Consider the following 45,833-nt stretch of genomic DNA (forward strand, 5'->3'; position numbering starts at 1 on the left):
GGGTGTAGCTCAGTCTGGTAGAGCGCTACGTTCGGGACGTAGAGGTCGCAGGTTCGAATCCTGTCTCCCCGACCACTCCGGTGGTCGGAACGACCGAAGGAAAAATGCGATTCCCCTTGCCGCCCAGTGCGGGAATCGATATGATAGGCGGCTACCCTTCGGGGTGTAGCTCAGTCTGGTAGAGCGCTACGTTCGGGACGTAGAGGTCGCAGGTTCGAATCCTGTCTCCCCGACCACTTTGTTGGTCACGAAGAAACCTGGAAGACGACGGTCTCCCGGGTTTTTTTGTGCCTGTCGTTTTGCCTGGCAACGTACAATGGGCCCCTCCCCCACCCTGCCGCACCGGCGTCCGCCCGGTGCCGCCGTTGCATCCGGAGGCCGCCGCGCGCGCCACCGGCAAGGATCCACCATGAGCCCCACCGCCTCCCCTTCGTCGCCTGCGCCTTCGCTGCTGCACGGGCGCGCCCTGGTCTTCGCTGCCATCGTGCTGGCCGCGGTCAACCTGCGTACCGCGGTCACCTCGGTCACCCCCCTGCTGGACGTGCTGGGCCAGACCTTCGGCTTCGGCACCACCATGACCGGCGTGCTCGGCATGCTGCCGACTGCCTCGTTCGCCTTGTTCGGCGTGTGCACGCCGATGCTGGCGCGCCGCCTCGGGCTGGAGCGCACCACGCTGCTGGCGATGTCGTTGGCGCTGGTCGGCCTGCTGTTGCGCTCCAGCGCGGTCGGCATGGGCAGCCTGCTGGGCGGCTCGATCATCGCTTTGGCCGGCATGGGCATCGGCAACGTCGTGGTGCCGCCGCTGGTGAAGCGTTATTTCGCCAACAAGGTGGGCACGATGAGCACGCTGTACATCAGCGCGCTGCAGCTGGGCACCATGCTGCCAGCGTTGCTGGCGGTGCCGGTGGCCAACGCGGCCGGCTGGCGCGTGTCGCTGGGCATGTGGGCGCTGCTGGCACTGGCCGCCACCCTGCCGTGGCTGATGCTGGTGCGCCGCACCCCGCGCCATGATGTGATCACCGACGGCCCGGATCCGAGTGCGCAGCCGCACGGGCGGGTCTCCGCGACCTCGCTGGGCTGGGGCATGACGCTGATGTTCGGCATGACCTCGCTGATGACCTATTCGATGTTCACCTGGTTGCCGCGCATCGTGGTCGAAGCCGGCGCCTCGCCGGCCTTCGGCGGGGTGATGGTGGCGATGTTCTCCGCGCTGGGCCTGTTGCCCTCGCTGGTGATTCCTTCATTGGCGGTGCGCATGGCCAACCCGTTCCCGCTGGTGTTGATCGGCTTTGGTTCCTTCGTGGTGGCCTTCGCCGGGCTGCTGCTGGCGCCGATGAAAGCCCCGCTGCTGTGGGCCTGCCTGCTGGGACTCGGTCCGTCGACCTTCCCGCTGGCGCTCACGCTGATCAACCTGCGCACGCGCACCCCGACCGGATCGGCCGCCCTGTCCGGCTTCATGCAGGGCGTGGGCTACAGCTTCAGCTGCCTGGGTCCGTTCCTGGTGGGCTGGCTGCACGACGTGAGCGGCAGCTGGACGTTGCCGTTCGGCTTCCTGTTCTGCTGCGCGCTGGTGATGCTGTGCGCGTCGTGGTTCGCCTGCAAGCCGCGCAAGCTCGAAGACCTGTGGTGACTACATCGCTGCGTGAGCAGGCCACCGACGTGACCACGTTGTGATCGGTCGCAACTGACGCAGCGCGTCAGTTGCTGACCCTGTGTTTGTCGCAGGGCGTCTTCCTGCGGTGGCGGCCGCAGCATGCGTCCGTTGCCGGACGGGCATCCCGTCGCCCCCTGCGCTGCGTAAGGAGGTACGGATGCGCTTCGGAGTCCCGCACTGCGGGCGGTTGGCACGTGATGTGCGTCACACTTTCCAATTCTTCATCGTACGAACCAGCTTCTGGGGGTTTCATGTCTGTCCATCGTCCGCTGGCGCGTTGCGTCGGCCTGGCCTGCCTCGTCCTGGCGACAGGCGCGCACGCCGCCCCTGCCCCGTCCAACCGCGCCGGGCAGATGGCTGAAATCAGCCGCCATCGCGACCAGGCCCAGTGGCTGGACGCGCTGGCGGCGATCGAGCGCGCGCAGCAGTCCAGCCCCGATGATGACCTGCTGTACAAGCTGCAGGTGCTGACCCTGGGCGACATCGGCAACGCCAGTCGGGCCTGGCAGCTGTACCAGGCGCGCCCGGAGCTGTTTGATGCGGCTCAGAAGGAACGCTTCGAAGCGGACTACCTGGCCCGCCTGGTGGGCTGGAGCATGGCCTACGGCGAAAGCGAGGACACCCGCCTGGATGAAGCCGAAGACACTCTGGCGCTGATGGATACGTACCTGCAGCGCGACGGTACCCCGCTGGCGCAGGCCCCCCGGCGCATCCGCCTGGACCGCCTGATCCTGCTCAACCGCCTGTCCCGCCACGCCCAGTTGCGCGAGGAATATCTCGCCCTGCGCGCCGATGGCGTGGAGCTGCCCGACTACGTGCTGCCGGCGGTGGGCGATTCACTGATGGCCACCCAGCATCCGGACGAGGCGATCCCTGTGCTGTCGCAGGCGGTGAAGAATGACCCCTCGCGCTTCCAGGCACGCTCGGAACTGGCCTATGCGTACCTGGAAACCGAGCAGGCCGGCACCGCCATCGAGTATCTGGTGAGCTGGCAGAAAGACGAGCCGATCTGGCGCTGGGGCCCGAATGCGCGTGCCCCCTATGCGAACTGGGCCCGCTATGAGGCCGACCTCAACCTGGCGATGATCCGCGCCTACAGCAACGACCTTCCGTCCGCCCAGAGCGAGCTGGAGCAGATGGTCGCCACCGGGCCGGGCAACGGGGGCCTGCAGACTGCGCTGGGCGGCGTCTACCAGATGCGCGGCTGGCCGCGGCGTGCGCTGGAACGCCACCAGATGGCCTATACGCTGGATCCGCGCGATGTCTCCCCGCGCATCGGCATGTTCGAGTCCCACATCGCGCTGCAGCGCGACGACCTTGCCCGCCCGATACATGACGACCTGCTGGCCCGCTATCCGAACCAGCCTTCGGTGCAGCGCATGGACCGCGCCTGGCGCGCACACCGCGGCTGGCAGCTGGACGCCAATGCAGAGGTCGGCCGCAGCAGTGGCGGCGGCGGCGCATCGCCGCTGGGCAACGACGATGGCAGCTACCGCGTGAGCGCGTCCTCGCCGATCCTGGCCGATCGCTGGCGGGTGCTGGCCTTCGCCGACCGCCGTTCGGTGGACTTCCAGAACCAGCGCATCAACCCGTGGTGGTTCGGTGCCGGGGTGAACTACCGCTTCGACCAGCTGGACGGCGAACTGGTGGCCTTGCATCCGAACGACGACGTCGGCGATACCGGCCTGCGCGCGGGGCTCGGCTGGCAGTTCAACGACCAGTGGCACATCGGCGCAAGCGCCGCACGCAACGATGCCGATGCCTCGATGCAGGCCCGCGTGTCCGGCATCACCGCCGACAGCGTGGCGCTGACCAGCACCTATAACCGCAACGAGCGCACGCAGTGGCGGATCGGCGCCAGCCAGTACCGCTATGACGATGGCAACCACCGCGACACCATCAGCACCTCGGTGGAGCAGCGCCTGCTGAGCCGCCCGACCCTGCAGGTGGATGGGCTGGGCAGCCTGTATGCCAGCCGTGGCAGCCGCGATGACGTGCCCTACTTCAATCCTTCGCGCGACCGTTCGGTGGAAATCGGCCTGCGCATCGACCAGCAGTTGTGGCGGCACTACGAGAAGCACTTCCGCCACCGCCTGACCGTGTCGGTAGGCGACTACTGGCAGGAAAGCTTCGGCAGCGCACTGGTGCCCTCGGTTGAGTATCGCCACGAGTGGCAGATCGGCGCGGGGCGGATTTTCGAGTACGGGGTGCGCTGGTCGCGTCCGGTGTATGACGGTCAACGTGAGCGGCATGTCGGCCTGGAAGCCGGCCTGCGCTGGGGAGAATGAGATGCGGGTGAGCAACATGCGACTGCCGATGGTGATGATCCTGCTGGTGCTGCTGGCGCTGTGCGCGCCGCTGCAGGCGCAGACCCTTCCGGAACTGGATGCGGCCGGCAACGGCCTGCTGGTGCTGAGCTACCACGACATCCGCGATGACGTGGCCGCCAAGGGCGATCCGGATGCCTATGCGGTGAGCACGCAGAACTTCGCTGCCCATCTGGACTGGCTGTCCGCGCACGGCTACCACCCGATCTCACTGAGCCAGCTGGTGAAGGCATCGCGCGGGGAAGCCGTGCTGCCATCCAAGCCGGTGCTGCTGACCTTCGATGACGGCCTGCGCAGCGTCTACAGCAAGGTCTACCCGCTGCTGCGTGCGTACGACTATCCCGCCCTGGTGGCGGTGATCACCGACTACGTCGACATGGCCCCGGATCGCACCATCGATTACGGCTACCGGCCGTTCGGTCGCGATGATTTCCTGACCTGGGAGCAACTGCGCGAGATGAAGGACAGCGGCTTGATCGAGCTGGCCAGCCATACCGACAACCAGCACCACGGCGTGCAGTCCAACCCGCAGGGCAATTCCACTCCCGCGGTGATCACCCGTGCCTTTGATCCGGCCACAGGCCGCTACGAGACCGCGGCGGCCTACGAAAAGCGCCTGCGCGATGACCTTTCGCGCAGTGCCGGACTGATCGAGAAGAACCTCGGCGTGCGTCCGCAGGCGATCGTCTGGCCGTACGCGGCCTACAACCAGCTCAGCAACGCGATCGCCGAGCAGCTCGGCATGCCGGTGTCCTTCGACCTGGAAGGCCGCAGCACGCCGGTCACGCGCGACCTGCACGGCCTGGCGCGCCTGCTGGTCACCGGCAATCCAAACGTCACCGGGCTGGCCTTCGAACTGCGCCGCAACACCACCCTGGACGGCACCCGCGCCCTGCAGATCGACATGGACGCGGTGTATGACAAGGACCCCGCGCAGCTGGCGCGCAACCTGGACACGCTGATCGACCGGGTCAAGAAGATCGGTCCCACCCACGTCTACCTGCAGGCCTTCGCCGACCCGGATGGCAACAACACCGCCGATGCGCTGTATTTCCCGAACCGCCACCTGCCGATGCGCGCGGACCTGTTCAACCGCGTGGCGTGGCAGCTGAAGACCCGCGCCGGGGTCAAGGTCTACGCGTGGCTGCCGGTGCTGGGTTATGAACTGCCCGATCCGGCGCAGAAGCAGGCGCTGGGCATCGCCAGTCCGGAAAAAGACGGCATGTACCGGATGGATTTCACCAAGCCGGCCGCGCGCCAGATCATCCTGGACATCTACGAAGACCTGGCGATCAACTCCTACTTCGAAGGGCTGCTGTTCCACGACGATGCCTACGTACGCGATACCGAACTCACCGGCCTGGCGCAGGAAGGCCTGGACGGCAACCGCACCCAGGCGTTGATCGACTTCACCCTGGCCCTGCGTGACCGTGCGCAGCGCTGGCGGCCGAAGCTGGGCACCGTGCGCAACCTGTATGCGCAGCCGGTGCTGGAGCCGCAGAGCGCGGCCTGGTTCGCCCAGCGCCTGGACCTGTTCAACGCCGCCTACGACCATACCGCCCTGATGGCGATGCCCTGGATGGAAGGCAGCCGCCACCCCGAGCGCTGGCTGGACCGCCTGGTGGCCGCGGTGCGCGAACACGATCCGGAGCTGAAGCACACCCTGTTCGAGCTGCAGACCGTTGACTGGCGTACCCGGACCGCGATCCCCGGCGAGCGCCTGCGTGCGCAGGTACGTCGCCTGCAGGCACAGGGTGTGCGTCACCTGGCCTGGTACCCGGATGACTTCATTGCCGACAAGCCGTCCACCGCCGATGCACGCGCGGCGATGTCGGCGCGCAACTTCCCCTATCCGGAGCGGTGAGATGGACCACACGCCTGTCTACTACCTGTTCCAGTTCGCCTTCTTCTACCCGATGGTGATGGCGTTCTTCTGGATGTCGGGAGGCCTGTACTACTTTTTCCGCCGCGAGCGGAAGTCGCGCGACCGCAATGATCCGCCGCCGATGGACGAGTACCCGTTCACTTCGCTGCTGATTCCGTGCCACAACGAATCGGACAACCTGGACGACACCCTCGGCGCGGCGCTGGCGCAGCGCTATCCGGACTTCGAGGTGATCGCCATCAACGATGGGAGCGGCGACGCCACCGGCGCGCGCCTGGATGCGCTGGCGGCGATCCATCCGCGCCTGCGCGTGGTGCACCTGGACCGCAACCTGGGCAAGGCCAATGCGCTGCGCATGGGGGCATTGGCCGCGCGCTCGGAGTACCTGGTGTGCATCGATGGCGATGCGATGCTGGAAGAGCACGCCATGCACTGGATGGTCTGGCATCTCACCAGTGGCCCGCGGGTGGGCGCGGTCACCGGCAACCCGCGCATCCGCAACCGCTCCACCCTGCTGGGCCGCCTGCAGGTGGCCGAGTTCTCTTCCATCATCGGCATGATCAAGCGGGCCCAGCGCGTGTACGGGCGCATCTTCACCATCTCCGGGGTGATCGCCGGCTTCCGCCGCACCGCCCTGCACCGCATCGGCTACTGGGCCGATGACATGGTCACCGAAGACATCGATATCAGCTGGCGCCTGCAGCTGGACCACTGGGACATCCGTTACGAACCCAACGCGCTGTGCTTCATCCTGATGCCGGAAACCCTGCGCGGGCTGTGGAAGCAGCGCCTGCGCTGGGCCCAGGGTGGGGTGGAGGTGCTGCTGCGGCATGGCATGAGCCTGTTCAACTGGCGCAAGCGCCGCATGTGGGGCGTGCTGGTGGAGTACATCTTCAGCGTGCTGTGGGCCTATGTGATGCTGTTGATCATCGTGTTGTGGGCGCTGGGCAAGGTCGTCGACCTGCCGCCGTCGCTGTACATCCAGACGCTGCTGCCGCAGTGGCACGGGGTGATCCTGGCGCTGGTCTGCCTGCTGCAGTTCGCCAGCAGCCTGATCATCGACCGTCGTTACGAAATCAACATCGGCCGTAATTACTTCTGGGTGATCTGGTACCCGATGGCCTACTGGTTGATCAGCCTCTTCACCACCCTGGTGGCACTGCCGAAGACACTGCTGAAGCGAGGCAGGACGCGCGCCACCTGGGTCAGCCCGGACCGGGGAATTCGATGAACGCCAACAAGCCGTCCCGTCGTTTTGATTCGCGCCTCATCCAGAAGCCGCGCCAGCAACCCCGCCTGCAGCGCACCGCGTGGGGCTTCGTCACCATCGCGTTCTGGGCGTTCTATTTCTATCTGTGGGCGCCGGTGCTGACCCTGATGTCCTGGCTGGTGGGCGGCCGCCTGGCGTGGGTGCAGCTGTACGAGCGCAAGCAGCAGCTCGATCCGTTCCTGGTCATCGCCCTGCCGGTATTGCTGATCGGTTGCGCAGCGCTGCTGATCGTGTGGGCGGAATACAATCGCTTCCGCTTTTCGGGCAAGGAGCGGCGTGCGCCGCGCATCGATGTAGCGCATGCGGAGATCGCCCGTGACCTCGGCGCCACCGATGCGCTTGCCCGTCAGTTGGCGGGCGCCAAAGCCGTCACGCTGCACATGGACGATGATGCCCGCCCGGTCGGCATGACCGAACAGGTGCTGACGCAACCTGCTTTCCGGTAGTGACGGCCGCGGGCCGTCAGCGCCTGGCCGTCGTGGGCGACGACCGTTGGTCGTCACATCTTTGCCGCTGCGCTCGCCGAGCATGGCTCGGCGCTACCGGGTGACGGCCCGCAATGGCACGGCGCGACCGGGTGACGACCCGCCCCGGTGGGCGACGACCGTTGGTCGTCACATCTTTGCCGTACGCACCTGCCCTTCCCCGCGCACCACGAAACGTTCCACCGTCAACGCTTCCAGACCCATCGGCCCGTACGCATGCAGGCGCGTGGTGGAGATGCCGATCTCGCTGCCGAGGCCGAGCTGGCCGCCATCGGAAAAGCGCGAAGAGGTGTTGACCATCACCACTGCCGATTGCAGCGCGTGGATGAAACGCTCGGCATTGGCGGCGTCGCGCGTAGCGATCACCTCGGTGTGGTCGGAGGTGTAACGGCGGATATGCGCGATCGCAGCCTCCACGTCATCCACCACTTTCACCGCGATGATCAGATCCAGGAACTCGGCCGCGTAGTCCTCATCGGAAGCGGACGTGCTGCCCGGCAGCAACGGCTGTGACAGCGCGTCGGCGCGCAGCTCCACGCCGCGCGAAGCCAGGGCCTGGCCGGCGCGCGGCAGGAATTCCCCGGCGATATCACGATGTACCAACAGGGTCTCCAGCGAATTGCACGCCGAGGGCCGGCTGCACTTGCCATCCACCAGCAGGTCGACGGCCTGCGCCACGTCCGCGCTGGCATCCACGAACAGGTGGCAGACGCCCTTGTAGTGCTTGATCACCGGCACGCGCGCATGCTCGGCGACGAAGCGGATCAGGCCTTCTCCTCCGCGCGGAATCGCCAGATCGATCAGCTCGTGCAGCTGCAGCAGTTCCAGCATCGCCTCGCGGCGCAGGTCGGTCAGCACCGTCACCGCCGCCTCCGGCACCCCGTGGGCCGCCAATGCACTGCCCAGCGCGGCGGCGATCGCGGTATTGGAATGGATCGCCTCCGAACCGCCGCGCAGGATCACCCCGTTGCCGGCCCTCAGGCACAGCGCCGCGGCCTCGGCGGTGACGTTGGGCCGCGCCTCGTAGATCATCGCGATCACCCCCAACGGCACGCGCACCTTCTGTACGCGGATCCCGTTCGGACGCACGTCGTCGCGCGTCACCTGGCCCACCGGGTCCGGCAGCCCGGCCACCTCGCGCACTGCCTCGGCCATGGCGAACAGCCGCGACGGGTCCAGCATCAGGCGATCCAGCATGGCGTTGCCGATGCCCTTCGCGCGTGCTGCGGCAAGGTCACGCGCATTGCCGGCCAGGATCTGTCCAGCGTTGGATTCCAGCGCCGCAGCCATGGCCCGCAGCAGCGCGCCGCGCTGCGCAGTGTCCAGCCCGGCCACCATGGTGGCGGCCGCACGGCAGGCACGTGCCTGTTGTTCGATGTCACTCATGGGAATCGCCTCGTGGTTCATACCAGCACCAGGTCGTCGCGGTGCACGACGTTTCCACCATAGTTGTAGCCCAGTGCCGCTTCGATGTCGCGCGAATGGCGGCCCGCGATACGGCGAATGTCGCTGGCCGCATACTGGGTGATGCCGCGTGCCACGCTGACCTCGCTGCCTGCATCGCCCGCCCGGGAGCGGATCTCCACCATGTCGCCGCGGCGGAACTCGCCGTGCGCGCCGGTGATGCCGCCGGGCAACAGCGAAGCCCCCTTGGCCCGCATTGCCTGCACCGCGCCATCGTCGACCCAGATCACCCCGGGTTCCACGGGTGCGTGCCGCAGCCAGTACTTGCGCGCGGCCTCGCGACTCTGCGCGGCATGCAGGCGCGTTCCCTGCAGGCGCCCCTGTGCCAGCGCACGCACCACATCGCCATTGCGGCCATTGAACAGGATCGTCTCGATGCCCAGCCGCGCTGCCTTGGATGCGGCTTCCAGTTTGGTGCGCATGCCGCCGGTGCCGGCGCTGCTGCCGCTGCCCCCGGCCATCGCCAGTACCTCGGCAGTCAGTTCATGCACCTGCGCGATCGGCTGTGCAGACGCATCCCGGCGCGGATCGGCGCTGTACAGGCCGTCGATGTCGGTGGCGATGAACAGCACATCGGCATCCACCAGCGCCGCCACGGTAGCGGCCAGGTTGTCGTTGTCGCCAAGCTTGAGCTCGTCCACCGATACCGTGTCGTTTTCGTTGACCACCGGCAGCGCACCGAGCCGCAGCAGTTCAGTCAGCGTGGCACGGGCATTGAGATAGCGACGCCGGTTGCGCAGGTCATCATGGGTAAGCAGCACCTGCGCCACGGGACGTTCGAAGAAGCGTTGCCACAGCCCGATCAGCTGGGCCTGGCCGAGTGCGGCCAATGCCTGGCGGGCAGCCATCGCCGCGCCATTGGCCTCCACCCGCGGCAGGATCGCGCGGCCGGCGGCGACCGCGCCCGAAGACACGATCACCACCTCGCGGCCGGCCAGTACGTTGGCCGATACGAACTGGGCAAGCCCCAATGCGTAGCGCGGGGACAGCCCGCCACCATCGGCGGCGAGCAGGCTGCTGCCGACCTTCAGCACGGCGCGCCGCCAGTCCGGCAGCGCTTGTTCGGGAAACGGCGATGCGGTCATGGCGGCAGGGTCGCTCATCAGGGGCTCAGCGGGTGGTCCATTCGTGGACGGTCAGGTCCGAAGACTGCAGGGTCACCAGCGGATCGCGCGCGACGATGGCACGCGCCTGTTCCAGGGTGGCGACGTTGCACAGCACGTAGGCGCCACCGCTGCCGTCACTGAAGCCACCGGTCAGCTGCAGCTGGCCGGCGGCACGCAGTTCATCGAGGAAAGCGATGTGCGGCTGCACCGCCGCCGGGTCGAAATCCGGCCGGCGCATCGCCATCACCAGGTAGACGGTGCCGGCCATCAGGCCAGCGCCTGCCAGCGCGCGCGCAGGACGTCCAGGCGCAGGTCGGCGGCGGCGCCGGGCGACACCCTGGCGGCCAGGCTGCCTTCCGGCGTACGGCCCTGCCCGGCCGTGTCCGCACCTGCGGCAGCGGCCTTGTAGGCTTCGCGGAACGGTACGCCGGCGACGGCCGCCTCGACCGCCACATCGGTGGCGTACATGCCCGAATCGATGCCAGCCCGCAGCTTGTCATTGCGCCATTCCAGGTTGGCCAGCAGTGCCGGCAGCAGTTCCAGCGCGGCCAGGCCGCGGCCGAAGCCGTGGAAGATCGCGCCCTTGGAGCCCTGCAGGTCACGGTGGTAGCCGGACGGCAGCGAGAGCAACTGCTCGATCTCGGTACGGGCAGCGGCGACGCTGGCATGGGTGGCGCGCATCAGCTCGATGACATCGGGATTGCGCTTGTTGGGCATGATCGAGCTGCCGGTGGTGTACTGCGCGGGCAGTGCCACGAAGCCGAATTCCGCGCTGGTGAACAGCGACAGGTCCCATGCGATGCGGCGCAGGTCCAGGGTGGCGCCGCCGAGTGCTTCCAACGCGGCCATCTCGAACTTGCCGCGCGACAGCTGCGCGTAGATCGGCGATACCTGCATGCGCGCGAAGCCGAGCGCGGCAGTGGTGTGTTCACGGTCCAACGGCAGGTTCACGCCGTAGCCGGCGGCGGTACCCAGCGGATTGGCATCCACCAGCGCGTGTGTATCGCGGGCGCGGACGGCGTTGTCGATGAACGCCTCGGCCCAGCCGGCCCACCACATGCCGGCGGAGGACACCACGGCCCGCTGGATGTGGGTATAGCCCGGGATCGGCAGGTCCTTTTCGGCTTCTGCACGGTCCAGCGCCACCTTGGCGATCTCCGCGCTGAGCTGCGCCACGCGCTGCAGCTTTTCCTTCAGCCACAGCCGGGTCGCCACCAGCACCTGGTCGTTGCGGCTGCGGCCAGTGTGGATGCGGCGGCCGGCATCGCCAAGGCGGTCGGTCAGGCGCGCTTCAATGGCCGAATGGCCGTCTTCGTACTGTTCGTCCAGCACGAACCGACCGGCGCGGAAGTCATCGGCCAGCACCTCCAGTTCGCGCTGCAACCCGGCCAGCTCGTCGGCACTGAGGATGCCGATGTGCTGCAGGCCCTCGGCATGCGCGGCACTGGCGGCGATGTCATGCAGGAAGAATTCGCGATCCAGGATCACGTCATCACCGGCAAGGAAGGTCTGGATCTTTGCGTCGACCGCGACGCCCGGCTTCTGCCACAGAAGGTCTGCCATGCTGTGCTCCATCGGCGGCCTGGGCCGCCCGTTGATTCAATCAGTGCGGGATCGAAGTGAGTTCGTCGATGCCCAGGGCGAGGTTGAGGTTCTGCATGGCCTGGGTGGCTGCGCCCTTCAACAGGTTGTCCAGCGTGGCCACCACCACCACCCGCTTGCCGCCCGGCGCCACGGTGAACCCGCCGACCTGCACGCCGTGGCGGCCGGCGATGCGGCTCACCCACGGCGCTTCGTCGACTACTTCGATCAGCGGCTCATCGGCGTAGGCATCGGTGAAGCGCGCGGCGATCTGTTGGCGGGTCTGCGCCTGGTTGAGCCAGATATTGACCGTCATGGTGATACCGCGGAAGTGCGGCGCCACGTGCGGCATGAACTCCACGGGCACGCGCAGGTGCGCGGACACCTCGCGTTCGTGGACGTGGTTGGTCAATGCGTACGGCATCAGGTTGTCGGCCAGCAGCTCCGGATTGTTCTTGTCCGAAGGCGTGGTGCCGGCGCCGGAATAACCGGAAACACCGAAGCACTGCGGCGGGCCGGCCAGCAGGTCCAGCAACGGGTGGATCGCCAACTGCATCGCGGTGGCATAACACCCCGGGTTGCTGATGTGTTTCTCACCGTTGTAGTTGCCGCGGGTCAGCTCGGGCAGGCCGTAGTACCAGCTTCCCTCGAAGCGGTAGTCAGCAGACAGGTCCACGATGACCGTGTCCGGCTTGGCGGCTTGCAGCGCGGCGACGAACGGTGCGGCCAGGCCATTGGGCAGCGCCAGGATCACCGCGTCCACGCCCTTGGCGGCGACCGCGTCGGCGTCCAGGTTTTCGTACTGCAGTTCGCCGGTGATTTCCGGGTGGTGCTCGGACAGCCGCTGCCCGGCGCGCTCGCGCGAGGACACGAAAGCCAACTGCAGGCGCGGATGCGCGGCCACCAGCTTGATCAGCTCCGCACCGGTGTGGCCGCGGGCACCGACGATGCCCAGGGTGAAGGTTGTTTCGTTCATGCGTGGGTATCCAGGCGGAACTGCAGGTGGCGTTTCACCGCCGCCCATTCCGTATCGATGATGGAGAAAACGACGGTATCGCGCGGCGTGCCGTCGGGATGCCGGGTATGGTTGCGCAGCACGCCGTCCTGCTTGGCGCCAAGGCGCGCGATGGCCGTGCGCGAGGTATGGTTGAACCAGCTGGTTTCAAACACCACGGCCAGGCAGCCGAGCGTTTCGAAGGCATGCCGCAGCAACAGCAGCTTGGCCTCGGTATTGACCCCGCTGCGCTGCACGCGCGGTGCGTGCCAGGTATAGCCGATGCTCAGCTTGGGCACGCTGGCATCGAGTCCGTAATAGCGCGTGGTACCTACGATCTCTCCGCTTGCATCACGGATCACCATCGGCAGCATCTTGCCTTCGTCCTGCGCCTGCAGCGCCGCCTCGACATAGTCAGCTACGCCCGTGACCGACGGCACCTGGGTGAACCACAGCTGGTCCAGCCCGGTGCCTTGCACCGCGCGCTGCAGGCCCGGCACGTGTGCGGCCTGCAGCGGTTCAAGCGAGACATGGCGCCCTGACAGCGTCGGCGCAGCGGTCCACCCGGTGGGCGTGCTCATCCGAGCAGGCTCGGCGAACGCTGCGCGCAGTGGTCGACGTAGGCCTTGATGCGGTCAAAGCCATCGGCACCGAACCAGAAGGTCTTCCACGTGCCCTGTTTGTAGCAGCCATCGGATTCGGCGTAGTAGAAGTGATTGATCGGGTTGCCGTTGCGCGAGCGCCAGAACAGCTGCGGGGTCTCGTCCAGCATCACGTTCCACACCGCCCGGCCCAGGCCCTCGCCCTGTGCGTCGTCGAGCACCGCGAATTTATCCAGGTACACGCCTTCCGCTTCGTCGGTGAGGATCACCGCGGTGCGGTAGTTTTCGCTGACATACGCGCGCAGCAGGCGGGTCTTGTCGAAGTAATCCGGCACCAGCACGCGGCCGAAACTGGATTCGATCAGCCCGCGCAGGCGCGGCAGGTCCAGTTCGTCCCACGACGTCGCGCGCAGCACGCGTTCGCCCTTGCGCACCAGCGTACCGGAGCCTTTGTGGGTGAACAGTTCCTTGGCCAGGTCGGCCGGCCGGGTGATCGACACCGACGACTCCAGCGGCAGGCGGTCCAGCAGCGATTTGATCTGCTCGATCTTCACCTTCATGCCGCCGTGGATCCACGGCTGGCTCATCAGGTGTTCGTACTCGGTGGACAGGTTGATCGAATCGATCACCTTGCCCTCCTCGTCCAGCAGCCCGCCGGTGCCGGTCAGGAAAATGATCTTGTACGGCTGCAGCTCCTGTACCAGTTCGTTGGCGGCGAAGTCGGCGTTGACGTTGAGGATCTGCCCGCTACGGGTTTCGCCCAGGCTGGTGATGACCGGGATCGAGCCGGCACGCAGGCTGGCTTCGATCGGCGCCAGGTTGACCTTCTTCACTTCGCCGACCAATCCATAGGTGGCCTGGTCCATGTACTCGGCTTCGAACACGCCACCGGTGATGGACGTGGCACGCGCACCGTTCTGCTGCAGCGCTTCCACCAGCCGCAGGTTGGACTGCTGGAAGACCTGGCGCACGATCGCCAGCGCTTCCGGCGAGGTCACGCGCAGGCCGTTGATGGTCTGCTTTTCGATGCCGGCAGCGGCCAGCTCGGTGTCCAGCTGCGGGCCGGCACCGTGCAGCACGATCGGGGTCAGCCCGACTTCCTGCAGGAACGACAGCGAGGACGTCAGCGCCTCCAGGTCATCGCGCAGCACCGCCCCGCCCACTTTCACCACCGCGAAGCGTTTGGCGTCGAGCTGCGAAAAACGCTTGAGGTACTGGCTGATTTCCTTCGCGCTGGCCATGCTGGAAAGCAGGCGCACGATGGTCTGGCGGGTCTGGCGATGAGGCTGGAGGGCTGGGGACATTTCGGTTTCATCACAGGCGGCGGGGGCCGCGTTGCAGTTCCGCCGTGCCGGGGCACGACGGCATCGGGGGGTTCACGCGCCGGCGCTGATGATCCGGTGCACGGCGTCGGCATAGCGCTGCAGTTGTTCCAGCGTCACGAACTCATCGGCGGTATGGGCCTGGGCGATGTCGCCCGGGCCGAACACCAGCGTGGTGTAGCCACCGGCCGAGAACAGCGAGGCTTCGGTCCAGAAATCCACCGCGTTGCCGATCGGCAGGTCCAGCGCATCGGCCACGTCACGCGCGGCAAGGCGCCGGTTCTCGGCATCGGCGATGTCCCCGGCCGGAAGGCTGGGGCCACGGAAGGTCTCGGTGAACAGCGCCGCTTCCGGCTCGGCCAGGCCGGCGAAAGTGGCCAGCAGCGCATCGATGTCCATCGACGGCAGCGGACGGAAACCAAAGCGCAGCTCGGCCGCTGGCGCGATCATGTTGGCCTTGATTCCGCCCTCCACGCGGCCGATGTTGAAACGCAGCCCGGTCAGCCCGCCGAAGCGTGCCGAGGACAACGATTCCACATGGTCCAGCGCGCGGTTGCCCCAGCGCATCGCCTGGTGCAACGCGCTGGCGGCCGCATCCTGCTTGCCCGACGCGTGGCCGGCGCGGCCTGCGAACTGCATCAGCACCGAGCTGATGCCACGGTGGGCCAGCACCGCCTCGCTCATGGTCGGCTCGGCCACCAGCACCGCCTCGTAGGGCAGGCCACGGGCCAGGAAGGCGGCAATGCAGCGCGGATCGTTGGCTTCTTCGTCGCTGGAAAACAGGAACGCCGCATCACCTTCGCTGGCATTGGCGGCAGCCACCAGCGCCGCGGCCGCGCCCTTGATGTCACACACGCCCAGCCCGACCACGCGATCGTCCAGGCGACGCATCACATGCGGATCCGCGCTCCAGTGCGGCGAGTCCGGCACGGTATCCAGGTGCACGTTGAACAGATACTTCGGCGTACCACGCACCGCATGCAGGCTGACCGCCCCGTCACCATGGTCGATCACCTCCACCTGGAAGCCGGGCAGGTTGTCGCGCAGGTAATTGAAGATCCCCCCCGCGGTGATCGCACGCGGCGGATTGCGGGTGTCGAAAGACACCAGCGCCTGCAGGTGATGAAGCGTCTGTTCCAACATGTTGCGTAGATCCTTCAGGACAACGTGAATCCAGATGGAGGAGAACCCCCTTCTTGTTGAAGGGGGTGCGCCAACGGCGCGGGGGTCAAGGTGGAATGCGTGGGCAAGTCAATTGCTTTCAGCGATTGACCTGCGCATACAACGTAGAGCTCATCCCGAACAGCTTGATGAAGCCCTCGGCCTCTTCCACACCCCAGTCTGCAGACTGCGCATAGGTGGCGCCCTTGGTGTTGAGCAGGTGCGGCGAACGCACGGCCACCGCATCGACGCGGCCGCCACGGGTCTCCAGCACGACTTCACCGTTGACCTTTGCCTGGGAGGACTTCAGGAACGCTTCGATGTCGGTCTTCAGCGGATCGTGGTAGAAGCCTTCGTACACCAGCTCCACCCACTTGCGCGCCACGTCCGGCTTGAAGCGGTTCTGCTGCTTGGTCAGCACCGCGTCTTCCAGCGCACGGTGCGCGGCCAGCAGCGACACCAGCCCCGGCGCTTCGAACACGATGCGGCCCTTCAGGCCGATCACGGTGTCGCCGGTGTACACGCCACGGCCCACGCCATACGGAGCGAACAGCTTGTTGAGCGTGGCCAGGATCTTCTCGCCCGGCAGCGCCTTGCCGTCCAGCGCCACGGCAACGCCGTCGACGAACTTCAGGGTGACGGTGAGGGCCTGCTCCGGCCACTCGCTGCGCGGTGCGCACCAGCCGCGGGCGCCTTCGCCCGGTGCTTCCCAACGGTCGATCTCACCGCCGGACATGGTCAGGCCCAGCAGGTTCTCGTTGATGGTGTAGGCCTGCTGCTTGGCGCGCACGCCGAAGCCGCGCTCTTCCAGGTACTTCTGCTCGTAAGCGCGGGTCTGGGTGTGTTCTTTCTGGATTTCGCGGATCGGGGCGATGATCTGGTAGTCGCCCAGCGCCTTCACCGCCAGGTCGAAACGCACCTGATCGTTGCCCATGCCGGTGCAGCCATGCGCGATGATGTTGGTACCCAGTTCGGCGGCGCGCTTGAGCGCAGCATCGACGATCAGGTAACGGTCCGACACCAGCAGCGGGTACTGGCCCTGGTAGCCTTCACCGGCCCAGACGAACGGCTTGACGAAACCTTCCCAGATCGCAGGACCCCCATCGACGGTGACATGGCTGGTGACGCCCAGCTCGGCGGCGCGCTTTTCGATGAAGTCGCGCTCTTCGTCATCCACGCCGCCGGTGTCGGCGAACACGGTGTGCACGTTGTAGCCGCGCTCCTGCAGGTAGGGCACGCAGAAGCTGGTATCAAGGCCGCCGGAGAAGGCGAGGACGACGTCTTTGTTGCTCATGGGGGTAAGGTCCTGGTAGCGCCAGGTGATGCCCGGCGGAATGTTCGAATCAGAAAGAAATCAGCGGCCGGCCAGCGCGGCCATGATGGCCTTCTGCACGTGCAGCCGGTTCTCGGCCTCGTTGATGGCGATGCACTGCGGCGAATCCATCACCGCATCGGTGGCCTTGACGTTGCGACGCAGCGGCAGGCAATGGCTGAAGACCCCGTTGTTGGTCAGCGCCATCTTCTGCTCGTCCACGATGAAGTGCTTGTACTGGTCGCGGATGGGCTTTTCTGGTTCCCAGTTGCCGAAGAACGGCAGCGCGCCCCAGCTCTTGGCGTACACCACGTCGGCACCGGTGTAGGCGCTTTCGATGTCATGGCTGACCTGCAGCGAACCACCGTTCTCGGCCACGTTCTGCTCGGCCCAGCCCATGTAGCGCTCGTCCAGGATGTAATCCGGGGTCGGGCACAGCAGGGTCACGTCCATGCCCATGCGGGTGGCGATGGTCAGCGCGGAGTTGGCCACCGCGGTGTTCAGCGGCTTGGGGTGGTAGGTCCAGGTCAGCACGTACTTCTTGCCACGCAGGTCCTGGGTCCCGAAGTGCTCCTGCAGCGCCATCGCGTGGGCCAGTTCCTGGCACGGATGGGTGATGGTTTCCATGTTGATGACCGGCACCGGCGAATACCTGGCAAAGCTCTTCAGCACGGTGTCTTCGCGGTCGACCGACCAGTCCACGAACTTCGGGAAGGCGCGCACCGCGATCATGTCGCAGTAGCGGCCGAGCACCTTGGCTACTTCGGCGATGTGTTCTTCGGTATCGCCATCCATCACAGTGCCGAGGTTGAACTCGATCGGCCATGCATCCTTGCCCGGCTGCAGCACCACCGCGTGGGCACCAAGCTGGAAAGCACCCAGTTCGAAGCTGGTGCGGGTGCGCATGGACGGGTTGAAGAACACCAGCGCGATCGATTTGCCTTTCAGCTGGTCGCCGAGCTTGTTGCGCTTGAACAGCGCGGCCTGGGTCAACAGCGCATCGAGTTCGCTGCGGCTCCAGTCCTGGGTGTTCAGGAAGTGCTTGAGGGACATCAATCGATCCTTGCGGTGTGGAATTGGGTGCAGATGCAACTTTTCAGATCCCGGAAACGAAAAAACCCAGCCGGTGGGCTGGGTTTTTTACCGAACAGACAGCACGAAGCTCCGGTCACCCAGCGGAAATGTGGGATTCCGGTCGGCGGGCACGCGAGGTCATGCTGCTGGCCTGGCGGGCGGCGCTGGAGTCGTGCTGGAAGTCGGTTGCGTTCATTTCCGCCCATGGTGGCATGGCCGATGGTGCGGTGCAAGACCCGCCATCAGGGATTTGCCGGCGAACCCTGTTCGGCACCGACCCACGGGGTGATCGAGACCCGGATCTTCAGCCGGTTGCCGGGGTCTTCGGGCAGCCGCGAGCGGTACTTGGTGCCCTTGTAGACGTAGTCCACGTCGTAGGCGATGGGCCGGCGGAACTCGCGACCGACCGGCACGATGCGGCAGTCCCGGGTCAGGATCGGCGCGTTGCTGGGCTGGGCCCCGGCGGGCACGGCCGCCACTTCGGCGCTGCCCTCTTCGCCGGGCTTGAAGATTGATCGCACCGAATCCCACAGGCGCCCAAATCGGCCCTTCTCTTCCACCGGCTCTTCGCCGGTGACGTTCACCGGCGGCAGGTTGCGCGTGGTGACCGGCTCACAATGCTCTTCGGTGCGGGTGGCGCGCAGGGTCTGGAACACCGGCTCGACGTTGAGCACCTGGGCGTAATCCAGCTTGATGTTCTCCACGATCACCACCCGGTTGCGCGGCTCGCCCTCTTCCGATTGGGCCATGGCAGGGCCGGCCAGCAGGCAGGCAGCCAGTGCGGGAAGGAAGAGGTATCTCATCGGCAACGGGTTCGAAGGCACATTGATAGTGTAGGCAGCACGGACACCAAGGGGCTGAACATTACCCGTCCGCCGCGCAGGGGGCCAGCCCATGGCGTGCCCGGATGAGCCCGCGCGGTACCCCGGGAGCCCCTGCAGCGCTAGAATCGACGGCTTGTCCCCCAGCGCCCCCACCATGACCCTGCGCCTGCACAACAACCTGACACGCCAGCTGGAAACGTTCACTCCGCTCGATCCGGCCTGTCCGACCCTGTATGTGTGCGGCCCCACGGTCTACAACTACGTGCACATCGGCAACGCGCGCGGCCCGGTGGTGTTCGGCGTGCTGGCCGACCTGCTGCGCCGTCGCTTCGGCGCCCTGCGCTATGCCCGCAACATCACCGACGTGGACGACAAGATCAACACCGCCGCGCGCGAGCAGGGCGTTCCGATCAGCACCATCACCGACCGTTTCGCCGCGGCCTACCGCGAGGACATGGCCGCGCTGGGCGTGGTGCCGCCGGACATCGAACCGGAAGTCACCGCACACATGCCGCAGATCATCGAGATGATCGCCCGGCTGATCGACAGCGGACACGCCTACGCCGCCGAAGGCCACGTGCTGTTCGCGGTGGACACCTTCGAGGGCTACGGCGAGCTCTCCCGGCGGGATCCGGAGGAAATGCTGGCCGGTGCCCGCGTCGAAGTAGCCCCTTACAAGCGTGCAGCCGGCGATTTCGTGCTGTGGAAGCCCTCCAGCGACGATCTGCCCGGCTGGGACTCGCCGTGGGGCCGTGGCCGCCCTGGCTGGCACATCGAATGCTCGGCCATGGCCGCCGCCCACCTGGGCCCGACCATCGACATCCATGCCGGTGGCGTGGACCTGCAGTTCCCGCACCATGAGAACGAAATCGCGCAGAGTGAGTGCGCGCACGGCGGTGAGATCTTCGCGCGGTTCTGGCTGCACAACGGCATGCTGAACTTCGGCGGCGCCAAGATGAGCAAGTCGCTGGGCAACATCGAGCGCGTGCACGACCTGGTCCAGAAGCATCCGCCCGAAGCCCTCCGCCTGGCCCTGCTTTCGGCGCATTACCGCCAGCCACTGGACTGGTCCGATGCGGTGATCGAGCAGGCCGGGCGCACCCTGGACCGCCTGTACGGCACCCTGCGCGACCTCGCCGACCTGCCGGCTGCTGCACGCATACCGGCGGTGGTGGAAGCCGCGCTGGACGATGACCTCAACACACCGCTGGCGCTGGCCGAGCTGGCCCGCATCGCTGGTGAAGCACGCAAGGCCACCGATCCAACCGAGCGCGCGCAGCTGAAGCAGGATCTGCTGGGCGCCGGCCTGGCGCTGGGCCTGCTGCAGCAGGATCCCGCCGCATGGTTCGGTACCGCCGGCGGCAGCAGCGACGACGATGCCCGCATCCAGGCGCTGATCGACGCGCGTGCCGCTGCCAAGCAGGCCCGTGATTTCGCCCGCTCCGACGCCATCCGCGACCAGCTGGCCGCCGAAGGCATCGTGCTGGAAGACACCGCACAGGGCGTGCGCTGGGTGCGCAAGCGCGCCTGATCGCCCTCGTGCCGGCCCCTCCCGGCCGGCCGCACCCCGCCAGATGAAGAACGAAATGACCGACTCCCCGTTCCCGCTTGAAGCTACCGCCGCCGAGGCCCAGACCACCATTGCCGAGGAGTTCTCCTTCTTCGGGGACTGGTCCGAGCGCTACCAGTACCTGATCGACCTGGGCCGCAAGCTGCCGGTCTTCCCGGAAGAATGGAAGACCGAGGAGCACCGCCTGCTGGGTTGCCAGTCGATGGTCTGGATCGTGCCGGAGGGCAATGCCGATGCCCTGCACTTCCGTGCGGTCAGTGACTCGGCGATCGTGTCCGGGCTGATCTTCCTGGCGCTACGGGTGTACTCCGGGCGCTCCGCACAGGAGATCATCGACACCGAACCCAGCTACATCCAGGAGATCGGTCTGTCGCGGCACCTGTCGCCCACCCGCAGCAACGGCGTGGCCGCGATGTTGGCCTTCATCCGCGAAACCGCGCAGGCCCAGCTGCATTCCACGCGCCCGTGAGTCTCCCGGCCCCCACCGAAGAGACCGCGCGCACCCTGCTGGCGCGGCCGGGCTTCAGCCAGCTGCTGGCCTACCGCATCTTCGCGATGCTGTCCTACCAGGTGGTTGCGGTCACGGTGGGCTGGCACATCTATGAAGTAACCCGCAATCCCTTTTCGCTGGGCCTGGTCGGCCTGGCCGAAGTGTTGCCGTTCTTCTGCGTGGCCCCGTTTGCCGGCTACCTGGTCGACCATCTGCCACGACGCCGGCTGGGCATGGCGGCCTGCGCCGGACTGGTCGCCACCGCACTGGTGCTGTGCGCGGTGGCACTGGGCTGGCTGCCGTTCCATGGCGTATGGCCGATCTATGCCGCCATCGCGCTGACCGGCATGGTCCGGGCCTTCCTGTCGCCGATCTACAACGCGCTGTTCGCACGGGTGCTGGAGCGCCACCAGTTCGCCCGCGGCGCAGGGCTGGGCAGCGTGTTCTTCCAGGCCGGGATGGTGGTGGGACCGGCGTTGGGCGGCGTACTGGTCGGCTGGGGCGGCAAGGGCGTGGCCTACGGCGTTGCCACCGGCTTTGCAGTGATGGCGATGGCCTGCCTGGCCTCGTTGAAGGTGAGCGAGCCGGTGCATGCCGGGCCAGCCGCGCCGATCTTCCGCAGCATCGCAGAAGGCGCGCGCTTCGTGGTCGGCAACCGGATCATGGTCGGAGCGATGGCGCTGGACATGTTCTCGGTGCTGCTGGGCGGCGTGGTGGCGATGCTGCCGGCCTTCCTGCAGGAGATCCTGCATTACGGGCCCGAAGGGCTGGGCATCCTGCGCGCGGCGCCGGCATTGGGGTCCATCGCAGTCGGCCTGTGGCTGGCCCGCCACCCGCTGCAGCAGCATGCCGGCCGCGTGCTGTTGTTCGCGGTGGCTGGCTTCGGGCTGTGCGTGATCGGCTTCGGGCTGTCGCACCACTTCTGGCTGTCGGCGCTGATCCTGCTTTTCTACGGCGCCTTCGATGGCGTGTCGGTGGTGGTGCGTTCGACCATCCTGCAGCTGGCCACGCCGGAGGAAATGCGCGGCAGGGTGTCGTCGATCAACGGCATCTTCATCAGTTCGTCCAACGAACTCGGCGCGTTCTATGCCGGCACGATGGCCAAGTGGCTGGGGCTGGTGCCGGCGGTGGTGCTGGGCGGTTTTGCGGTGCTCAGCGTGGCGGGCATCACGGCGTGGAAGAATCCCACGCTGCGCCGCCTGAACCTGCGCGACCTGCAATAGATCCAGAAGCGTGACGACCACCGGTCGTCACCCACCACGGCAGCGGAACCACATGACGGCCAGCGGCCGTCACTACCGGGTTGGTCAGTTGCCGCAGCCCTGCAGCTTCAGTGTCTGGCCCTGGCGCAGGCTGTAGGCCGGGGCCTTCAGGCCATTGGCGCGGGCCAGCGTGGGCACGTCGCAGCTGAACTTCGCGGCGATCCTGCCCAGCGTCTCGCCCCTGCCCACCTTGTGCGAACGCACTGGCTGCGCGCGCGGCGCAGCGGGACGTGGCGCCACTACCGGGGCGGTCGGAGCGGTGCCCACCACGCTGGCTTCCGCTGCGGCCACCGGCACTACCCCGCCCACCGCCACGCTGCCGGTGAAGCTGGCCGCACTCGGGCGCACGATCGCCGCGTTCAGATCAGCGGTGATCAGGGTGCGTGCCAGGTCAGCACGCGGGCCGCTTACGCAGTTGCGCGTGTACAGGCCGGCGATGCGGGTGGTGGCGTTGATCAGCGTGCCGGCCGGGATCCAGCCGTCCGCTTCGTAACGCGGGTTGAGGTTGCGCAGCGTGCGCATGTAGCCATCGCGCGTACCCTGGCTGCCCAGGCAGATGGTCAGTTCATAGATCGTGGTGGACTTGGCCAGGCGCACCGTCGCCGGCTGTGCGTTGACCTTCGGGAACTCCACGCCGTACTGCTGCGGGTGGAGGAAAATCCAGGCGGCGGCAATGACCATCGGCACGTAGTCCTTGGTCTCGCCGGGGAACTCGTTGTAGACGCTGTCCACCCAGAAGCTCTGTCCAGCGTTCTGCCGGAACACGCGCAGCGCGCGCCCTTCGCCGCCGTTGTAGCCGGCCAACGACAGTTCGATGTTGTTGTTGAGCTGGCGCATGCGCTCGTTGAGGTAGGTCGCGCTGGCTTCGGCTGCGCTGCGCGCATCGAAGCGGGTATCGAAGCCGGTGCCATCCGGACCCAGCCCGAAACGCCGGCCGGTGGCCGGCATGAACTGCATCAGGCCGGCGGCGCCGGCACGCGAAGAGGCATGCACGCGGCCATTGGACTCCTTGGCCATGATGCCGAACAAGAGCGCTTCGGGCAGGCCGCGCTTTTCCCATTCCGGCCACATCACCGCGCGCACGTTCTGGTAGTTCTCGTAGCTGGTCAGCAGCGCCGGGCGCATGTCGGTCAGCCAGCGCCGGATACCGGCCTGGATGGCCGGGTTGTACTCGACCATGCTGTCGAAGGCATGCCGCTTGTCGTTGAGCAGCGCCGCCGCGCGCGCCGCTTCGGGCACGTCGGCCGCCAACGGCCCGATGTGGTCCGGGTCGGCCTGCAGGGTGTCACCGGCTTCGTCGGCCACGCTGTCCTCGCCCTCGGCGTCGGCATCGCGCTTGAGCAGGCGCTTGTAGGTGGCCAGCAGGGTGCTCATCTGGCAGCCCTTCTGTCCCACGCACTCGCTCAGCACATCTTCCATGTCTTCCAGCGCGGCATCGGCCTCGGCGGCGCCCTTGGGATCGGCATTGGCCACGCGCAGCAGCGCGTCGGTATAGCGCTTCTCGGCCACGCCCATGCGCTGCTGCAGCGCTTCGGCCTTGGCCCGGTCACGGTTGGAAACACGTTGCGCATGGGCGTCGGGGACGGCCAGCAGCAGGCTGGCAAGGGCCAGGACGGGCAATCCACGAACAAGCAGGACAGGAACGGGCATTTTTGGCACTGTGTGCGAATCAGGCAGGCAGAGTAGCGGTGCCGCCACGATCCGGGCAACCCGGAGAGGGCCCGCACCGTGCAGCCGGTTAACATTGCGCGCATTCATCACAAGGGATGGACCATGGACCCGATTCTGCTCGGCAAAGGCATCACCGACGACGTAGCGGTCACCCTGTTGCCCAAGCTCGGCAATCGCCACGGACTGGTGGCCGGCGCCACCGGCACCGGCAAGACAGTGACCCTGATGACGCTGGCCGAAGGTTTCTCGCGGATCGGCGTGCCGGTATTCTTGGCCGACGTGAAGGGCGATGTGTCCGGCCTGGCCGTGGTCGGCGCCGGCGGCGATGCGCTGTTGCAGCGTGCCGCGCAGATCGGAGTGGCCGACTACGCGCCGGCCGCCAGCCCAGCCATTTTCTGGGACCTCTACGGCAAGCTGGGCCATCCGGTGCGCACCACCGTCAGCGAGATGGGCCCTACCCTGCTGACCCGCATCCTCGAGCTCAGCGACACCCAGGCCGGCGTGATGGACATCGTGTTCAAACTGGCCGACGACCGTGGCCTGCTGCTGCTGGACCTGGACGACCTGCGCGCGCTGCTCGGGCTGGTGGCCGAAGAGCGCAAGGACATCTCCACCGAATACGGACTGGTCAGTGCGCAATCGGTGGCGGCGATCCAGCGTGCCCTGCTGCGGCTCTCGCAGGATGGCGGCGAAGCGTTCTTCGGCGAGCCGGCGCTGGAACTGGCCGACATCATGCGCGTCAACCACGATGGCCGCGGGGTCATCGGCATCCTCGCCGCCGACCAGCTGGTACTGAAGCCGAAGCTGTATTCGACCTTCCTGCTGTGGCTGCTGTCCGAGCTGTTTGAAACCCTGCCGGAAGTGGGCGACCTGGAAAAACCCAAGCTGGTCTTCATCTTCGACGAGGCCCACCTGCTGTTCAACGATGCGCCCCCTGCCCTGGTGCAGCGCATCGAACAGGTGGTGCGGCTGATCCGTTCCAAGGGCGTGGGCGTGTACTTCTGCTCGCAGTTCCCCGACGACGTGCCGTCCAACATCCTCGGCCAGCTGGGCAACCGGGTGCAGCATGCGCTGCGCGCATTCACCCCGCGCGACCAGAAGGCGGTGAAGACCGCTGCCGAAACCTTCGTGCCCAATCCGAAGCTGGACGTGGCACGCGTGCTGTCCTCGCTGGGCACCGGCGAAGCGCTGGTGTCCACGCTGCAGGACAAAGGCATCCCGATGCCGGTGCAGCAGACCCTGATCGCCCCGCCACGCTGCCGGATGGGGCCGGTCACCGAAGCCGAACGTGCGCAGGTGCGCGCCGGCAGCCCGGTCGGCAGCCGCTACGACACCGCCATCAACCGTGAATCGGCGGCAGAACGGCTGGCCCAGCGCGCGCAGAAGAGCGTCGAGCAGGCCTCCACCCCCAAGGCGCGCACGCGCGAGCAGGACGACGCGCAGGACGGCGGGTTCGGCCAGACGATCAAGGATGCGATCTTCGGCACCAAACGACGCCAGGGCATGATAGAAACCATGGCCAAGCAGACCACGCGCACGGTGGGCACCAGGCTGGGCAACCAGATCGTGCGCGGGATCCTCGGTGGCATCTTCGGCGGAAAGCGCTGAAGGTCCGTAAGCTGTCGCATTGCAGTTGCGTAGAGAGCAGTAGATGTCGCGTTGGCGTCCCCCCGCAGAAAAGAGCACCGCGCTGATCACCTCCGGCGGCCATGCACGGCTGAAGGCCGAGCTGGAGGACCTGTGGCGCGTGCGCCGCCCGGAAGTGGTGAAGGCACTGGCCGCAGCCGCGGCCGAAGGTGACCGCTCGGAGAATGCCGAGTACACCTACCGCAAGAAGCAGCTGGGCGAGATCGACCGCCGCGTGCGCTACCTCAGCAAGCGGCTGGAGGCGCTCCGCGTGGTCGATGGCGAACCGAGCGACCCGCAGGCGGTGTTCTTCGGCGCGTGGGTGGAATTGGAGAATGTGGACACGGCGGAGATCAGCCGTTACCGCATCGTCGGGCCGGACGAAACCGATGCCGCCACCGGCTGGATCAGCATCGACTCACCGCTGGCGCGGGCCCTGTTGAAGAAGCGCGTGGACGATGAGTTCGAGGTCGACCTGCCGGGCGGCCGCCACGGCTTCGCGATCCTGTCCGTGCAGTACGGCGCCGGAACACCGGACCGGTAGCGCCGAGCCACGCTCGGCGAGCGCATTGCGCGGCCGCCCTAGAAGCCGCCGAGCGTGGCTCGGCGCTACCGAAACACGCCGCGCCGGTTGCACCAGGCCGCGCAGGGCGCGAACGGAGAATCACCGACCTACAGCGGCGGCGGATACCCGCGCCCAGCCCGCAGCGGACGGAAATACGCCGTCTGTTCGTACAACCCGGCGTCCTGCCGCGGGTGCCAGCCTGGGATGCCGGCCAGCGGCAACGGCCGCAGCTCCAACGGATCCTGCAGCACCGCACCCTCGTCCAGCGCAAGCGCCACCGCCGCGATGCAGGCAGCGTCATCCTCGCCCTGCACCACCAGGCATTTGCCCACCAGCAGTCGCGTCGGCAGCAGTGCCTGCTCCATCAGCGCATGGCCGATCACCGCTGCCACGGCGATGTCCCCACTCGCCCACTGCCCTGCCCCCTGCACGAACAGCGCCTGCCAGTCGTGCGCATTCCACGCCGCGAGCAGGCGGGCGTCACGCACCCGCACGATCACACCGGATTCGTCGAACTGGGTCAGCGCGGCCTGCGCGCGGTTGCGGACGTGCGCGCCCATCTGCCGGATGTGCAGGCACTGACGGGTATTGAGCGCCCGCTTGATCGCTGGATGGCGCGCCCAGACCAGCGCGTTGAACAGGTCGTGCCAGTTGCTGGCACGGGTGGCGATGCTGCCTGTTTCGGCAATGCGCTGCTCATAGTGCCGGCCATCGGCGAGCAAGGCCGCGTCCTGCTCGACCAGCCGCTTGTCCTGCAATGGCAGCACGCCGTTGAGCATTTCGATGGAAGGCCACTCCGCACCCGCCAGCAGCCGGGAAAACGGCGCCAGTGCGTCAAACAGCGGATGCACGAAGCAGGCCGCATCCACCGCCTCGCGCGGTGGCGCGACGAAGCGGCGGCGGGTCGCGCTGGAAGCCGAAGCGTGACGGCCAACGGTCGTCACCCACCCGGGATCCGGCGCTTCCGGATGGGTCACAGCATTTTCAGATCGAGTGCCTTGCGCGCGGCGGGCACAGCGGTCGGCGGCAATGCATCGCCGTACAGATCGTGCTCATCGCTTTCGGTGATTTCCACGTCGACGAAATCGCCGACCCGCAGGGTCACCTCATCGGCATTCTGGATATGCACCAGCCCGTCGATCTCCGGTGCGTCGGCCTTGGAACGCGCCACCGCGATATCGCCTTCGATCGCATCGACCAGGCACTGCTGCACGGTGCCGATCTTGGCTTCAAGCCGCGAGGCGGAAATCTGCGCCTGCTTTTCCATGAAACGCGCCAGGCGTTCCTGCTTCACTTCTTCCGGCACCGGATCGGGCAGGTCGTTGGCCGTGGCGCCTTCCACCGGCGAATAGGCGAACGCACCGACACGGTCCAGCTGCGCCTCGTCCAGGAACGACAGCAGCTCTTCGAACTCGGCTTCGGTTTCGCCGGGGAAGCCGACGATGAAGGTCGAGCGCACCGTGATGTCCGGTGCGATGCGGCGCCAGTTCTGCACCCGCTCCAGGGTCTTTTCCACCGCGCCGGGACGCTTCATCAGCCGCAGAATGCGGGGGCTGGCGTGCTGGAACGGAATGTCCAGGTACGGCAGGATCCGGTTTTCCGCCATCAGCGGCACCATCTCGTCCACGTGCGGGTACGGGTAGACGTAGTGCATCCGCACCCAGGCATCCAGCTCGGACAGACCTTCGCACAGCGACTTCATCCGCGTCTGGTAGGCCTTGTCGCGCCACATGCGCTCGGCGTACTTCACGTCCACGCCGTAGGCGGAGGTGTCCTGGGACACCACCAGCAGTTCGCGCACACCGCCGCGCACCAGCCGTTCGGCTTCGCGCAACACCTCATCCACCGGCCGCGAAACCAGCTTGCCGCGCATCGAAGGAATGATGCAGAAACTGCACTTGTGGTTGCAGCCCTCGGAAATCTTCAGGTACGCGTAATGGCGCGGGGTCAGCTTGACCCCGTAGTCCGGCACCAGGTCCACGAAGGGGTCGTGACGCGGCGGAATTGCCGCATGCACCGCTTCCATGACGCTCTGGTAGTCCTGCGGCCCGGACACGGCCAGCACGTCCGGGTACGCCTCGCGGATCTGCTCCGGGCGCTTGCCCAGGCAGCCGGTGACGATCACCTTGCCGTTGGCGTTCATCGCCTCGCCGATCGCATCCAGCGATTCGGTCACGGCCGAATCGATGAAGCCACAGGTGTTGACCACCACCACGTCGGCGGCGTCGTAGGTCGGGACGATGTCGTATCCCTCTACCCGCAACTGGGTGAGGATGCGCTCGGAATCGACGAGGGCCTTCGGACAGCCAAGGCTGACGAAGCCGACTTTGGGGTTCAGCAGGGACATGGATCGGGACTCTGGGGGCCTGGGCCGGGCGTGGCCTGGGGGCCTGGATCGGACAAGTATACCGGGCCCGCCGGGCGCCCCTGAACCCTGCCCGGCCGGCAGCGGGCGTCGGTAAGGACACGCTCGCCATCTGCACAGGGATTCCGCAGCATTCTGCATAGCCAGACTGCCCGGCCAGCCACAGGATCGACGGGCGCGCGAAAGACATCGCCCGCGCGCCGGGCCGGCACGATGCCGGCATCCCTCCAACAGGAGTCCCCGATGAAACCCTTTGCCGCCACCTGCCTGGCCGCCGTGCTTCTGGCCGCTGGCCTGCCGCCCGCCAAGGCCGCCGCCAACAACTACACCTGCTCCTATCAGCTGTACGAAAACGGCCAACCCGTGGTCCGCCGCGTGGAGTACGTCGAGCCGAGCCTGCAGGCGGCGATGGCCAAATTCGAGGCCTTTCTTGCCGATTTGAGGGCGCAGGGCAAGCAACCACAACACCTGGGATGCCGCTGAGCTGACACCGCCCTGACGTCCCAGAGGAGGATAATGCTGTCGAAATCACTCTGAAGAGGCGTCGCACCATGGGCAACTGGATCACCTTGGATACCCACCACGGCAAGGCCCGGGCCTGGGAGGCGCTGCCGGAAGGCACCCCGCGCGGCGGCCTGGTGGTCATCCAGGAAATCTTCGGGGTCAACGAGCACATGCGCTCGGTGGCCGAGCGCTTCGCCGCCGAAGGCTATGCGGTGCTGGCGCCGTCCTTCTTCGACCTGCTCGATGATGCCGATGGCAGCAAGCCGCTGGAGCTCCCCTACGACAACGACGGGGTCAAGGCCGGCTTGGATGCGGTCAACGCCATCGGCGTGGAAAAGTCGCTGGTGCTGGTGCGTGCCGCGGCTACCCGGCTGGCCGGCCACGGCAAGGTCGGCACGGTGGGCTACTGCTGGGGTGGCAGCATCGCCCTGCTCGCCGCGCTGCGGCTGGGCCTGCCCTCGGTCAGCTACTACGGGGCGCGCAACGTGCAGTTCCTCGATGAGACCCCGAAGGCGCCGGTGATGTTTCACTTCGGCGCGCTGGACAAGAGCATCCCGCCGGAGGCCATCGCCGCCCACCGCGAAAAGCTGCCCAAGATGGAAACCTTCGTCTACCCGGCCGACCATGGCTTCAACCGCGACGTCGGACATGCGTATGATCCAGACAGCGCCGCCCTGGCGCTGCAACGCACCCTGGACTTCTTCACGGAGCATCTTGGATGAGCGATTTTGAACTGGATACGCGCCTGGCCAACGACAGCGTACTGGTGGCCGACGGCCCCCTGTCCCAGATCAGGCTGATGAACGACGAACGCTTTCCGTGGCTGGTGATCGTGCCGCGGTTGGCCGGCATCACCGAATGGATCGAACTGGACGGCGAGCAGCAGGACAAGCTGCGCACCGAACTCAACCGCACCTCCAAGGCGCTGAAGTCCGAAGACGGGGTGGAGAAGATCAACATCGGGGCGCTGGGCAACATCGTGCGCCAGCTGCATTTCCACGTGATCGGCCGCCACGAGGGCGATCCGGCCTGGCCCGGACCGGTCTGGGGCAGCGGCCAGGCGCATCGGCATGATGCCGACGAACTGCAGCGGCGTGTCGCGCACTGGAAGGACAAGCTAGGATATCCGCCCCACCCTTGAGCGTTCGCAGACTCCGATGCGTTTCAATCTAGTCGCTGCCATCCTGCTGATCCTGGTCGGGCTTTTCATGCTCGCCACCAACCTCGGCTGGACCAACATGAACTTCACCCGCCTGCTCACCACCTGGTGGCCGGTCGGCCTGGTGGCGGTAGGCATCGGCATGCTGTTCGGCCGCGGCAAGTAAGCCACGGCCCGGCGGTGCCGGTCCTGTCGGGCCGGCACGCCACGGACGCTCAGGTGCGCGGCAGAGTGACGCCGGTCTGGCCCTGGTACTTGCCGCCACGGTCCTTGTAGGACGTCTCGCAGATGTCATCCTGGTCGGCCTGGAAGAACAGCATCTGGGCCACGCCTTCGTTGGCGTAGATGCGCGCCGGCAGCGGCGTGGTGTTGCTGAATTCCAGGGTCACGTGGCCTTCCCACTCCGGCTCCAGCGGGGTCACGTTGACGATGATGCCGCAACGCGCGTAGGTGCTCTTGCCCAGGCACACGACCAGCGTATCGCGCGGGATGCGGAAGAACTCCACCGTGCGCGCCAGCGCGAAGCTGTTGGGCGGAATGATGCACTCATCGCCCACCACGTCCACGAAGCTCTTCGGGTCGAAGTGCTTGGGGTCCACGATGGTGGAATTGATGTTGGTGAACACCTTGAACTCGCGCGAGCAGCGCACGTCGTAGCCATAACTGGACGTGCCATAGCTGACGATGCGCTCGCCGTTGGCCTGCTTCACCTGCCCGGCTTCGAACGGCTCGATCATGCCGTGCTGTTCGGACATGCGGCGGATCCAACGGTCACTCTTGATGCTCATGCTAAGTCCTGGCTGGGAGGGACGGGCGCGCGCCCGGGAGCTGATTCTACAGGCCCGATCCGCTCAGAGCAGCGAGGACAGGATCGGGATCGACGCGCGCGGACGCTTGGCCAGCTCCTCCAGCAGCCGGCTGGCGGCCTGGCGGTAGGCCTGCGCTGCAGTGGACTCGGGCTGCGCGGCGGTGATCGGGGTACCGGCGTCGCCCTGCTCGCGGATGTCGATCTGCAGCGGCAGCGATCCCAGCAGCGGCACGCCGTACTGTGCCGCCATCTTTTCGCCGCCACCGTGACCGAACAGATGCTCCACGTGGCCGCAGTTGCTGCACGTGTGCACGGCCATGTTTTCCACGATGCCCAGCACCGGCACTTCCACCTTCTCGAACATCTTCAGCGCCTTGCGCGCGTCCAGGGTGGCGATGTCCTGCGGGGTGGTGACGATCACCGCGCCGGCCAGCGGAATCTTCTGGGTCAGGGTCAGCTGGATGTCACCGGTGCCCGGCGGCAGGTCGATCAGCAGCACGTCCAGGTCGTCCCACAGGGTGTCGTTGAAGAACTGGGTCATCGCCGAGGTCGCCATCGGGCCGCGCCAGATCATCGGCGTCTCGTCCTCGATCAGGTAGCCGATCGACATGGTGTCCACGCCGAACGCGCGCGGCGGCTCGATGCTCTTGTTGTCCGGGCTTTCCGGACGGCCGGACAGACCCATCATCGCCGGCACCGACGGGCCGTAGATGTCCGCATCCAGCAGCCCCACGCGCACGCCCAGCTGCTGCAGGGCCACCGCCAGGTTCACCGACGTGGTGCTCTTGCCGACCCCGCCCTTGCCCGAGCCCACCGCGACGACGTTGCGGATGCGCGCATGCGGGCTCAGTCCTTTCTGGACCTGGCTGGCGTGGGGGCGGCGTTGCGGGTTGTTCACTGCGGTGCTCCGGAATCTTAAAGACGGTCGGCTGCCATGATACAAGCCGGTGGGTCACGTGCCGCTCCTGGCCTGCTTGGTGTGCCGTCTTGATGCGGGCACCGCCCTGCGTTTGCCGAGCCTGTCCGGCGAAGCCTCTTGCGCCCCGACATGACCTTCGACACCCTTGCAGGCTTGGCCGGAGGCGTATCGTCCGGCCTACAGCCCTCTGGGAACCTTCCCAGACATCACGCGGCCTGGAGGCCATACAAAAGTGACCCGTACTCCCAAGATCGTCCTGCTGACCCTGGCCGTTTCGGCCGCGCTGGTCGGCTGCGGCAAGAGCGAAACCCCGGCCAAGGAAGGCGCCGCCTCCACCCCGGCCGCCGCCACCGAAGCCCACACCTACACCCTGGACCAGGCCAAGCTGCCGGCGTACAACGCCTTCCAGCCCAGCGACCTGGACACCACGCTGGACGCGTGCACCGCCTTCGGCGACTACGTCAACAGCAAGTGGCTGGCCGCCAATGAAATCCCGGCCGACCGCACCAGCTGGGGCGCCTTCACCATCCTCGACGAACGTTCGGTCGCCGCCCAGCACCAGCTGGCCGAGCAGGTCGCGCACGTCAAGAACCCGAACCACATCGAAAAGGTGGTCGGTGACCTGTGGGCCACCGGCATGGACGAAGCCAAGATCAACGCCCAGGGCATCGAGCCGTTGAAGGCTGACCTGGCTGCCATCGACGCGCTGTCCGACAAGGCCGCCATCGCCGCCTACCTGCGTGACACCGCCGCCAAGGGTGAGAACGTGCTGTTCGGCTTCGGCGCCGAAGCGGACTTCAAGAATTCCGCCGTGAACATGGCCTACGCCAGCCAGGGCGGCCTGGGCCTGCCGGACAAGACCTTCTATACCGACGCGGCCAAGGCCGACAAGCTGCAGGCCTACCAGGCCCACGTGGCCAAGGTACTGGAGCTGGCCGGCGTGCCGGCCGCCGACGCCGCCACCCAGGCGGCCGAGGTCATCAAGTTCGAAACCCGCCTGGCCAAGGCCTCCAAGTCCAGCGTCGAACTGTCGCGCGACGTCTCGCTGTACTACCACCCGGTCACCCTGGCCGAAGCCGATACCCTGACCCCGAACTTCAGCTGGACCGAGTTCTTCAAGAGCCAGGGCGTGGCCGCGCCGGAGAAGTTCTCGCTGGCCATCCCGGCCTTCCATGAAGAAGTCAGCAAGGCGCTGGGTGATACCGATCCGGCCGTGTGGCGCGCCTACCTGCGCTTCCACACCGTGGACAGCGCATCGCCGTACCTGAGCGATGCCTTCGCCAATGAGAACTACGCCTTCTACGGCAAGACCCTCAACGGCCAGAAGGAACAGAAGCCGCGCTGGAAGCGCGTGCTGGGCACCATCGAAAACGGTGCCGGCGAAGCGTTCGGCCAGCTGTACGTCAAGGTCGCCTTCTCGCCGGAAGCCAAGGCGAAGATGGAAACGCTGGTGAAGAACCTGGCCGATTCGCTCAAGGAGCGCATCCAGGGCCTGACCTGGATGAGCGATGAGACCAAGGCCAAGGCGATCGCCAAGTGGGAAACCTTCACCCCGAAGATCGGTTACCCGGACAAGTGGCGTGACTGGTCCGGCCTGGAAACCGGCCGTGACAGCTTCCTCGGCAACGTCCGCGCCGCCAACGCCTTCAACTACAAGTTCAACCTGGCCAAGGTCGGCCAGCCGGTGGACAAGACCGAGTGGGGCATGACCCCGCAGACCGTCAACGCCTACTACAACCCACTGCAGAACGAGATCGTGTTCCCGGCCGCCATCCTGCAGCCGCCGTTCTTCGATCCCAACGCCGACGACGCGCTGAACTACGGCGGCATCGGTGCGGTGATCGGCCACGAGATGACCCATGGTTACGACGACCAGGGCAGCCGTTTTGGACCGACCGGCAACTTCGAGAACTGGTGGACCGAAGCGGACAGCAAGAACTTCTCCGGCCTGACCGGCAAGCTGGTCAAGCAGTTCAACGAGTACAAGGTGGATGGCCAGGCCGTCGATGGCAGCCTGACCCTGGGCGAGAACATCGCCGATCTGGGCGGCCTGGCAACCGCCTACGATGCGCTGCAGAAGGCATCGGCCGGCAAGGAAGATCCGAAGGTCGATGGCTTCACCCGCGACCAGCGCTTCTTCTTCAACTGGGCCACCGTGTGGCGCACCAAGTACACCCCGGAGAACGCCAAGGTCCGCCTGGCCACCGATCCGCACGCACCGGCGCAGTTCCGCGCGATGGGCGCGCCGTCGAACCTGCCGACCTTCGCCGCCGCGTTCCAGTGCAAGGCCGGTTCGCCGATGTCGCGCGCTGGCGATGCCAAGGTCGTGATCTGGTAAGCCACGGCTGACGCCGCATTGAAAGCGAGGCCCGGGGAAACCCGGGCCTTTTCGTTGGCGATGCCGGCCGCGGGGTGACCGGCGCTGGCGTGCATGCCGTGCACATGTCTGGCTTGCTATAGTTCGCCCGCCCTTAATCCATCATGGATTTGCTCTACATGCCCACTCTTCGTCCGCTTGCCATCTCCCTGGGCGTCAGCCTGGCCATGCTGGTTCCCGTCCACGATGCGCTCGCCGCCAAGAAGAAGGCCGCGCGTGCGCCGGCCGTCAGCGCGCAGTGCACCGATTTCCACGACGCGGCCAATGCCGCCTGGCTGAAGGCCAACCCGGTTCCGCAGACCGGCGCCACCACCGCGCTGGGGCAACTGGTCGAGCGCAGCCGCCTGCAGCAGCGTGAACTGCTGGACGGCGCCATGGCCAGCCCGCAGGGCAACGTGCAGAAGCTGCTCGGTGACTTCTGGGCCAGCGGCCTGGATGAAGCGGCGGTGGAAGCCGATGGCTCCAACCCGATCGCCCCGCTGCTGACCCGCATCAATGCGATCAAGCGCGCCAAGGATGTCCCCGCTTCGATCGCCGCCCTGCACCAGGTCGGCATCCCGGTGGCGTTCAACTTCAGCCCGGACGTTGACCTGAAGGCGCTGGACCGCCACATCGGCTACTTCATGCAGGGCGGCATGGGCCTGCCGGACCCGGCCTTCTACACCCGCACCGACGCCGACACCGTCGCGGTGATGGGCCGCTACCGCGCCTACGTCAAGCAGATCCTGGCGCTCACCGGCACCCCTGCGGCCAAGCTGGATGCCGAGGTCGCCTCGGTGATCGCGCTGGAAACCGAACTGGCGCGCAACGCGCAGTCGCTGGCCGACCTCAACAACCCGTTCCGCAACTACGCGCCGATCTCCACCCGCGACCTCAACGGGCGCTACAAGAACCTGCAGCTGGACGCGTTCCTGAAGGTGCAGGGCGTCAACGACGACCTGGTGTCGCTGTCCGACGCCGCGCTGTTCCAGGCGCTGGACGGCATGGTCACCCGGATCAAGCCGGACCAGTGGAAGGCCTACCTGCGCTGGCGCGTGGGCGATGCGATGGCACCGTACCTGTCCAAGGCCTACCGTGACGCCGAGTTCGAATTCCGTGGCCGCGTGCTGCGTGCACAGACCCTGCCCGCCCCGCGCTGGGAGCAGGTGCTGGATGCGATCAACGTCGCCGCCGGTCCAATGCTCGGCCGCGAGTACGCCGCCAAGCACCTGAGCGCCGAAGATCGCCGCCAGGCGGCCTGGATCATCGACAAGCTGCGCGAAACGCAGATCGAAGCGGTCAAGCGCAGCACCTGGCTGAGCGCCGAAGCCAAGGCCGAAGCGGAAGCCAAGCTGGGCGCGTTGAAGATCGAGATCGGCACCCCGCTGCGCGATCTGGATTACAGCGTGCAGCCGATGGGCCGTGGCAGCTTCGGCGGCAACATGCTGATCGCTTCCACCTGGCGCCACCGCGAAGAAATGAAGCGCATCGGCCGCGGCAACGCAGACCGTCGCTGGGACGTGCTGCCGCAGCAGCCGTCGCTGGCGTATGACCTGGCGCAGAACCGCCTGATCGTCACCGCCGCCGCCCTGCAGGGCCCGATCTTCAACGCCCAGTCCAGCGCGGCCAACAAGTTCGGCAGCTACGGCGCACTGGTCGGCCATGAGCTGACCCGTGCGATCGACGCCAAGGGCGCGCTGATCGACGCACGTGGCGAACTGCGCAGTTGGTGGACCCCGGCCGACAAGACCGCCTGGACCCTGCTCGGCACGCGCATGGCCACGCAGTACAGCGCCTACGATTTCCCGGGCGTGAAGGGTGCCAAGGTCAACGGCACGCTCACCGCGGACAACAACCTGGCCGACCTGGCCGGGCTGGAACTTGCCTGGGATGCCTACCGCGCCGTCGAAGCCAACGCCAAGCCGGCTGACCAGCAGGGCTTCTTCACTGCCTGGGCCGCCCTGTGGCCGCAGCAGCTGTCGCCCAACGAAGCAGCGGCACGTGCCAGCATGGACATCGAAGCACCGGGCAAGTGGCGCACCAATGGCCCGCTGGCCAACCTGCCGGCCTTCGGCGCCAGCTTCACCTGCAAGCCCGGCCAGCCGATGCAGCGTACCGACGCCGAACAGATCCGCGTCTGGCGTTGAGCCGGCTGTTTCGGCAGCAACAGGAAGGGCGCCCGGAGGGGCGCCCTTTTTCGTGGCCGGTGCAGCGTCCGATCGTCAGAAATCGTACGAGGCGGTCAGCCGGGCCGAGCGCGGTGCCGTGAAGTAGGTCCCGATGCCGTAGGTATTGGAGCCGGTGTACGGACCCTCCTCGTACTTGCTCTCGGACTGCAGCGGGCGGCGCTGGTTGAACACGTTGAACACATCCAGACCGAACGCGAGCCGCTTCTGCGCGAACGCAGGGCGATACATCACGCCGAGATCGACGCGGGCGGTCCACGGCTGGCGACCGGCATCGCCGGGGCGCGACGGGCTGCCATTGCAGTAGTGGTACGACGATCCGTAACCGACCGGGTCACTCTCGTCTGCCCCATAGAAGCCCAGGCAGGTCTTCGGTGCACCGGACATCACCCGCAGCGTGGCCGAGGCCGTCCATTCGTCGGTGAACTGGTAGGCGCCGTAACCCTTCAACTGGTGGCGACGGTCGTTGGCCAGGTAGCCGCCGGCGTATTCCATCAGGTACGACGAATCCCAATCCTGGGTCTTGGACACATCGTCCTGGCCCAGGTCCGACTTCACCTGGCCCTCGGTGTTGCCGAAGTTGCGCGACCAGGTGTAGTCCACGCGGCCGTACCAGTTGTTGCGCATCGGGTGCTCGATGAACAGATCCACTGCCACATAGTCACGCTTGGCCTTCTGCCCACCCAGCCCCCAATCTTCGCCACTCATGCTCACCGGGACATAGCCCGAGCCGTCGCGCTTCTTCACCAGGAAGGTGTTGCGCTTTCCTGGGTTGAAGATCACGCAGCCGGGGATATCCAGTGTGCTGGGATCCACTCCCATCGCGTCCAGCTTGTCACCGATGCGGCCGGCATCGCAGGTGTCGTCGATCGCGGTCTGCAGGCGACGGTAGGTCGCCTTGGCGCCGCTGTTCCAGGAATCGCCGAGGGTCTTTTCGAAGCCCAGGATCAGCTCATCCTGGTATTGCGACTTCAGGTCCGCCGGGGCCACGCTGCGCGGGTCAGGCGTCTGCCCGTACTCGTTGTTGGAAGAGACCGGACCCGGTCCCAGCGCGGTCAGGCCAGTCGGGTTGCCGTTGGCATCGATGCCACTGTAGGTGAAGTATTCGCGGGTATACGTCGACGCCGATGCACCGCGGATGGCCACGCTGTTGGGCAGCGCCAGGTAGTAGCGCCCCAGGTTGGCGAATACCTTCAACGAGGAATCGCCGAACACATCCCACGCCGCGCCCAGCCGCGGGGCCCATTGGTCACCACTTTCCACATAGGCGACACCGGCGCTGTTGTAGTTGGTGAACTTGTCGTTGCGCAGGCCCAGGGTCAGCAGCCAGTCCGGGGTCACCTGCCAGCGGTCTTGCAGGTAATACGCTTTCTGCTGCAGCGACATGCTGGTGGTGCTGGAGAAGATGTACTTCTGCACGAAGTAGCCGTCACCGCCGGGCGGGGTGATACCGAAGCCCGGCGACGGCGAGGAGCCCGGGGCAACGCGCGAATAGATCCACGCATGGCCGGGACCGGTCATCGCCTGGCCCTCGTTGTTGGCCTGGAAGGTCATGTTGTCGATGCCGGCGGTGAGCTCGTGGTCGCCGATGCGGTACTCCAGGTCCACGCGCAGGCCGCGCGTCGTGCTGCCCGCATTGGAGGCCTTGTCATTGATGGCGGGCTGGTCATTGCGGATCGGCGTGCCGCCGGTGATGGAGGGATCCTGGTTGTTGGCGCCGCTGATGAACGGGTTGGACGAATCCAGCGGATTCGCGTCCAGGTTGCGCTGCCTGCTGCGCCCCCACAGCGCGCTCAGCGTCAGGTCGTCGCTGAGGTAGCTGGTGAACTTGAAGATATCGAAGTTGTCTTTGAGCTTGGTGGTGTTGGCGAACGTGCCGGTGCGCTCGCCTTCCTGCCGTGTCGGGTAGTCGTAGGCACGGTAGTAGGCGTCGTAGCGATCCGTATTCTGGATGCGGGTGTACTCCAGCGTATTGCTGTCGTTGATGTTCCAGTCGATCTTGCCGTAGAACTTCGGCGCATCCAGGGTGTAATGCCGCCTGCCCTGCTGTGCCGACTCGATGCTGTTGGTCAGAGCACCGCTGGACCGGTCGTACTCGCCGGCCAGGTGGAAGAACAGCCGGTCTTCGATCAGCGGGCCGCTGACATAGCCACTGTAGGTGGTCCGGTCGGCCCTGTCGCCGCGCCGCGAACGGTACAGCGAACCGGGAAGGGTGGGATCCTGCAGTTCATAGCCGGGCGGCAGCGAAGCACCGGGGTAGCGGATATCGCGCGGCGATTCGGCCAGCGAACCCGGCTGCCAGGTGGCCTGGACACCGTAATGCCACTGGTTGGTCCCGCGCTTGCCGAGCTGGTTGATCACCCCGCCGGTGGAGCGTCCGTAACTGGCCCCGTAGCCGCCAGTGAAGGTTTCCTGCTGGTCGATCGAACCGTAGGGCAGGCTCACCCCGCCGATGTTGTTGAGCGGATTGGTGGCATTGAAGCCGTTGAGGTAGTACGCGTTCTCACTGACGCTGGCGCCGCCGAAGGACAGCGAAGCACGCGAACCGTTGAGGAACGCGCCACTGCCCGCGACCACGCCCGGCGCCAGCAGCGCGATCGCTTCGGCACTGCGGCCCAGCGGCAGCACATCCAGCTGTTCGGAGGTGATCACCGAGCGCGAGACGGTGTTGGTGACATCGATCTTCGGCAGCTGGGCCGCCGTCACGGTCACGGTTTCCAGCGTGGTGGCCGCCGCTTCGGCGAAGGAGACATCGGTGCCCGCACCGACCTTCAGCTGCACGTTGTCGCGCTGCTGCACCACTTTTCCATCACGCTGCAGGGTCACGGTGTACTTGCCGACCGGCAGCGCACCGAGGGTGTAGCGGCCGTTGGCGTTCACCTCCACGGTTCGCTTCAGGCCGCTGTCGCTCTCCACGATGATCGAAGCGCCCGCAGCGCCCGGTGCGCTGCCGTACAGCGAGCCGGTGGTGCTCTGTGCGGAGGCCGCGCCGATGATCGACATCAGGGCCACGACGATGCTGGTCCGCTTCAATGTTGCGGCCCGCTTGATGCTGCTCATGCAAACTCCTTGTCCAAGGGGAAGCAGGCCGCGGTCCACCGCAGATCTGCAACGCAAGTTGAACAAGCAGCTGAACCGCAGGCCTATGACGAAAACGACATGAGAGCGTTTCGGGGTCGATGACGGCGCTCGGTTACGCAATCAGCTTGCCCCGGTCACACAGGCGCGACAGCCGGAAGCGGGGTTCCGGCCACTCGCGACATCCGCATTTCACTCTGGTCCGCGTCCAGCGTTCCTCGATAGGCCACGATCCGCCCCGGCACGCCCCACACCGACCAGCGCCGCGGCAGCAACTGCAGCCGGCCGCCGTCCACCACCAGCGCCAGGGCGAGGTCGATCAGCCCGAAGCGTTCGACCAGCAGGGCTCCGTTGCGGCCCACGCCCGCGCTCTGCAGCGAAGAGAAGGTCCTGCCGGCGAAGCGGCGCGTACGATCATGCCGCCGCGATGCTCGCCGGACTTCAGCCGGTTCAGCACCCGATGGACAGCGGGGACAGCGGGGACAGCGGCTGCAGCGAAGGCAGGCGCAGGCGATGACGCGCGGTGGCCAGCAGGTTGAGCTGCCGGGTGCATCGCAGCCCTCGCGACGCAGCATCACCGGCGCGCCGGCATAGCCCACCACCGCGCGCATGAGGTTCAGACCGATGCCGGCGTGGCGTTGCGTCCGTGTCCGCGCTGCCGACAGGGTAGCGTGGCAGCGGCTCGGTAGAGCACGATCCGGGATTAACACTGGCCGTGCTATCGCTGCACGCTCGTCCCTGAGGGAGCACCACCATGGTCCACAAGAACACGGTCTGCATCTGGTACGACAACGGCGCGCTGGAAGCGGCCACCTTCTACGCACAGACCTTCCCGGACAGCAGGGTGGTCGCCGTCCACCATGCGCCGGGTGACTTTCCATCAGGCAGCCAGGGCGACGTGCTGACGGTGGAGTTCACCGTCTGCGGGCTGCCCTGCGTCGGCCTCAATGGTGGCCCCGCCTTCCGCCAGACCGAAGCGTTTTCGCTGCAGGTTGCCACCGAAGACCAGGCCGAGACCGACCGGCTGTGGAATGCCATCGTCGGCAACGGGGGCCAGCAAAGCGCCTGCGGCTGGTGCAAGGACCGCTGGGGCGTGTCCTGGCAGATCACCCCACGTATCCTGCTGGAGTCCGTCACCAGTAAAGACAAGGCGCTGGCCAAGCGCGCCTTCGACGCCATGATGACCATGCACAGGATCGACATCGCCACCATCGAGGCCGCCATCCGGTGAGCGCACGTGACGGCCAGCGGCCGCCACTCCCCTGGCCTGTCTTACTTGATCGAGCGCAGGTGGTTCGGGCGCTTCGGCGGGCCCGGTGGGCGCGGCTTGAACGGCGGCTGGCCGCGCCAATAGCGGATCAGCAACCAGCCGAACAACATGCCACCCAGGTGCGCGAAGTGGGCCACGCCCGGCTGCCAGCCGGTGGCGCCCAGCACCAGTTCGCCTACGCCGAACAGGATCACGAAGGTGCGCGCCTTCATCGGAATCGGCGGGAACAGCAGCATCACCCGCTGGTTCGGGAACAGCATGCCGTAGGCCAGCAGCAGGCCGAACACGCCGCCGGAAGCCCCCAGCACCGTGGCCGGATTTTCCATCAGGCTGCCCACCAACAGCTGGCACAGGCCCGCGCCGGCCACGCAGACCAGGTAGAAGGTCAGGAAGCGCTTCTCGCCCCAGGTCTGTTCCAGCGGTGCGCCGAACATGAAAACGGCGAGCATGTTGAAGAACAGATGGCCGAAGCTGCCGTGCAGGAAACCGTAGGTCAGCAGCTGCCACGGCTGGAAATTGCCGCCGGGCGAAAAGGCATCGAAGCTGCCCTGCAGCGGTTGCAGCATGAACGGTGCGAAGGTGGCATCGCCCAGCAGGAACGGCTGCTGCAGCAGGAACAGGATCGCGTTGGCGATCAGCAACGCCTTGGTAACGGTGGGCAGTCGCGGAAGCATGGGGGCATCCTCTGGAACGGCCTCCATCATAACGGCAGCGCCCGTGGATGGCGTTGTCTTCAGCCGCTCACGCGTTCAGCCCGCTAGCACGCTCAGCGCGGTCCCCAGATCTCCGCGTCCAGCGCCTGCGCCGGATCCAGCGCAGGCATCCGCACGCGCCCTCGTTCCACCACCACGCCTTCGGCACGCAGGCGCTGGCTCTGCTCGCGCCAGCCGCGCGAACCTTCCGGCATGGCGATGCGGCCATCCGCGCGCAGCACGCGGTGCCACGGCAGCTGCGGATCATCGTTCATGCCCAGCACGCGCGCGGTCAGCCGCGCCCTGCCCGGCAACCCGGCGCGCGCGGCAACCTGCCCGTATCCCATCACCTGCCCGGCCGGAATGGCGCGGATCACCGCCAGGATGCGCTCGCGCGCCTGCTCCGGGGTCAGCGCCGCAGGCGGGTCACCAGCAGCACCCCGCACAGCACCAGCACGGTGCCGGCGATCTGCGCCGGGCCCATCGGTTCGTCGAGCAGCCATAGACTCATCACGATCGTGGAAACCGGCCCGAGCATACCGACCTGCGCGGCCAGCGACGAGCCGATGCGCTTGACCGCCAGCATGATCGCCATCACCGGCAGCACCGTACAGACCGTTGCGTTGACCAGCGACAGCCACTGCACCGCTGCCGGTGCCTGCCACAGCAGCGGCCATGGATGGGTCAGGCCGAAATGCAGCAGCACCAGCACGCAGGCCACGCAGCTGGCCTGCGCGGTCAGCCGCACCGCGCCGATGCGCGCCACCACCTGCCCGCTGCCGAACAGATACAGCGCGTAGCTGATCGCACTGCCGAGCACCAGCAGACTGCCAAGCACGATCTGCCCGCCTTCGCGCTGCAGGTCGTGGCCGAACGCCACCAGTACGCCGGCGTAGCTGAGCGCCAGCGCGGCCAGTTGCCAACGGCCCGGGCGTTGCCGCGCCAGCAGTACGTTGATCAGCAGCACCAGGGTCGGGTTGAGGTACAGGATCAGTCGTTCCAGCGTCACGCTGATGTACTGCAGCCCCTGGAAATCCAGCCAGCTGGACAGGTAATAGCCGGTGAAACCCAGCCACAGGATGCGCGCGCGGTCAGCCCAGCCCAGCGATGCGGCACGGCGCGAGGACCCCCAGGCCAGCAGCAGGAACAGCGGAAACGCCATCGCCATGCGCAGCGCCAGCAATGTGGTCGGATCCACGCCATGGCGCAGGCCCAGCTTCACGATGACGGCCTTGCCGGACGCTGCCACCGCACCGATCGCAGCCAGCCCGATGCCTCCCAGCGCGATGCGGGTGGACGAGGTGGCGATAGGCGAAGGGGCGCTCATACAGCGCGCCATTATCGCACGGGTGCGGCCCTGCCCTTCGTCGTGCTGCATGCCGACCGAGGTCGGCACTACGCGCTCAGCCGCGCATCAGCACGATCTCTTCCGAGGAGGTGGGATGAATCGCCACGGTGTCGTCGAAGTGCGCCTTGGTCGCGCCCATTTTCACCGCCACCGCGAATCCCTGCAGGATCTCGTCGGCCGCCTCGCCCAGCAGGTGGACGCCGACCACGCGTTCTTCGGCGCCCACGCAGACCAGCTTGAACATGCTGCGCTGGGTGCCGTCGGCCAGCGCCTGCAGCATCGGCCGGAAATTGCTGTGGTAGGTGCGCACCTCGCCGTACCGGGCGCGCGCCTCCTCTTCGCCCAGGCCGACCATGCCCAACGGGGGATGCGAGAACACCACGCTGGGGACGTTTTCATAGTCCATTTTCGCGTCCGGCTTGCCGCCGAACAGCCGGTCCATCAGATGCCGCGCAGCGGCGATCGCCACCGGCGTCAGGCCCACCTTGCCGCCGATGTCCCCCACCGCGTGGATGCTTGGCACGGACGTGTCCTGCCACTCATCGACGATCACCTCGCCGCGGTCACCCACCGCCACACCGACCTGCTCCAGGCCGATATCGGTGGAGTTGCCACGCCGGCCGATGGCGAAGAACACCGTGTCGAACACGCTGTCCAGCGGACCATCGTGGCCCAGCACGCGCACATGCTGGCCATCATCGTCGCGCTGCAGTTCACGCAGGCGGTAGTCGAACTGGATGCGCACCCCCTGATGGCACAGGTTGTCGGCCAGCTGCGCCGCCAGTTCGCCATCGAAGCGGTCCAGCAGCCGGCCACCGCGCACCAGCAGGGTCACCCGGCTGCCCAGCGCCTGCAGCAATCCGGCCAGCTCCACCGCGATGTAGCCACCACCGACGATGGCGACCTGCGCCGGTGCGTCGCACAGATTGAAGAAATCATCCGAGACCAGGCCCAGTTCCGCGCCGGGGATGTCCGGTCGCTGCGGGTGTGCGCCGGTAGCCAGCAGGATGTGCTCGCCGCTGAGGCGTACCCCGTCGCTGCACTCCACGGTATGCGCATCCACCAGCCGCCCACGACGTGGCACGCGCACTACGCCGGTCTCGTCCAGGCGCTTGCGATAACTGACATGGATGTTCTCGATATAGCCCTGCCGATGCACCACGAGTTCCTTCCAGGACAGCGCCGGACGCAGCGGGACGTCGAAGCCCATTGCACGTGCCAGTCCGATGCGTCCGGCCAGGTCGGCGGCCAGCCACATCGCCTTCTTCGGCACGCAGCCGACGTTGACACAGGTGCCGCCCAGCTCGCCGGGCTCCAGCATCGCCACCTTTTTGCCATGCTGTGCCGCGCGGAAGGCAGCGGCCAGGCCTCCGGATCCGCCCCCCAGGACGATCAGATCGTAGTCATGCGCAGTGCTTGTCATCGGGCTCGCTCGCTTCGTTGCATCAACAGGGGGTGCCAGTGCAAAGCATGCCACGACAGGCCGCGCGCCAGACGTGACGGCGCCCGATCAGCGCGCCTGCGGCGTGCGTCGCAGCGGCGGCCACTGCAGGTAAGTCATTGCCCGCCACAGCCACTCCATCGGGCCATGGCCGAAGCGTGCCAGCCACCGGTGGCTGATGCCCACCTGCAGCGCGAACAACGCCACGGCGAATACCAGCTGCCACGCCCGCGGCAGCTGTTCGAACAAGCCCAAGCCATACCCGAAGAACAGCCAGGTGCACAGCAGCGACTGCAGCAGGTAGTGGGTCAGCGCCATCCGCCCCGGGGCGGCCAGCCAGCCCAGCGCGTGCCGCGCGTGCACGATCCAGCCCAGATAGCCGAGCGCCATCAGCAGGCTGGCCACCGCCGCCAGCGCGTAGGACAGCCCGGTCTGTACGGTGAACTCGCCAGGCGCCAGGTAGGGGTGCCACGCGGCACTGGCCAGCATCAGCACCACGCCCACGGGCATGGCGATCCAGCGCAGGCGCGCGTACAGAGGCGCAAAGCGCATGGGGTCGGCCAGTGCACCGCTGCGCGCGAACCAGGCTCCGATCAGGAACATGCCGAAGATCTCCGGGCCGGTGATCAGGATGCCGCCGATCATGTGGCGCAGGTCGGCCAACCGCTGCACATTGGCCTGCGCCCAGCTTCCCTGGCCGTAGGCGAGGCGCTGCGCCTCGATGACCTCCTGCGCCGCGCGCATGCTGCCCGCGCTGTCCAGCGGACTGCCACCGCGCGCTGCCGCCCACACCAGCAGCGCGAACAGCAGGCTGAGCCCCACGGCGAAGGCATACACCAGCGCGCCCATCGCCGGCAGCATCGACAACGGCCAGCGCCGCGTGCCCAGCAGCAGGAAGGACAGCAGCGCATACACCAGCAGGATGTCGCCGGACCACACCAGCAGCGCGTGGCAGGCGCCGATCAGCAGCAGGGCGACGCTGCGACGCAGGTAGATCGGCGTGAAGTCCCGCCCGGCGCCCTGTGCCCGCTGGGCCATCACCGCGAATCCGGCGCCGAACAACAGCGAGAACAGCAGGAAGAACTTGCCCTGCACGAACACATACACCAGCGCGTCGGCGAGGTAATCGATGCCGTGCCAGTGCGGATCCACCCCGGTGAAGGACAGGTCCAGTGGACCGGTGAACGCTTCGATGTTCATCAACAGGATGCCGAACAGGGCGGCGCCACGCAGGATGTCCATCACGGTGATGCGGTCGGCGGTGGTCAGCGGCTGCAGGGCAGGAATCGCGTTGGTCACGGGGGATCCGGGGGTGCGGGGCGCCATTATGCGGTGGGGGTGGGTCGAACGGGTGTGACCCCCCTCGCGGGTGTCTGCTTTTTGAAGCCGCAACTGGGGGTGGGGGGGGGGGGGGGGGGGGGGGGGGGGGGGGGGGGGGGGGGGGGGGGGGGGGGGGGGGGGG

At 66.9% G+C, this 45,833-nt stretch carries 40 protein-coding genes and 2 tRNA genes; 19 read left to right on the top strand and 23 right to left on the bottom strand.

Annotated elements, in window-relative coordinates:
- The 7 genes from H9654_RS07815 to pgaD all read left to right on the top strand — a co-directional run bounded on the left by H9654_RS07815 (position 1) and on the right by pgaD (position 7,582).
- Positions 1–75: transfer RNA gene (locus H9654_RS07815), tRNA-Pro, on the top strand.
- Positions 76–159: 84 nt separating this feature from the next.
- A tRNA-Pro gene (locus H9654_RS07820) sits at positions 160–236 on the top strand.
- 173 nt (positions 237–409) lie between these two features.
- Positions 410–1,630 carry a CynX/NimT family MFS transporter gene (locus H9654_RS07825; RefSeq protein WP_182657163.1) on the top strand — a complete coding sequence of 407 codons (1,221 nt, stop codon included), beginning with the start codon at positions 410–412 and terminating at the stop codon, positions 1,628–1,630.
- A gap of 275 nt (positions 1,631–1,905) precedes the next feature.
- Positions 1,906–3,942 carry a poly-beta-1,6 N-acetyl-D-glucosamine export porin PgaA gene (gene pgaA / locus H9654_RS07830; protein ID WP_191770289.1) on the top strand — a complete coding sequence of 679 codons (2,037 nt, stop codon included), beginning with the start codon at positions 1,906–1,908 and terminating at the stop codon, positions 3,940–3,942.
- A 16-nt stretch (positions 3,943–3,958) separates the two neighbouring features.
- Positions 3,959–5,845 (top strand): poly-beta-1,6-N-acetyl-D-glucosamine N-deacetylase PgaB, encoded by a 1,887-nt coding sequence (gene pgaB / locus H9654_RS07835; RefSeq protein WP_191770464.1) that lies wholly within the window; start codon positions 3,959–3,961, stop codon positions 5,843–5,845.
- Position 5,846: 1 nt separating this feature from the next.
- Positions 5,847–7,097 carry a poly-beta-1,6-N-acetyl-D-glucosamine synthase gene (gene pgaC, locus H9654_RS07840; protein WP_191770291.1) on the top strand — a complete coding sequence of 417 codons (1,251 nt, stop codon included), beginning with the start codon at positions 5,847–5,849 and terminating at the stop codon, positions 7,095–7,097.
- Positions 7,094–7,582, top strand: coding sequence for a poly-beta-1,6-N-acetyl-D-glucosamine biosynthesis protein PgaD (gene pgaD / locus H9654_RS07845; RefSeq protein WP_191770293.1), 489 nt, complete (start codon positions 7,094–7,096; stop codon positions 7,580–7,582). Before pgaC ends, pgaD begins: the two co-directional genes overlap by 4 nt.
- Before the next feature lie 168 nt (positions 7,583–7,750).
- Here the strand turns inward: pgaD and H9654_RS07850 are convergent, their stop codons facing one another.
- The 11 genes from H9654_RS07850 to H9654_RS07900 all read right to left on the bottom strand — a co-directional run bounded on the left by H9654_RS07850 (position 7,751) and on the right by H9654_RS07900 (position 19,040).
- Positions 7,751–9,007 carry a glutamate-5-semialdehyde dehydrogenase gene (locus tag H9654_RS07850; protein ID WP_191770295.1) on the bottom strand — a complete coding sequence of 419 codons (1,257 nt, stop codon included), beginning with the start codon at positions 9,005–9,007 and terminating at the stop codon, positions 7,751–7,753.
- Positions 9,008–9,024: 17 nt separating this feature from the next.
- Complete coding sequence (proB, locus tag H9654_RS07855; RefSeq protein ID WP_191770297.1) at positions 9,025–10,188, bottom strand: glutamate 5-kinase; 1,164 nt, start codon at positions 10,186–10,188, stop codon at positions 9,025–9,027.
- Between the two features lie 7 nt (positions 10,189–10,195).
- Positions 10,196–10,459: a YciI family protein gene (locus H9654_RS07860; RefSeq protein WP_191770299.1), complete on the bottom strand. Its 264-nt coding sequence runs from the start codon at positions 10,457–10,459 to the stop codon at positions 10,196–10,198.
- The gene (gene argH / locus H9654_RS07865; protein WP_191770300.1) at positions 10,459–11,754 is read right to left on the bottom strand and encodes an argininosuccinate lyase; all 1,296 of its coding nucleotides are present in this window, start codon (positions 11,752–11,754) and stop codon (positions 10,459–10,461) included. Before argH ends, H9654_RS07860 begins: the two co-directional genes overlap by 1 nt.
- 40 nt (positions 11,755–11,794) lie before the next feature.
- On the bottom strand, positions 11,795–12,748 hold the full coding sequence (gene argC / locus H9654_RS07870; RefSeq protein WP_191770302.1) for an N-acetyl-gamma-glutamyl-phosphate reductase: 954 nt from the start codon (positions 12,746–12,748) through the stop codon (positions 11,795–11,797).
- On the bottom strand, positions 12,745–13,347 hold the full coding sequence (locus H9654_RS07875) for a GNAT family N-acetyltransferase (protein ID WP_191770304.1): 603 nt from the start codon (positions 13,345–13,347) through the stop codon (positions 12,745–12,747). The genes argC and H9654_RS07875 overlap by 4 nt, the downstream gene beginning before the upstream one ends.
- Positions 13,344–14,672 carry an acetylglutamate kinase gene (locus H9654_RS07880; protein ID WP_191770306.1) on the bottom strand — a complete coding sequence of 443 codons (1,329 nt, stop codon included), beginning with the start codon at positions 14,670–14,672 and terminating at the stop codon, positions 13,344–13,346. Before H9654_RS07880 ends, H9654_RS07875 begins: the two co-directional genes overlap by 4 nt.
- Positions 14,673–14,744: 72 nt before the next feature.
- Positions 14,745–15,833, bottom strand: coding sequence for an acetylornithine deacetylase (locus H9654_RS07885; RefSeq protein ID WP_191770308.1), 1,089 nt, complete (start codon positions 15,831–15,833; stop codon positions 14,745–14,747).
- A 118-nt stretch (positions 15,834–15,951) separates the two neighbouring features.
- A complete protein-coding gene (locus H9654_RS07890) occupies positions 15,952–17,145 on the bottom strand; it encodes an argininosuccinate synthase (protein WP_101100693.1) in 1,194 nt (397 codons plus the stop codon).
- Between the two features lie 60 nt (positions 17,146–17,205).
- The gene (locus H9654_RS07895; protein WP_191770310.1) at positions 17,206–18,216 is read right to left on the bottom strand and encodes an N-acetylornithine carbamoyltransferase; all 1,011 of its coding nucleotides are present in this window, start codon (positions 18,214–18,216) and stop codon (positions 17,206–17,208) included.
- Positions 18,217–18,479: 263 nt separating this feature from the next.
- On the bottom strand, positions 18,480–19,040 hold the full coding sequence (locus H9654_RS07900) for a hypothetical protein (RefSeq protein ID WP_191770312.1): 561 nt from the start codon (positions 19,038–19,040) through the stop codon (positions 18,480–18,482).
- A 175-nt stretch (positions 19,041–19,215) separates the two neighbouring features.
- On the opposite strand from H9654_RS07900, the gene cysS reads away from it, so the two are divergent.
- The 3 genes from cysS to H9654_RS07915 are packed head-to-tail and all read left to right on the top strand — an operon-like array spanning position 19,216 to position 22,344.
- Positions 19,216–20,592: a cysteine--tRNA ligase gene (gene cysS, locus H9654_RS07905; protein ID WP_191770465.1), complete on the top strand. Its 1,377-nt coding sequence runs from the start codon at positions 19,216–19,218 to the stop codon at positions 20,590–20,592.
- Positions 20,593–20,647: 55 nt separating this feature from the next.
- On the top strand, positions 20,648–21,100 hold the full coding sequence (locus H9654_RS07910; protein WP_191770313.1) for a SufE family protein: 453 nt from the start codon (positions 20,648–20,650) through the stop codon (positions 21,098–21,100).
- On the top strand, positions 21,097–22,344 hold the full coding sequence (locus H9654_RS07915) for an MFS transporter (RefSeq protein WP_191770315.1): 1,248 nt from the start codon (positions 21,097–21,099) through the stop codon (positions 22,342–22,344). Before H9654_RS07910 ends, H9654_RS07915 begins: the two co-directional genes overlap by 4 nt.
- 84 nt (positions 22,345–22,428) lie before the next feature.
- Here H9654_RS07915 and H9654_RS07920 read toward each other — a convergent pair whose 3' ends face one another.
- Positions 22,429–24,033, bottom strand: a complete 1,605-nt coding sequence (locus H9654_RS07920; RefSeq protein ID WP_191770317.1) for a transglycosylase SLT domain-containing protein — start codon at positions 24,031–24,033, stop codon at positions 22,429–22,431.
- Positions 24,034–24,156: 123 nt separating this feature from the next.
- Here H9654_RS07920 and H9654_RS07925 point away from each other — a divergent pair, with 123 nt between their 5' ends.
- Both H9654_RS07925 and greB read left to right on the top strand, forming a co-directional pair.
- Complete coding sequence (locus H9654_RS07925; RefSeq protein ID WP_191770319.1) at positions 24,157–25,662, top strand: helicase HerA-like domain-containing protein; 1,506 nt, start codon at positions 24,157–24,159, stop codon at positions 25,660–25,662.
- A 43-nt stretch (positions 25,663–25,705) separates the two neighbouring features.
- Positions 25,706–26,224 (top strand): transcription elongation factor GreB, encoded by a 519-nt coding sequence (gene greB, locus H9654_RS07930; protein ID WP_191770321.1) that lies wholly within the window; start codon positions 25,706–25,708, stop codon positions 26,222–26,224.
- Between the two features lie 128 nt (positions 26,225–26,352).
- Here the strand turns inward: greB and H9654_RS07935 are convergent, their stop codons facing one another.
- Positions 26,353–27,189, bottom strand: coding sequence for a DUF3025 domain-containing protein (locus H9654_RS07935; protein ID WP_191770323.1), 837 nt, complete (start codon positions 27,187–27,189; stop codon positions 26,353–26,355).
- A 29-nt stretch (positions 27,190–27,218) separates the two neighbouring features.
- Entirely contained in the window at positions 27,219–28,592 is a 1,374-nt protein-coding gene (gene rimO, locus H9654_RS07940) for a 30S ribosomal protein S12 methylthiotransferase RimO (protein WP_191770325.1), read from the bottom strand.
- Between the two features lie 261 nt (positions 28,593–28,853).
- Between rimO and H9654_RS07945 the strand changes: the two genes are divergently transcribed.
- The 4 genes from H9654_RS07945 (at position 28,854) to H9654_RS07960 (ending at position 30,439) form a co-directional block, all read left to right on the top strand.
- Positions 28,854–29,093: a hypothetical protein gene (locus H9654_RS07945; RefSeq protein WP_191770327.1), complete on the top strand. Its 240-nt coding sequence runs from the start codon at positions 28,854–28,856 to the stop codon at positions 29,091–29,093.
- 68 nt (positions 29,094–29,161) lie between these two features.
- The gene (locus H9654_RS07950) at positions 29,162–29,836 is read left to right on the top strand and encodes a dienelactone hydrolase family protein (protein WP_191770329.1); all 675 of its coding nucleotides are present in this window, start codon (positions 29,162–29,164) and stop codon (positions 29,834–29,836) included.
- Complete coding sequence (locus H9654_RS07955; RefSeq protein ID WP_191770331.1) at positions 29,833–30,255, top strand: HIT domain-containing protein; 423 nt, start codon at positions 29,833–29,835, stop codon at positions 30,253–30,255. The genes H9654_RS07950 and H9654_RS07955 overlap by 4 nt, the downstream gene beginning before the upstream one ends.
- 16 nt (positions 30,256–30,271) lie before the next feature.
- Positions 30,272–30,439 carry a LiaI-LiaF-like domain-containing protein gene (locus H9654_RS07960; protein WP_042614080.1) on the top strand — a complete coding sequence of 56 codons (168 nt, stop codon included), beginning with the start codon at positions 30,272–30,274 and terminating at the stop codon, positions 30,437–30,439.
- A 49-nt stretch (positions 30,440–30,488) separates the two neighbouring features.
- Here the strand turns inward: H9654_RS07960 and dcd are convergent, their stop codons facing one another.
- Both dcd and apbC read right to left on the bottom strand, forming a co-directional pair.
- Positions 30,489–31,061 (bottom strand): dCTP deaminase, encoded by a 573-nt coding sequence (dcd, locus tag H9654_RS07965; RefSeq protein ID WP_042614081.1) that lies wholly within the window; start codon positions 31,059–31,061, stop codon positions 30,489–30,491.
- Between the two features lie 63 nt (positions 31,062–31,124).
- The gene (apbC, locus tag H9654_RS07970; RefSeq protein ID WP_042614082.1) at positions 31,125–31,979 is read right to left on the bottom strand and encodes an iron-sulfur cluster carrier protein ApbC; all 855 of its coding nucleotides are present in this window, start codon (positions 31,977–31,979) and stop codon (positions 31,125–31,127) included.
- A 253-nt stretch (positions 31,980–32,232) separates the two neighbouring features.
- On the opposite strand from apbC, the gene H9654_RS07975 reads away from it, so the two are divergent.
- A complete protein-coding gene (locus H9654_RS07975) occupies positions 32,233–34,338 on the top strand; it encodes a M13 family metallopeptidase (RefSeq protein WP_191770333.1) in 2,106 nt (701 codons plus the stop codon).
- Between the two features lie 158 nt (positions 34,339–34,496).
- Positions 34,497–36,503, top strand: coding sequence for a M13 family metallopeptidase (locus H9654_RS07980; RefSeq protein ID WP_191770335.1), 2,007 nt, complete (start codon positions 34,497–34,499; stop codon positions 36,501–36,503).
- 75 nt (positions 36,504–36,578) lie between these two features.
- Here H9654_RS07980 and H9654_RS07985 read toward each other — a convergent pair whose 3' ends face one another.
- Entirely contained in the window at positions 36,579–39,602 is a 3,024-nt protein-coding gene (locus H9654_RS07985) for a TonB-dependent receptor (RefSeq protein WP_191770337.1), read from the bottom strand.
- Positions 39,603–39,757: 155 nt separating this feature from the next.
- Positions 39,758–39,982, bottom strand: coding sequence for a hypothetical protein (locus tag H9654_RS07990; protein ID WP_191770339.1), 225 nt, complete (start codon positions 39,980–39,982; stop codon positions 39,758–39,760).
- 392 nt (positions 39,983–40,374) lie between these two features.
- On the opposite strand from H9654_RS07990, the gene H9654_RS07995 reads away from it, so the two are divergent.
- Positions 40,375–40,851, top strand: a complete 477-nt coding sequence (locus H9654_RS07995; RefSeq protein WP_191770341.1) for a VOC family protein — start codon at positions 40,375–40,377, stop codon at positions 40,849–40,851.
- Between the two features lie 41 nt (positions 40,852–40,892).
- Here the strand turns inward: H9654_RS07995 and H9654_RS08000 are convergent, their stop codons facing one another.
- The 5 genes from H9654_RS08000 to H9654_RS08020 form a co-directional block, all read right to left on the bottom strand.
- Positions 40,893–41,564, bottom strand: coding sequence for a rhomboid family intramembrane serine protease (locus H9654_RS08000; protein WP_042614086.1), 672 nt, complete (start codon positions 41,562–41,564; stop codon positions 40,893–40,895).
- 92 nt (positions 41,565–41,656) lie between these two features.
- Positions 41,657–42,085 (bottom strand): MGMT family protein, encoded by a 429-nt coding sequence (locus H9654_RS08005; protein WP_101100674.1) that lies wholly within the window; start codon positions 42,083–42,085, stop codon positions 41,657–41,659.
- The gene (locus tag H9654_RS08010; protein ID WP_191770343.1) at positions 41,992–42,909 is read right to left on the bottom strand and encodes a DMT family transporter; all 918 of its coding nucleotides are present in this window, start codon (positions 42,907–42,909) and stop codon (positions 41,992–41,994) included. The genes H9654_RS08005 and H9654_RS08010 overlap by 94 nt, the downstream gene beginning before the upstream one ends.
- Positions 42,910–42,985: 76 nt before the next feature.
- The gene (gene gorA / locus H9654_RS08015) at positions 42,986–44,353 is read right to left on the bottom strand and encodes a glutathione-disulfide reductase (protein WP_191770345.1); all 1,368 of its coding nucleotides are present in this window, start codon (positions 44,351–44,353) and stop codon (positions 42,986–42,988) included.
- Positions 44,354–44,440: 87 nt separating this feature from the next.
- On the bottom strand, positions 44,441–45,697 hold the full coding sequence (locus H9654_RS08020; protein WP_191770347.1) for a DUF418 domain-containing protein: 1,257 nt from the start codon (positions 45,695–45,697) through the stop codon (positions 44,441–44,443).
- Positions 45,698–45,833: the final 136 nt, after the last annotated feature.

Origin of the sequence: Stenotrophomonas lacuserhaii, from assembly GCF_014836545.1 — a bacterium.
In the GTDB taxonomy this organism is placed as follows: domain Bacteria; phylum Pseudomonadota; class Gammaproteobacteria; order Xanthomonadales; family Xanthomonadaceae; genus Stenotrophomonas; species Stenotrophomonas lacuserhaii.

Bases quoted from the DNA above. Each gene is read 5' to 3' on its own strand.
- H9654_RS08000 (WP_042614086.1), bottom strand. From the start codon at position 41,564: ATGCTTCCGCGACTGCCCACCGTTACCAAGGCGTTGCTGATCGCCAAC.
- pgaB (WP_191770464.1), top strand. From the start codon at position 3,959: ATGCGACTGCCGATGGTGATGATCCTGCTGGTGCTGCTGGCGCTGTGC.
- H9654_RS08010 (WP_191770343.1), bottom strand. From the start codon at position 42,909: ATGAGCGCCCCTTCGCCTATCGCCACCTCGTCCACCCGCATCGCGCTG.
- H9654_RS07890 (WP_101100693.1), bottom strand. From the start codon at position 17,145: ATGAGCAACAAAGACGTCGTCCTCGCCTTCTCCGGCGGCCTTGATACC.
- H9654_RS07875 (WP_191770304.1), bottom strand. From the start codon at position 13,347: ATGAGCACGCCCACCGGGTGGACCGCTGCGCCGACGCTGTCAGGGCGC.
- H9654_RS07960 (WP_042614080.1), top strand. From the start codon at position 30,272: ATGCGTTTCAATCTAGTCGCTGCCATCCTGCTGATCCTGGTCGGGCTT.
- proB (WP_191770297.1), bottom strand. From the start codon at position 10,188: ATGAGCGACCCTGCCGCCATGACCGCATCGCCGTTTCCCGAACAAGCG.
- H9654_RS07895 (WP_191770310.1), bottom strand. From the start codon at position 18,216: ATGTCCCTCAAGCACTTCCTGAACACCCAGGACTGGAGCCGCAGCGAA.
- H9654_RS07920 (WP_191770317.1), bottom strand. From the start codon at position 24,033: ATGCCCGTTCCTGTCCTGCTTGTTCGTGGATTGCCCGTCCTGGCCCTT.
- gorA (WP_191770345.1), bottom strand. From the start codon at position 44,353: ATGACAAGCACTGCGCATGACTACGATCTGATCGTCCTGGGGGGCGGA.
- H9654_RS07880 (WP_191770306.1), bottom strand. From the start codon at position 14,672: ATGTCCCCAGCCCTCCAGCCTCATCGCCAGACCCGCCAGACCATCGTG.
- H9654_RS07910 (WP_191770313.1), top strand. From the start codon at position 20,648: ATGACCGACTCCCCGTTCCCGCTTGAAGCTACCGCCGCCGAGGCCCAG.
- H9654_RS08020 (WP_191770347.1), bottom strand. From the start codon at position 45,697: ATGGCGCCCCGCACCCCCGGATCCCCCGTGACCAACGCGATTCCTGCC.
- H9654_RS07955 (WP_191770331.1), top strand. From the start codon at position 29,833: ATGAGCGATTTTGAACTGGATACGCGCCTGGCCAACGACAGCGTACTG.
- H9654_RS07885 (WP_191770308.1), bottom strand. From the start codon at position 15,833: ATGTTGGAACAGACGCTTCATCACCTGCAGGCGCTGGTGTCTTTCGAC.
- pgaA (WP_191770289.1), top strand. From the start codon at position 1,906: ATGTCTGTCCATCGTCCGCTGGCGCGTTGCGTCGGCCTGGCCTGCCTC.
- H9654_RS07860 (WP_191770299.1), bottom strand. From the start codon at position 10,459: ATGGCCGGCACCGTCTACCTGGTGATGGCGATGCGCCGGCCGGATTTC.
- H9654_RS07980 (WP_191770335.1), top strand. From the start codon at position 34,497: ATGCCCACTCTTCGTCCGCTTGCCATCTCCCTGGGCGTCAGCCTGGCC.
- H9654_RS07945 (WP_191770327.1), top strand. From the start codon at position 28,854: ATGAAACCCTTTGCCGCCACCTGCCTGGCCGCCGTGCTTCTGGCCGCT.
- pgaD (WP_191770293.1), top strand. From the start codon at position 7,094: ATGAACGCCAACAAGCCGTCCCGTCGTTTTGATTCGCGCCTCATCCAG.
- H9654_RS07985 (WP_191770337.1), bottom strand. From the start codon at position 39,602: ATGAGCAGCATCAAGCGGGCCGCAACATTGAAGCGGACCAGCATCGTC.
- argH (WP_191770300.1), bottom strand. From the start codon at position 11,754: ATGGCAGACCTTCTGTGGCAGAAGCCGGGCGTCGCGGTCGACGCAAAG.
- rimO (WP_191770325.1), bottom strand. From the start codon at position 28,592: ATGTCCCTGCTGAACCCCAAAGTCGGCTTCGTCAGCCTTGGCTGTCCG.
- H9654_RS07900 (WP_191770312.1), bottom strand. From the start codon at position 19,040: ATGAGATACCTCTTCCTTCCCGCACTGGCTGCCTGCCTGCTGGCCGGC.
- greB (WP_191770321.1), top strand. From the start codon at position 25,706: ATGTCGCGTTGGCGTCCCCCCGCAGAAAAGAGCACCGCGCTGATCACC.
- H9654_RS07850 (WP_191770295.1), bottom strand. From the start codon at position 9,007: ATGAGTGACATCGAACAACAGGCACGTGCCTGCCGTGCGGCCGCCACC.
- H9654_RS07825 (WP_182657163.1), top strand. From the start codon at position 410: ATGAGCCCCACCGCCTCCCCTTCGTCGCCTGCGCCTTCGCTGCTGCAC.
- H9654_RS07995 (WP_191770341.1), top strand. From the start codon at position 40,375: ATGGTCCACAAGAACACGGTCTGCATCTGGTACGACAACGGCGCGCTG.
- argC (WP_191770302.1), bottom strand. From the start codon at position 12,748: ATGAACGAAACAACCTTCACCCTGGGCATCGTCGGTGCCCGCGGCCAC.
- cysS (WP_191770465.1), top strand. From the start codon at position 19,216: ATGACCCTGCGCCTGCACAACAACCTGACACGCCAGCTGGAAACGTTC.
- pgaC (WP_191770291.1), top strand. From the start codon at position 5,847: ATGGACCACACGCCTGTCTACTACCTGTTCCAGTTCGCCTTCTTCTAC.
- H9654_RS07925 (WP_191770319.1), top strand. From the start codon at position 24,157: ATGGACCCGATTCTGCTCGGCAAAGGCATCACCGACGACGTAGCGGTC.
- H9654_RS07950 (WP_191770329.1), top strand. From the start codon at position 29,162: ATGGGCAACTGGATCACCTTGGATACCCACCACGGCAAGGCCCGGGCC.
- dcd (WP_042614081.1), bottom strand. From the start codon at position 31,061: ATGAGCATCAAGAGTGACCGTTGGATCCGCCGCATGTCCGAACAGCAC.
- H9654_RS08005 (WP_101100674.1), bottom strand. From the start codon at position 42,085: ATGGCTGCTCGACGAACCGATGGGCCCGGCGCAGATCGCCGGCACCGT.